Source organism: Pseudomonas sp. Tof1 (genome assembly GCF_055390395.1).
In genome coordinates this window covers 3,755,813-3,810,681 of sequence record NZ_AP024344.1, presented here as the reverse complement: position 1 = coordinate 3,810,681, position 54,869 = coordinate 3,755,813, and the positions used below count along the sequence as shown (strand labels likewise).

General features: G+C 63.6%; 57 protein-coding genes, 1 tRNA gene and 1 pseudogene (2 of these 59 running past the window's edge). 22 read left to right on the top strand and 37 right to left on the bottom strand.

Translation table 11 applies throughout. The annotated features are described in order from the left end of the window. Positions 1-635, top strand: the final stretch of a protein-coding gene (gene mqo, locus ACZ5KU_RS17145; protein WP_054059966.1) for a malate dehydrogenase (quinone). 1,015 nt of this gene lie to the left of the window's left edge; 635 of the gene's 1,650 nt are visible here — the last part of the coding sequence; the start codon falls outside the window, past its left edge; the stop codon is at positions 633-635. 149 nt (positions 636-784) lie between these two features. Then, complete coding sequence (locus ACZ5KU_RS17140; protein ID WP_054059965.1) at positions 785-1,090, top strand: RcnB family protein; 306 nt, start codon at positions 785-787, stop codon at positions 1,088-1,090. Between the two features lie 166 nt (positions 1,091-1,256). On the opposite strand, the gene ACZ5KU_RS17135 is transcribed toward ACZ5KU_RS17140, so the two are convergent. The 16 genes from ACZ5KU_RS17135 to ACZ5KU_RS17060 form a co-directional block, all read right to left on the bottom strand. After that, positions 1,257-2,174: a dihydrodipicolinate synthase family protein gene (locus tag ACZ5KU_RS17135; protein WP_054064335.1), complete on the bottom strand. Its 918-nt coding sequence runs from the start codon at positions 2,172-2,174 to the stop codon at positions 1,257-1,259. 124 nt (positions 2,175-2,298) lie between these two features. Beyond that, positions 2,299-3,327 carry a trans-3-hydroxy-L-proline dehydratase gene (locus tag ACZ5KU_RS17130; protein ID WP_054059963.1) on the bottom strand — a complete coding sequence of 343 codons (1,029 nt, stop codon included), beginning with the start codon at positions 3,325-3,327 and terminating at the stop codon, positions 2,299-2,301. A 154-nt stretch (positions 3,328-3,481) separates the two neighbouring features. Then, positions 3,482-4,204 (bottom strand): amino acid ABC transporter ATP-binding protein, encoded by a 723-nt coding sequence (locus ACZ5KU_RS17125; RefSeq protein ID WP_054059962.1) that lies wholly within the window; start codon positions 4,202-4,204, stop codon positions 3,482-3,484. Then, on the bottom strand, positions 4,197-4,847 hold the full coding sequence (locus ACZ5KU_RS17120) for an amino acid ABC transporter permease (protein WP_054059961.1): 651 nt from the start codon (positions 4,845-4,847) through the stop codon (positions 4,197-4,199). The genes ACZ5KU_RS17125 and ACZ5KU_RS17120 overlap by 8 nt, the downstream gene beginning before the upstream one ends. A 13-nt stretch (positions 4,848-4,860) precedes the next feature. Further along, the gene (locus ACZ5KU_RS17115) at positions 4,861-5,532 is read right to left on the bottom strand and encodes an amino acid ABC transporter permease (protein ID WP_054064334.1); all 672 of its coding nucleotides are present in this window, start codon (positions 5,530-5,532) and stop codon (positions 4,861-4,863) included. Next, positions 5,525-7,288, bottom strand: a complete 1,764-nt coding sequence (lhpI, locus tag ACZ5KU_RS17110) for a cis-3-hydroxy-L-proline dehydratase (RefSeq protein WP_464735904.1) — start codon at positions 7,286-7,288, stop codon at positions 5,525-5,527. The genes ACZ5KU_RS17115 and lhpI overlap by 8 nt, the downstream gene beginning before the upstream one ends. Before the next feature lie 10 nt (positions 7,289-7,298). Next, positions 7,299-8,117 carry an ABC transporter substrate-binding protein gene (locus ACZ5KU_RS17105; RefSeq protein ID WP_054064332.1) on the bottom strand — a complete coding sequence of 273 codons (819 nt, stop codon included), beginning with the start codon at positions 8,115-8,117 and terminating at the stop codon, positions 7,299-7,301. Positions 8,118-8,416: 299 nt separating this feature from the next. After that, on the bottom strand, positions 8,417-9,187 hold the full coding sequence (locus tag ACZ5KU_RS17100; RefSeq protein ID WP_416769114.1) for an AraC family transcriptional regulator: 771 nt from the start codon (positions 9,185-9,187) through the stop codon (positions 8,417-8,419). Between the two features lie 61 nt (positions 9,188-9,248). Then, positions 9,249-10,505, bottom strand: a complete 1,257-nt coding sequence (locus ACZ5KU_RS17095) for an FAD-dependent oxidoreductase (RefSeq protein WP_416769112.1) — start codon at positions 10,503-10,505, stop codon at positions 9,249-9,251. Further along, entirely contained in the window at positions 10,502-10,738 is a 237-nt protein-coding gene (locus ACZ5KU_RS17090) for a (2Fe-2S)-binding protein (protein WP_054064330.1), read from the bottom strand. The genes ACZ5KU_RS17095 and ACZ5KU_RS17090 overlap by 4 nt, the downstream gene beginning before the upstream one ends. Then, on the bottom strand, positions 10,731-11,846 hold the full coding sequence (locus tag ACZ5KU_RS17085; RefSeq protein WP_464735903.1) for an NAD(P)/FAD-dependent oxidoreductase: 1,116 nt from the start codon (positions 11,844-11,846) through the stop codon (positions 10,731-10,733). The genes ACZ5KU_RS17090 and ACZ5KU_RS17085 overlap by 8 nt, the downstream gene beginning before the upstream one ends. Beyond that, positions 11,843-12,775: a 4-hydroxyproline epimerase gene (locus ACZ5KU_RS17080; RefSeq protein WP_054058135.1), complete on the bottom strand. Its 933-nt coding sequence runs from the start codon at positions 12,773-12,775 to the stop codon at positions 11,843-11,845. Before ACZ5KU_RS17080 ends, ACZ5KU_RS17085 begins: the two co-directional genes overlap by 4 nt. A 109-nt stretch (positions 12,776-12,884) precedes the next feature. Then, positions 12,885-13,556 (bottom strand): GntR family transcriptional regulator, encoded by a 672-nt coding sequence (locus ACZ5KU_RS17075; protein ID WP_054058136.1) that lies wholly within the window; start codon positions 13,554-13,556, stop codon positions 12,885-12,887. Positions 13,557-13,679: 123 nt separating this feature from the next. Next, a complete protein-coding gene (locus ACZ5KU_RS17070) occupies positions 13,680-14,084 on the bottom strand; it encodes a DUF2442 domain-containing protein (RefSeq protein WP_054058137.1) in 405 nt (134 codons plus the stop codon). Further along, a complete protein-coding gene (locus tag ACZ5KU_RS17065; RefSeq protein ID WP_054058138.1) occupies positions 14,071-14,322 on the bottom strand; it encodes a DUF4160 domain-containing protein in 252 nt (83 codons plus the stop codon). The genes ACZ5KU_RS17070 and ACZ5KU_RS17065 overlap by 14 nt, the downstream gene beginning before the upstream one ends. Before the next feature lie 170 nt (positions 14,323-14,492). Continuing rightward, the gene (locus ACZ5KU_RS17060; RefSeq protein WP_054058139.1) at positions 14,493-15,281 is read right to left on the bottom strand and encodes an N-acetylmuramoyl-L-alanine amidase-like domain-containing protein; all 789 of its coding nucleotides are present in this window, start codon (positions 15,279-15,281) and stop codon (positions 14,493-14,495) included. A 188-nt stretch (positions 15,282-15,469) separates the two neighbouring features. Here ACZ5KU_RS17060 and ACZ5KU_RS17055 point away from each other — a divergent pair, with 188 nt between their 5' ends. Both ACZ5KU_RS17055 and ACZ5KU_RS17050 read left to right on the top strand, forming a co-directional pair. After that, the gene (locus ACZ5KU_RS17055) at positions 15,470-16,522 is read left to right on the top strand and encodes a GlxA family transcriptional regulator (protein WP_054058140.1); all 1,053 of its coding nucleotides are present in this window, start codon (positions 15,470-15,472) and stop codon (positions 16,520-16,522) included. Between the two features lie 131 nt (positions 16,523-16,653). After that, positions 16,654-18,372 (top strand): hydrogenase maturation protein, encoded by a 1,719-nt coding sequence (locus tag ACZ5KU_RS17050; protein WP_054058141.1) that lies wholly within the window; start codon positions 16,654-16,656, stop codon positions 18,370-18,372. On the opposite strand, the gene ACZ5KU_RS17045 is transcribed toward ACZ5KU_RS17050, so the two are convergent. The 4 genes from ACZ5KU_RS17045 to ACZ5KU_RS17030 all read right to left on the bottom strand — a co-directional run bounded on the left by ACZ5KU_RS17045 (position 18,369) and on the right by ACZ5KU_RS17030 (position 23,366). Then, positions 18,369-19,412 carry an ABC transporter ATP-binding protein gene (locus ACZ5KU_RS17045; RefSeq protein ID WP_054064325.1) on the bottom strand — a complete coding sequence of 348 codons (1,044 nt, stop codon included), beginning with the start codon at positions 19,410-19,412 and terminating at the stop codon, positions 18,369-18,371. The two genes, ACZ5KU_RS17050 and ACZ5KU_RS17045, sit on opposite strands and share 4 nt — an antisense overlap. Next, positions 19,409-20,890 (bottom strand): ABC transporter permease, encoded by a 1,482-nt coding sequence (locus ACZ5KU_RS17040; protein WP_241494455.1) that lies wholly within the window; start codon positions 20,888-20,890, stop codon positions 19,409-19,411. Before ACZ5KU_RS17040 ends, ACZ5KU_RS17045 begins: the two co-directional genes overlap by 4 nt. A 132-nt stretch (positions 20,891-21,022) precedes the next feature. After that, a complete protein-coding gene (locus ACZ5KU_RS17035; protein WP_054061483.1) occupies positions 21,023-22,039 on the bottom strand; it encodes an iron ABC transporter substrate-binding protein in 1,017 nt (338 codons plus the stop codon). Between the two features lie 250 nt (positions 22,040-22,289). Beyond that, the gene (locus ACZ5KU_RS17030; RefSeq protein WP_416769106.1) at positions 22,290-23,366 is read right to left on the bottom strand and encodes an AbrB family transcriptional regulator; all 1,077 of its coding nucleotides are present in this window, start codon (positions 23,364-23,366) and stop codon (positions 22,290-22,292) included. 131 nt (positions 23,367-23,497) lie between these two features. On the opposite strand from ACZ5KU_RS17030, the gene ACZ5KU_RS17025 reads away from it, so the two are divergent. The 4 genes from ACZ5KU_RS17025 (at position 23,498) to ACZ5KU_RS17010 (ending at position 27,772) form a co-directional block, all read left to right on the top strand. Next, the gene (locus ACZ5KU_RS17025) at positions 23,498-24,400 is read left to right on the top strand and encodes a LysR family transcriptional regulator (RefSeq protein ID WP_054057068.1); all 903 of its coding nucleotides are present in this window, start codon (positions 23,498-23,500) and stop codon (positions 24,398-24,400) included. An 898-nt stretch (positions 24,401-25,298) separates the two neighbouring features. Then, complete coding sequence (locus ACZ5KU_RS17020) at positions 25,299-25,802, top strand: hypothetical protein (protein ID WP_239687914.1); 504 nt, start codon at positions 25,299-25,301, stop codon at positions 25,800-25,802. Between the two features lie 60 nt (positions 25,803-25,862). After that, a complete protein-coding gene (locus tag ACZ5KU_RS17015) occupies positions 25,863-27,140 on the top strand; it encodes a transporter (RefSeq protein ID WP_054057066.1) in 1,278 nt (425 codons plus the stop codon). A 2-nt stretch (positions 27,141-27,142) separates the two neighbouring features. Continuing rightward, a complete protein-coding gene (locus tag ACZ5KU_RS17010; protein WP_081005892.1) occupies positions 27,143-27,772 on the top strand; it encodes a C39 family peptidase in 630 nt (209 codons plus the stop codon). A gap of 85 nt (positions 27,773-27,857) precedes the next feature. On the opposite strand, the gene ACZ5KU_RS17005 is transcribed toward ACZ5KU_RS17010, so the two are convergent. The 7 genes and pseudogenes from ACZ5KU_RS17005 to ACZ5KU_RS16975 all read right to left on the bottom strand — a co-directional run bounded on the left by ACZ5KU_RS17005 (position 27,858) and on the right by ACZ5KU_RS16975 (position 35,133). Beyond that, positions 27,858-28,217 carry a Na+/H+ antiporter subunit G gene (locus ACZ5KU_RS17005; RefSeq protein WP_054057065.1) on the bottom strand — a complete coding sequence of 120 codons (360 nt, stop codon included), beginning with the start codon at positions 28,215-28,217 and terminating at the stop codon, positions 27,858-27,860. Further along, a complete protein-coding gene (locus tag ACZ5KU_RS17000; protein ID WP_054057064.1) occupies positions 28,214-28,492 on the bottom strand; it encodes a K+/H+ antiporter subunit F in 279 nt (92 codons plus the stop codon). The genes ACZ5KU_RS17005 and ACZ5KU_RS17000 overlap by 4 nt, the downstream gene beginning before the upstream one ends. After that, entirely contained in the window at positions 28,489-28,977 is a 489-nt protein-coding gene (locus tag ACZ5KU_RS16995; RefSeq protein ID WP_054057063.1) for a Na+/H+ antiporter subunit E, read from the bottom strand. The genes ACZ5KU_RS17000 and ACZ5KU_RS16995 overlap by 4 nt, the downstream gene beginning before the upstream one ends. Then, positions 28,974-30,653, bottom strand: a complete 1,680-nt coding sequence (locus ACZ5KU_RS16990) for a monovalent cation/H+ antiporter subunit D (protein WP_054057062.1) — start codon at positions 30,651-30,653, stop codon at positions 28,974-28,976. Before ACZ5KU_RS16990 ends, ACZ5KU_RS16995 begins: the two co-directional genes overlap by 4 nt. Further along, complete coding sequence (locus ACZ5KU_RS16985) at positions 30,650-30,994, bottom strand: Na+/H+ antiporter subunit C (protein WP_007986256.1); 345 nt, start codon at positions 30,992-30,994, stop codon at positions 30,650-30,652. Before ACZ5KU_RS16985 ends, ACZ5KU_RS16990 begins: the two co-directional genes overlap by 4 nt. Beyond that, positions 30,994-33,924, bottom strand: a complete 2,931-nt coding sequence (locus ACZ5KU_RS16980) for a monovalent cation/H+ antiporter subunit A (RefSeq protein ID WP_054057061.1) — start codon at positions 33,922-33,924, stop codon at positions 30,994-30,996. Before ACZ5KU_RS16980 ends, ACZ5KU_RS16985 begins: the two co-directional genes overlap by 1 nt. Before the next feature lie 185 nt (positions 33,925-34,109). Next, positions 34,110-35,133: pseudogene (locus tag ACZ5KU_RS16975) on the bottom strand (DMT family transporter). A gap of 12 nt (positions 35,134-35,145) precedes the next feature. Between ACZ5KU_RS16975 and ACZ5KU_RS16970 the strand changes: the two are divergent. The 12 genes from ACZ5KU_RS16970 to ACZ5KU_RS16915 all read left to right on the top strand — a co-directional run bounded on the left by ACZ5KU_RS16970 (position 35,146) and on the right by ACZ5KU_RS16915 (position 46,695). Continuing rightward, positions 35,146-35,709 (top strand): helix-turn-helix domain-containing protein, encoded by a 564-nt coding sequence (locus tag ACZ5KU_RS16970; RefSeq protein WP_054057059.1) that lies wholly within the window; start codon positions 35,146-35,148, stop codon positions 35,707-35,709. 229 nt (positions 35,710-35,938) lie between these two features. Then, positions 35,939-37,141, top strand: a complete 1,203-nt coding sequence (locus ACZ5KU_RS16965; protein ID WP_054057058.1) for an SfnB family sulfur acquisition oxidoreductase — start codon at positions 35,939-35,941, stop codon at positions 37,139-37,141. 9 nt (positions 37,142-37,150) lie between these two features. After that, positions 37,151-37,606 carry an acyl-CoA dehydrogenase family protein gene (locus tag ACZ5KU_RS16960; protein ID WP_054057057.1) on the top strand — a complete coding sequence of 152 codons (456 nt, stop codon included), beginning with the start codon at positions 37,151-37,153 and terminating at the stop codon, positions 37,604-37,606. Then, positions 37,596-38,993 (top strand): LLM class flavin-dependent oxidoreductase, encoded by a 1,398-nt coding sequence (locus ACZ5KU_RS16955; protein WP_054057056.1) that lies wholly within the window; start codon positions 37,596-37,598, stop codon positions 38,991-38,993. Before ACZ5KU_RS16960 ends, ACZ5KU_RS16955 begins: the two co-directional genes overlap by 11 nt. 138 nt (positions 38,994-39,131) lie before the next feature. After that, the gene (locus tag ACZ5KU_RS16950) at positions 39,132-40,127 is read left to right on the top strand and encodes an AMP-binding protein (protein ID WP_464735902.1); all 996 of its coding nucleotides are present in this window, start codon (positions 39,132-39,134) and stop codon (positions 40,125-40,127) included. After that, a complete protein-coding gene (locus tag ACZ5KU_RS16945; protein ID WP_054059300.1) occupies positions 40,124-40,900 on the top strand; it encodes an ABC transporter ATP-binding protein in 777 nt (258 codons plus the stop codon). Before ACZ5KU_RS16950 ends, ACZ5KU_RS16945 begins: the two co-directional genes overlap by 4 nt. Continuing rightward, the gene (locus ACZ5KU_RS16940; protein WP_054059301.1) at positions 40,900-41,781 is read left to right on the top strand and encodes a branched-chain amino acid ABC transporter permease; all 882 of its coding nucleotides are present in this window, start codon (positions 40,900-40,902) and stop codon (positions 41,779-41,781) included. Before ACZ5KU_RS16945 ends, ACZ5KU_RS16940 begins: the two co-directional genes overlap by 1 nt. 3 nt (positions 41,782-41,784) lie before the next feature. Next, a complete protein-coding gene (locus ACZ5KU_RS16935; protein ID WP_054059302.1) occupies positions 41,785-42,834 on the top strand; it encodes a branched-chain amino acid ABC transporter permease in 1,050 nt (349 codons plus the stop codon). 36 nt (positions 42,835-42,870) lie between these two features. Then, positions 42,871-44,211, top strand: coding sequence for an ABC transporter substrate-binding protein (locus tag ACZ5KU_RS16930; protein WP_054059303.1), 1,341 nt, complete (start codon positions 42,871-42,873; stop codon positions 44,209-44,211). Between the two features lie 3 nt (positions 44,212-44,214). Further along, on the top strand, positions 44,215-44,982 hold the full coding sequence (locus ACZ5KU_RS16925) for an ABC transporter ATP-binding protein (protein ID WP_054059304.1): 768 nt from the start codon (positions 44,215-44,217) through the stop codon (positions 44,980-44,982). A gap of 14 nt (positions 44,983-44,996) precedes the next feature. Next, positions 44,997-46,463, top strand: a complete 1,467-nt coding sequence (locus ACZ5KU_RS16920; protein ID WP_464735901.1) for an FAD/NAD(P)-binding protein — start codon at positions 44,997-44,999, stop codon at positions 46,461-46,463. 158 nt (positions 46,464-46,621) lie between these two features. Next, positions 46,622-46,695 (top strand) — tRNA-Cys (locus ACZ5KU_RS16915). A gap of 100 nt (positions 46,696-46,795) precedes the next feature. On the opposite strand, the gene ACZ5KU_RS16910 is transcribed toward ACZ5KU_RS16915, so the two are convergent. The 8 genes from ACZ5KU_RS16910 to ACZ5KU_RS16875 form a co-directional block, all read right to left on the bottom strand. After that, on the bottom strand, positions 46,796-47,863 hold the full coding sequence (locus ACZ5KU_RS16910) for a tyrosine-type recombinase/integrase (protein ID WP_054064312.1): 1,068 nt from the start codon (positions 47,861-47,863) through the stop codon (positions 46,796-46,798). 3 nt (positions 47,864-47,866) lie between these two features. Then, a complete protein-coding gene (locus ACZ5KU_RS16905; protein ID WP_054064311.1) occupies positions 47,867-48,103 on the bottom strand; it encodes a DUF4224 domain-containing protein in 237 nt (78 codons plus the stop codon). A gap of 37 nt (positions 48,104-48,140) precedes the next feature. Continuing rightward, on the bottom strand, positions 48,141-48,701 hold the full coding sequence (locus ACZ5KU_RS16900) for a hypothetical protein (RefSeq protein ID WP_464735900.1): 561 nt from the start codon (positions 48,699-48,701) through the stop codon (positions 48,141-48,143). 68 nt (positions 48,702-48,769) lie between these two features. Next, complete coding sequence (locus ACZ5KU_RS16895; RefSeq protein ID WP_464735899.1) at positions 48,770-49,105, bottom strand: hypothetical protein; 336 nt, start codon at positions 49,103-49,105, stop codon at positions 48,770-48,772. A 49-nt stretch (positions 49,106-49,154) separates the two neighbouring features. Beyond that, complete coding sequence (locus ACZ5KU_RS16890; protein ID WP_464735898.1) at positions 49,155-49,586, bottom strand: hypothetical protein; 432 nt, start codon at positions 49,584-49,586, stop codon at positions 49,155-49,157. A 365-nt stretch (positions 49,587-49,951) separates the two neighbouring features. Then, complete coding sequence (locus tag ACZ5KU_RS16885) at positions 49,952-50,740, bottom strand: hypothetical protein (RefSeq protein WP_464735897.1); 789 nt, start codon at positions 50,738-50,740, stop codon at positions 49,952-49,954. A gap of 541 nt (positions 50,741-51,281) precedes the next feature. After that, positions 51,282-51,467 (bottom strand): hypothetical protein, encoded by a 186-nt coding sequence (locus ACZ5KU_RS16880; RefSeq protein ID WP_464735896.1) that lies wholly within the window; start codon positions 51,465-51,467, stop codon positions 51,282-51,284. A 410-nt stretch (positions 51,468-51,877) separates the two neighbouring features. Further along, positions 51,878-52,648, bottom strand: a complete 771-nt coding sequence (locus ACZ5KU_RS16875; RefSeq protein ID WP_464735895.1) for a phosphoadenosine phosphosulfate reductase domain-containing protein — start codon at positions 52,646-52,648, stop codon at positions 51,878-51,880. Between the two features lie 112 nt (positions 52,649-52,760). Here ACZ5KU_RS16875 and ACZ5KU_RS16870 point away from each other — a divergent pair, with 112 nt between their 5' ends. Beyond that, positions 52,761-52,946 carry a hypothetical protein gene (locus ACZ5KU_RS16870; protein ID WP_464735894.1) on the top strand — a complete coding sequence of 62 codons (186 nt, stop codon included), beginning with the start codon at positions 52,761-52,763 and terminating at the stop codon, positions 52,944-52,946. A gap of 20 nt (positions 52,947-52,966) precedes the next feature. On the opposite strand, the gene ACZ5KU_RS16865 is transcribed toward ACZ5KU_RS16870, so the two are convergent. After that, entirely contained in the window at positions 52,967-53,716 is a 750-nt protein-coding gene (locus ACZ5KU_RS16865; RefSeq protein WP_464735893.1) for a GIY-YIG nuclease family protein, read from the bottom strand. Positions 53,717-53,807: 91 nt separating this feature from the next. Here ACZ5KU_RS16865 and ACZ5KU_RS16860 point away from each other — a divergent pair, with 91 nt between their 5' ends. Further along, positions 53,808-54,452, top strand: a complete 645-nt coding sequence (locus ACZ5KU_RS16860; protein WP_464735892.1) for a hypothetical protein — start codon at positions 53,808-53,810, stop codon at positions 54,450-54,452. A gap of 65 nt (positions 54,453-54,517) precedes the next feature. Here ACZ5KU_RS16860 and ACZ5KU_RS16855 read toward each other — a convergent pair whose 3' ends face one another. Further along, positions 54,518-54,869: the 3' end of a hypothetical protein gene (locus tag ACZ5KU_RS16855; RefSeq protein WP_464735891.1), read on the bottom strand. It continues 758 nt past the right edge of the window; only the last 352 of its 1,110 coding nucleotides appear in the window; its start codon lies off the right edge, out of view; its stop codon occupies positions 54,518-54,520.

Here is a 54,869-nt window from a genome sequence, read left to right as displayed (position 1 = left end):
GCCCATTCGCGACCTTCTCCACCAAGTTCCTGAAGAACGGTTCGTACTTCGACCTGCTGACCAGCACCACCACCCACAACATCTGGCCGATGACCCGCGTGGGTATCGATCAGTTCGACCTGGTCCAGTACCTGGGCGGCCAACTGATGATGTCGGATGACGACCGCTTCAACGCCCTCAAAGAGTACTTCCCCGAGGCGAAGAAGGAAGACTGGCGCCTGTGGCAGGCCGGTCAGCGCGTGCAGATCATCAAGCGTGACGAAGAGAAGGGCGGCGTCCTGAAACTCGGCACCGAAGTCGTTGCCGCCAAGGACAACAGCATCGCCGGCCTGCTGGGTGCCTCGCCAGGTGCCTCGACCGCTGCGCCGATCATGCTGAGCGTGCTGGAGAAGGTGTTCAAGGACAAGGTGGCGACCCCTGCCTGGCAGGAAAAGCTGCACCAGATCATTCCGAGCTACGGCACCAAGCTGAACGGCAACCCTGAAGCCGTGCAGAAAGAGTGGAACTACACCGCCGAGATCCTGCAACTGACCACTCCTCCGGTGATTGGCCAGACCGCGGCGGCACCGGCTGCAGCCCCGGCTGCGACCGACAAGCCCAAGGCTGAGGATCCGAAATCCGACATGGCGCTGTAAGCGACCCTGATCGAGTTTCGAGTCTCACAGAAACGCCACTCACCCGAGTGGCGTTTTTGCATCCGGCTTTCACAGGCCCCGTTGAATCGAATGATTTTCCTGTGCCGCGGTCAGACCCTTTGCATCCGTCTTGAGCCAAGGAGTCGTCCATGACCGTGAAATCCCTGATTGCCGGATTGTCCCTGGTGGCCTGTTCGGCCGTTGTGACACTGCCGCTGCAGGCGGCGCAGTCCTCCGATGAAAAAGTCCCTTCCACTTTCAGCAGCGGTGAGCTGGTGGTCGGCGACCGCGCCCCGGCGGTTTACCAGCGTGAGTCACAGGCGCTGCATGACTGGAAGAAACGCGGGCTGCATGCTCCGGAGGAGGACAGCCAGTGGGTGAAAATCAAGAACCAGTATGTGCTGGTGGCAATCACCAACGGCAAGATCATTGAACTCAAACCGGTAAAACAATGAGTTCTGACCCGGTAGCTGTGCCGAATTATTCGCGGGCGAGCCCGGCTCCTGGCGTTTTGCGTCGTCCACATGACCTGAATTCGACACAGCCTCTGTAGGAGCCGGGCTTGCCCGCGAAGAGGCCGGGACAGCCGAAGCCGATTGGCAGGCTGCCCCGGCTCCGAGCTCAGAGCCCCACGTCCGGCAACACCGGTCGGTTGGCCAGGGCCTTGGCCATGATCTGCTCGACGAACAGCCGATCGGCCTCCGGCAGTGCCAGGCGCGGTGGGCGGGTCAGGGCGCTGCCGCGGCCGGCGATGGCTTCGCACAGCTTGATGCACTGCACCAGGTCCGGCCGCGCATCGAGGTGCAGGATCGGCATCAGCCATTCATAGATCGGCATCGCCTCGGCGAAGCGCCCGGCCTTGGCCAGGCGGAAGATGGTTTCGCCTTCCTTGGGAAACACGTTGGACATCCCCGACACCCAACCCTCGGCGCCCACTGCGATACTCTCCAGCACCACGTCGTCGAGACCGGCGAACAGCACGAACCGATCGCCGACTTCATTGCGCACGTCGATGAAACGGCGGGTGTCGCCGGAGGAGTCCTTGAAGCACACCACGTTGTCGCAGTCGGCCAGGGAAATCAGGATGTCCGGGGTGACGTCGTTCTTGTAGATCGGCGGGTTGTTGTAGACCATCAGCGGCACGTCGGCATGCCTGGCCACATAGCGAAAGTGCTCGGCGGTCTCGAACGGCTTGGAGCCATAGACCAGCGCCGGCATCAGCATGACCCCGTCGACCCCGACCTTGCGCACCGAGTTCGCGACCTTGGCCGCTTGCACGCTGGTGAACTCGGCCACACCGCAGATCACCGGCACCCGGCCCCCGGAGGCGGCCACCGCGACTTCGGTGACGGCGATCTTTTCCTCGGCGGTCAGCGAGGTGTTTTCGCCGACCGAGCCACAGACCACCAGGCCCGAGACGCCATCGCGGATCACGTTGGAAATCACTTGGTGAGTCTTTTCCAGGTTGATGGAAAAGTCGTCGTTGAATTGGGTGGTGACCGCGGGGAAGACGCCGCTCCAGTTGATGCGTTTACTCATGATGGACTCCTGGGTTAATTGTATTTCGTATACGATGTGGTTGATAAAAATCTGCGATTCGTGTGTCTCTGCGGGCGCCGTTCCAGCGCCGCAAGGTCGTGCATGGGTATTTAATCAGTGGGTCTCAGGCTCCCGGCCAGGTGTCCGACAGTCGATAGCCCTGTGGCCACGGGTCAGCGGGGTCGAGCAGCAACTGGTGGGTACCGGTGATCCAGGCCCGGCCGGACAGGCACGGATAGATCGCCGTACGCCCGGCCAGCTCGGTCTGTGAGTCGATGCGGCAGTGGAACTCGGAGCCGATGATCGAGCGGCCGATGAAGCGTTCGCCGACCTTCAGCACCCCCTTGGCCTGTAGCACCGCCATGCGCGCCGAGCAGCCGGTACCGCAGGGCGAGCGGTCGATCTTGCCGGGGCGAATCACCACCGCGTTGGCAGCCGTGGCGATACCGTTCTCGTAGATCACCGGGGCGGCGATCTGGCAGAAGGAGATATGCGACCAGTCCGGGTTCAGCGGGTGGACGAAACCCAGTTGTTCGTTGGCGGCACGGGTGATCCTCAGGCCGGTCTCGACCAGATCCCGGGCCTCATCGGGGCGAATCGCAAAACCCAGGCGCCGGGCGTCGACGATGGCGAAACTGTCGCCGCCGTAGGCCGTATCGACCTGGAGCGAGCCCAGGCCTTCGACTTCGATCCAGGCGTCGAGGCGGTCGGCGAACGACGGCACATTCCTGATTTCCACCCGCTGGACCTTGCCGTCCCGGCATTCGGCTACGGCTTCGATCAGGCCGCCGGGAGCCTCCAGCACCAGGCGCGTCTGCGGTTCGGTCATCGGCAGGATGCCGCTGTCGAGCAGCACCGTGGACACGCACAGCGAATTGGAGCCGGACATCGGCGGCGTGTCGGCCGGCTCCATGATGATCCAGGCCATCTGCGCCCGCGGGTCCTTGGCCGGCACCAGCAGGTTGACGTGGCGGAACACGCCGCCGCGCGGTTCGTTGAGGACGAAGTTGCGCAGGGTTTCATCCTGGGCGATCCAGCGTGACTGCTCCCACACGGTGGCGCCCGGCGGCGGGGCGACACCGCCGACGATCACATCGCCGACTTCGCCTTCGGCATGGCAACTGACTACATGAACGATCTTCGAAGAACGCATTGCATACTCCTCCTTTCGTGTCTGCTTAACGGTCCCCTGTCGGAGCCGGGCGTGCCCGCGAAAGCGCCGGCCAGGCTGCGACGCTGGCGAGGTGAACGGCCGCCTTCGGCGGTTCGCGGGCAAGCCCGGCTCCTAAAGGGATTGGGGGGCATTTCTACTTGACCGACTTGAGAAACGCCGCCGTCTCCGGCTGCCGTGGATTGCCGATGACCTGATCGGGCGAGCCGATCTCATGCACCAGGCCGTTGCGAAAGAACGCCACGCGGTCGGAAACGTCCCGGGCGAAACGGATCTCATGGGTCACCAGAACCATGGTCATGCCGTCCTCGGCGAGCATGCGCATGGTGTCCAGCACCTCGCCGACCAGTTGCGGGTCGAGTGCCGAGGTGGCTTCGTCGAACAACATGTAATCCGGTGACATCGCCAGGGCGCGGGCGATCGCCATGCGCTGCTGCTGGCCGCCGGAGAGCTTGCCGGGAAAGGTCTTGAGCTTGTCGCCCAGGCCGACATGGGTGAGCTGGCGCACCGCCAGTTCCTCGGCGTCCTGCCGGCTCTTGCCGAGCACCTTGCGCGGCGCCAGCATCACGTTCTCCAGCACCGTCAGGTGCGGAAAGGCGTTCCACTGCTGGAACACGATGCCGATCTTCTGCCGCAACTTGTTCAGGTCGGTGGCGCGGTCGTGGACCTCGATGCCGTCGACGCGGATGCTGCCCTTGTGGATCGACTCCAGGCCATTGATGCACATCAGCAGGGTCGACTTGCCGGAACCGGAGCCACCGATGATCGACACCACCTCGCCCTTGTTCACCGTCAGGCTGACGCCCTTGACCACTTCCAGGTCGCCGAAGGATTTGTGTACGTTGTCGATCTCAATCATTTTCTTGCCACCTTCTTTCCAGACGAGCGCCCAGGCGAGCGACCACCAGGCTCATGACGTAGTAGATAAGGCCCGCGATGCACAGCACCAGCAGCGGTTCCTGGATGCGCGTGACGATGGTCTGCGAGGCGCGCAACAGCTCGATGATGCCGATCCACATCACCAGCGCGGTGTCCTTCATGACCCCCAGCACCAGGTTCAGCCAGCCGGGGAAGGCCACCCGCGTGGCCATCGGCAGGACGATCCAGCGCAGGTCCTGCAGGTAGCTCAGCCCCAGCGAGCGGCTGGCCCGGCGTACGCTCGGCGGCACCGACAGCACGCCGCTGCGCACGATCTCGGTGAAGTACGCGGCGGCGTAGATGCCCAGCACGATGCAGCCGACCGAAAAGGCGCTGATCTTCAGGCCCAGGATGCTCTTGAACGAGTTGAACAGGACGAACTGGATCAGCAGCGGCACGCTGCGAAACACGTCCAGCACCCAGGCCAGCGGCAAGCTCACCCGCGGCAGCAGTGCGCGCAGCAGGCCGAACAACAGGCCGGCGACGCTGCCCAGCAGGATCGCCCAGAACGTCAGTTGCAGCGTGACCCACGCGCCGCTGAGCAGGAACAGCAGGTCATTGGCGGTAAGACTGGTAGAGAACATCGAGCAGACCCCCTCAGTAACGGAACAGCCGCCAGGACAACAGCCGGGCTATCGCGACGATCGCCTTGGCGATCAGGTAATACAGCACCGCCGCGATGGCGAAGTATTCGAAGGTGCGGAACGTCTTGACGTTGTATTCCTGGGTCACCCCGGTCAGGTCGTTGTTGAGCCCCACCACCACCCCCAGGGAGGTCATCAGCACCGCCCAGACCATCTGGTTGGTCAGGGGGTAGAACACCACCCGCAGCAACTGCGGCACGACGATCATCCGGTAGGCCTGGAAGGCGCTCATGCCCAGCGAGCGCGCGGCGCGCATCTGGGTGCCGGGCACCGCCTTGAGGCCGCCACGGAAGTTCTCCGCCAGGTAGCCGGCGTTGTTGAAGGTGATCCCGGCGAGCAGTGCGAACCAGGAACTGACATGCAGCCCCAGCGAGCCGAGGCCGAAATACAGGATGTAGATCTGGAACAGTGATGGGGTGTTGCGGGCGATCGACACCCAGCCGTTGGCGAAACCGCGCGGCAACGGTTGTCTGGCCTCGCGCATCACTGTCAGGGTCAGGGCGATCAGCACGCCGAAGATCATCGACAGGGCGGCGGTCTCGAAGGTCACCCAGGCGCCGCTGAGCATGTCGGGCAGGGCGCGGAACGCCGCGCGCCACTGGAAGGTGTAGCTGAAATTAAACATGGGCCGCTTCCTCCTGTTGCAACCAGGCCGGCAGGCGCCCACTGGCCTGGGCGGTGCAGGCGCTGTCGACGCATTCGGCGAGGCTGGCGAAGTGCACGCTGCGCCCGACCAGGCCGGGAGCGTAGTGGGCGTACTTGCCGGAGTTGGTCATCAGCGTGCGGGCGCCCGGCGGGATCACCGGTTCGCCGACCATGCACCAGCAGGTGTCGGTGATCAGCGTGGCGCCGAAGGCTTCGATCGGCTCCAGATATCCCGCCGCACGGGCCTGTTCCAGCACCGCGCGGCCACAGGTGATCGCCATGGCCACCGACGGATGCTTGTGTCGGCCCTGGCACAACCGCGCCAGGTGGGCGAACTCGCCGAGGGAGAAGTGCGGATTGCCCAGCGAGATGACATCCACCGATGGGCTGCGGGCGCTGTTGAGTTCGTGCCAGCTTTCCAGCAGCCCGGCCAGGTCGATGCGCTCCACAGGCAGAGATGCATCCGCCACCTGTGCCGGATCGAGCGCCTCGGGGGTGACTCCGGCGATATGGAACAGGGGTGCCGCCGAAGTGGTGGCGAACGCGGCGCCAAACGCCTTGAGATCGTCGAGGCCGGGCCGGCTGCGTTCCAGCCCGCGCACCAGGGGGATACGGCTGCCGCACAGCGTGCCGATGTGGTAGCCGAGCAGCGGGTAGAACGCATCGTCCAACGCGTTCAAGGTTGGCACCTCGATCTGCAACTGTGCCTTGCGCCGTTCGGCCAGGTGGCAGCCGGTCAATGGGGCGCGGCCGGTCAGGGCGATGCAGATGTCCAGGTAATCGGGGTATTTCTGGGTCCGGGCACCGAGCACGCTGTTGGCGTAGACCACGGCGTTGGATTCGGCCCAGACGATCTGCTCGCCGGCCTTGGGGGCGCTGTCGAGCAGGTACGGCGCACAGGTGTAGCTCAGTTGCGCGCCCATGGCCATGTAGGCGTTACCCAGGGCGCTGGCGGGCTCGCCGAGGGCCGCGTCGACCCCCAGCTCGCGCCAGCGCCGCTGGTCCACGGAGATGGAATTGAGGGTGGTCGGGACGCGTACCCGCGCGCCCCATTGCACCAGTTGTTCGGCAAAGCGCAGGCTCGCCGGGCCCGTATAGATGCAGCCATCGATATGGGCCTGGGTCACGTCCAGCAGGGCTGTGGCACCTTGCAGCCCGGCCATTCGCAGGACGATCTGCATGGCCACCTGGGCGGCCTTGCCATAGTGGCCGTCCAGCAGGCTGCGGTCGTACTCGCTGAGTTCGACGCTGCCGATTGCCGGGCGAAAGGAGGGAGGCGTTGGCGTGACCTGCCAGCCATCCGCGGGGCAGGCATCGAACAGGCTCAGGCGAGTATTTTCCACCCGGGCGAAGGCCTGGCCGCGCAAGGCGGCAAAGGCCTCCCTGCCGATGCACAGCACCGGCAGGGAGCGGTCGAAAATCACCTGGGCCACCCACACACCCAACGTCAGGATCTCATCGGCCTCGGCCAGCACCAGGGCGGCAGGCGCATGGCCATTGCTGATCGCCTCCATCATGACGCTGCTGCCGGTGCAGGAGCCGCGCCCGCTGGGCAATGCCAGCACACAGCCGCTCAGGTGCTGGCCGCTGAGGGGATGATGGCGATCAATCACCTCGCCGCTGAACGGATCGACGCCACCCCAGAAACTCAGGCCGACATCGGCGAACAGCAGGGGACCTTGGGCAGACCCTTCGACCAGACTGCGTCCGCTCAGGACAGTGGGCGTGCTGGGCATCGAGCGGTCCTCAGTAGTAGACGTGGGGAACGGTCAGGTCGGTCGGTGGAATCTCGGTGCCGACCCACTTGGTGAACAGTTCCTTGTAGCGCCCGGTCCGTACCTGCTGGTTGACGAACAGGTTGAGGTAGTTGATCAGGCCGTACTCGTTACGGGCGGCACCCAGCGACACGTAGTCGATCACGTACGGGGCGTTGCCAACGACCTTCAGGCCCTTGTACTTGCCGGACTTGAGCGTCGCGGCGGCCACGGTGTTGGTGACCACGGTGGCGTCGATGTGGCCCTGGGCCACGGCCAGGATGGTGTCGTTCTGCGACTGGTAGGCACGGAAGCTGCCGCTGCCCCAGCTCTTCTGGTCCTTCTCCAGGGCGATGGCTTCGTAGGTGCTGCTGGTGTTGCCGACATTCTTGCCCTTGAGATCCTCGTACTTGCTGATGCCGGTGTCCTCGCGGGTCAGCACCACCATCTGGAAGGCGAAGTAGGGGATGCTCATGCCAATGGTCTTGGCCCGTTCGAGGGTGTCGGAGGTGGAGGCGGTGATGACGTCGACGCGGTCGGACATCAGGGCCGGGATACGATCGGCAAACGGCGTTTCGACGACTTCGGCAGTGACGCCGAGGACTTTCGCCAGGTCGTTGCAATAGTCGACGTCGAAGCCCACCGGCTTGTTGTTGGCATCACGCGAGCCCATCGGCGGGAAGTCGAGTGTCACGGCGCAACGCAGCTTGCCCGAACTGATGATGTCATCGAGCTTGTCGGCCTGGGCCGTGGCGATGAAGCAAGAGCTGAGAACCACACTGAGCGCTGCGGCAAAAACGGGATTTTTCATGGAAGCCTCGTTTGTCGGTGAGTGGTGTTGGTTATCGTATTATGAATTTCGTATACGATATTAGATTAGCAATGACTGTGCCTGATTCCAGCTGGACAGGGAAATTCGTTGCAGAGCCTTGGCTTAGGGGGGCTGGTGGGCGCCGTGGGTCAAGGCGGGGGGAAGGGTGGTGTTACAGAAGGGAGCAGACGAGGGCGAAAGCGCGCCTTAAAGGAACACAGTGGCGGCCGTTCGCGGCTTGCCCGCGAATGGCTCCTCAAGTCCACCCTCGGCCTCCTGACCAGACACCCGCCCTGACGTCACTGCTGCCGATGCGTCTCGCGATAATGGCTCGGCGACAACCCGGTCAGCGCCCGGAACTGGCGGCTGAAGGCACTGTGGTCAGTGTAACCGCAGCGCAGGGCGATCTCGGTGATCGGCAGGTCGGCCTGCACCAACAGTTGCGAGGCTTCCTCCAGACGCGCCTTGTGAATCATCTGCCGGGGCGTGAGTTGGAAGATCCGCTTGCACTGGCGCTCCAACTGGGCCACCGACAGGCCGGCGATGCCGGTCAGTTCGGCCAGGCTGATGGGCTGGGAAAAATGCTCGCGGATGTACGCATCCACCGCGGCGACTTTCGGAAAGGACGGATGGTTCGACTGCGGCAACTGCAGGTCGCGGGAAACCCCCGCCAGGCCCACGATCTGTCCCTGCGGGTCGCGCAAGGGCACCTTGTGGGTCAGGCACCAGATCGGCTGGTTGCCGTAGTAGAGGTGCAGTTCCAACTGGTCGGCCAGTTCACGGCCGCTGCCCAGTACCCGGCGATCCTGTTCGGTGTAGGAGGCACCGAAGCGCTCGGGGAACACCCGGTCGGCGGTCAGCCCCAACAACGCTTCGGTGTGCTTGAAACCACAGCGTCGGGCCAGGGTCTGGTTGGCGAAGGCATAGCGGGCCTGGCTGTCCTTGATGAAGAACACCACGTCCGCCAGGGTGTCGAGCAACGGCGCGATGCTGTGCAGGCTGTTCAGCAGCGTGGGCAGGTCGCAGGGCTTGAAGCTGTTGAGCGAGGCATAATACATGGCGGCAGGCATCTGGTGGCAACCCCGGGATCATAGTGATCCGTCGGGGTTGCCGAAAGCCCCGTGCCACGCTTCATGCCGGTGGGGTGTCGTCCAGGTGCAACAGGGTGTCGATGCGTGCCGGGCCGAACGGTGGGCGCGGTGCCGCAGCCTGCCAGCCAAACAGGTGGGTGGTCGCACCACCACACACGCGGCCCTGGCAGGCGCCCATGCCGCAACGGCTGGCCAGCTTGGCCTCGCGCCAGTCGCGGTGGCCGAGCAGTTCGGCGTAGCTGACATCCTCGCAACGGCAGACCAGGGTGTCCGGCTCGGCCAGGGACTTGAGCCGTGGGTCGAGGGCAAAGGCCCGGTTCAGGCGGTCGGCAAAACCCTGCCAGCGTGCCCGCCGCGACCACAGGGCGCGGGCGGCCTGCCGCTCGCCCACGGCTGCATGCCCGGCGATCGCGCCTTCGACCAGGGCCAGCTCGCTGCCACCGAAACCGGTGCATTCGCCGGCGGCGTAATGATCGGCAAGGCTGCTGGCCTGCCAGTCGTCGACGGCGATGGCCTGGCCGGCGAGTGCACAGCCCAGGGCCTGGCCGAGCTGGCTGTTGGGGATCAGGCCGAAGCCGCAGGCCAGTCGTTCGCAAGCCACTTCGACGATTCTGCCGTGCTGCCGCAGGCGCACACCTTCCAGGCGGTCGTTGCCGAGGGCGGCAATCACGTGGGTATCGGTGCGGTAATGGCGGTCGAACAGAGCGAAGGCTTGCAGCCCCTTGTGTGGCCAACGCGGCAACTGTGCGGCAAAACCGGCGACGGCGGCCCGCGAAGCCTGTTCGGCGATTCGCTGGATCCGCGCCCCGGCCTGTCGCGCCGTGGCGGCGCTGGCGAGTAGCAACGGGCCGCTACCGGCGATCACCAGGCGTTCGCCGTTCACCGGCAGGCCGCCCTTGACCAGCGCCTGCAGGCCACCGGCACCGGTGACGCCGGGCAGGGTCCAGCCGGGGAAAGGCAGTAGCAGTTCGCGGGCCCCGGTGCAGAGGATCAGGTTGTCGTAGCCGATCTGCCAGCCCCGTTGCGGGTCTTCGAGCAACAGCCGTTTCGGGCCACTGCGGGCGATCACCCGGGTGGCGGGATGGTGCTGCACATTGGCGCAATGTTGCAGGCGCTCGCGCAACTGCCGGGCCAGGGGCGGCAGCTTGGCCTGTGGCCCGTCACGCCAGATCTGCCCGCCGGTCAGTGGATTGTCGTCGATCAGGGTGATGCGTGCGCCACTGGGGGCGGCGGCGAGGGCGGCGGCTATGCCGGCCGGACCGGCACCGATGATCAGCAGGTCGGTGGTTTCGCTCATGGCCGGGTCTCCACACGCATGCCGTCCTGGCACAAGGTCTGGCAGGCCAGGCGGCGGTAGCCATCGATACTGACCCGGCACTCCTGGCAGATACCCATGCCGCACAGCGGTGCCCGACGGCGGCCGCTCACCGACGTACGACTGCAGCCGTCACCGCCCAGGGCCAGTGCGGCGGCCACGGTGGTGCCATCGGCGACGCGCAGGGCGCGGCCGTCCAGTATCAGTTCAGGCATGGGCCGAGACTCCTGGAAAGCGCTGGGGCAGGTAGGGAGTGGCATCCAGCGGCAGCGTTTCGTTGAACAGTTGCCCGACCAGCAGATCGGCGGTGCCGGGGGCCGTGGTGACGCCCAGTCCTTCATGGCCGACGGCCAGCCACAGACCCTTGCGCCGCGGGTGCTCACCCACCAGCGGCAGGCCGTCGGGACTCGCGGCACGCAGACCGGTCCAGGCACGGATGGCGTTGAGTCGGGCCAGGCCCGGCAGGTACTCGACGGCACGCTTGAGCATCTTCGCCAGCATCCAGCTCTCGACTGCGAGGTCGCGGGTGCCGAACTGCCGCGAGGCGCCGATGAACAACTGACCCGTCGGGCGTGGCTGAATGTTGCAGGCGGTGGATGGCCCCTTGGCGTTGTGGGCGCTGGTGACATAACCCAGCTCCACCAGGGTATGGGTGACGCTGCCGGGATAGCGGTCGGTGATCAGCAGATGCCCCTTCTTCGGCTCGATGGGCAGCTCCGGACACAGCTCGTCAGCCTGCACGCCATTAGCCAGCACCACGGCACCGGCCGCGAGCCAGTGACCGTTGTCGAGCCGTACGCGCTGGCCGTCGATTTCGCGGACCCGCGCCCGACGCTGGCGAATGCCCGCGGTCTCGAGCATCCAGCGGGCGGTGGCCGGGGCGTAGAGAATGCCGTCGCAGTGAATCAGCAGGCCGCCCTCGAGCCCTTCGCGCAGTTGCGGTTCGCGTTCGTGCAGGGTCTGGCCGTCGAGCAGCTCACAGGCGATGCCGTGGGCCTGCAGGTTGTGGTGCTTGGCTTCGGCCACGGCCATTTCCTCGGCGTTGGCCGCGATCCACAGGGTGCCGTTGTTGCGATAGGCGCAGCCCTCGGGCAGCTTGGGCGCGTGCTCGCGCCAGCGTTGCACCGAGTATTGGCTCAGCGCCAGTTCGGCCGGGTTGTCATCGAGCACCAGCAGGTGGCCCATGCCCGCCGCTGTGGCATTCGGCAACCCGGCATCCAGCACCAGCACGTCGAGGCCCCGGTGGGCCAGGGCCTGGGCGCAGGCGGCGCCGACGATGCCGGCACCGATCACGATCACGTCGGCCACCGCGCCTTCGTTCACAGGCGGATGCCCCAGGCGAACGGGTCGTCCTGTTCGAGGATCAGGGTCGCTTCGGCGCTGATGTGTGCCCGCCCACGGATGGTCGGCACGATGCGCTCGCCGGCGGCCTCGTAGGAGCCTTCGAACTCGCTGCCAAGGATGCTGGCCTGACGCCAGACCTGTCCCGGTTGCAGCTTGCCATCGGCCGCCAGGCACGCCAGCTTGGCGCTGGTACCGGTGCCGCAGGGCGAGCGGTCGTAGGCCTTGCCGGGGCACAGGACGAAGTTACGGCTGTCGGCATGGGCGTCGTCGGCGAACAGTTCGATATGGTCGATCAGGCCGCCGTCCTCGCCGCGGATGCCTTGCTGCTCCAGCGTCTGCTGTACGGCGAAGCTGTAGGCGGTCAATGCCTCGAGGTTGTCGCTGGCGACATCGAGGCCGTGCTCGGCGATCAGGAAGAACCAGTTGCCGCCCCAGGCGATATCACCGACCACCTGGCCGATGCCCGCCACTTCCAGCGCCACGGCTCGCCGATAACGGTAGGCCGGCACGTTGCGCACGCTGACCGAGCGGTCCTCGTGCAGGGTGGCGTGCACGGTGCCGACCGGGGTCTCGATGGCATGGGTGCCCGGGCCGATGCGGCCCAGGTGGGCGAGAGAGGCCACCAGGCCGATGGTGCCGTGGCCGCACATGCCCAGGTAACCGGTGTTATTGAAGAAGATCACGCCGGCACAGGCCTGCGGGTCCACCGGTTCGCAGAGCAGGGCGCCGACCAGCACATCGCTGCCGCGGGGTTCGAGGACGCAGGCGGCGCGCCAGCTATCGTACTGTTCGGCCAGGCGCTGGCGGCGCTCGGCCATGCTACCTTGGCCCAGGTCGGGAAAGCCGGCGGTCACCAGGCGGGTGGGTTCGCCGCCGGTATGCGAGTCGATCACGGTGATACGTTTCATGGCAGGCCACTGTCGAATGAAGGAGCTTGCAGAGTGGCCTGCGCGGGGGTGGTCCGGCTTGATGCTTTTATCGGGTGCTCATGACGAAATCAGCATAGTGGCATCTGGCTCAATGCGCGCGTGGCAGGTGCTTGAGCAGGGTCGCGCAGACACCGGCGATATGCTCGTCGAGCAGTTTCACCGCCCGTTCCACGTCGCGGGCGCGGCAGGCTTCGATGATTTCCCGGTGTTCGTGATCGGCGCGCTCCTTGCCGGCGGACAGGCTCATCTGCATGCGCAGGTAGCGTTCCAGCTTGTCGTTGACCGAGCGGATCATGCCGACCAGGAACGGCCGCTGCGCCGGCTCGTAGAGACAGGCATGCAGTTCCCAGTTGAGTTCGGCCCAGCGGCCGACATCGTTCTCGCCGACGAACTCCTGGCAGATGCTCTCGGCCCTGGCAAAGGTGCTGTCGGTCATGTTCGGGATCGCCAGGCGCAACACCTTGTCCTCCAGCAGCATGCGCACCTCGAACATCTGCGCCAGCTCCAGCTCGGAGAGACGCGTGACCATCGCCCCCCGGTTGCGCTGGAACATCACCAGCCCCTCGGCCTCCAGCCGTTTGAGTGCCTCGCGCACCGGGATCTTGCTGACATTGAACTGGCGGGCGATTTCGTCCTGGCGAATCGGCTCGTCCTCGGCGAAATTGCCGGCGACGATCGCCTCGCGCAGGTGACGGGTGATGATCTCCGAGGTGGAGGGCGCATTGCCCAGGTCCGGCAGATTGAGTTTGGGTAGGGACACGGCGCGATCATTCGAGAGGGATGGAAAGGATATGGTATACAAAAAACGTTCTGTTTTCCCTTCTTCTCGACGAGGCGGCACGCTGATGACGCCCGGGCCTTGTGCCAAGCGTCCGGGTCTGCTTCAGAGGGCGGGGCGCTTGCGCGGACGACCGCCCAGCTTGCCGTTCTCGCGAGCGGCGCGGGATTTGGCTTCGGTCGAGCGGGAACCGCCTTTCCTGCCCAACTGACCGGCCATCCACGATGCGCTACCCAGCACGCCATTGATCAGCGCGGGCAGGTGCAGGTCGACATCCAGGGCTGGAAAGTGCAGCCCCTGGCCGCTGGGGCTGATGTCGATCCGTGCCAGCTGCGCAGGTTTGGCGCCGGCCAGTCCCTGGGCCAGGCGCGGCGGGAAAGACAGGCTCACCCCGGAATCGAGCCGGATCACCACGCAGTCGGTTTCAGTGTCGTAGTGGACCTGCTCCGCACGAGGCACCTTGGGTTGGGAGGCGTTTGCCTGCCTGAATTCGAGTTCAGTCAAAGTCACCGTGGATCTCCTTCCATTGCTGGCATTGATAGGCCAGGTCTTCGGTCAGCAGTGCGCACAGAAGCTTGAGCCTGCGATAGGTAAAACCGTAGTTGATACGCAGTTGCGGCGGACCTTCGGGGCACCGCAGGTGGAACACCGCTTCGTGCTCCCAGTTCATGACATGCACATGGCAGGGCCTGTGATCGTTGGAGTAGATCACTACTCGTACATCGTCGAATCGCGCTGTCGTCACCATGATTCAATAATAACCCATCCGTTTAGGTTTGAGAAAGTTGCCGACGTATGGCTGCTTCCTGCCGACATTCCCTGCCGGCACATTCAAGGCTAGACGGACTGCGGGTTACGACCCTGTCACAGGTATTTCCCGATATGTGTAACGATGGTTTTCGAGAGGTGCTGCTGGTCTCAGAGGGCCCGCAGCACCACGATCCCCGGGGTCTTTTTCACATAGGCGAGGAACGGCGAGTCGATGACCTGGTAGTGGTTCGACTGGGCCGAGGCGTTGCGCAGCACGGGGCCCTTGTCGGTCATGATGAAGATGCCCGTGTGGGTCACGTCCAGGCCCTGGGCGGGGGTGTAGATGCCGACGTAGTCGCCGGTGCGTAACCGGCTGATGACGGTGTCGTCGACGAACTGGCTGGGAATGTAGCTGATGGCGCGGGTCACCTCGGCGCTCGAACCACCGCCGGCAGGCGTCTTGAGGACCTTGGTGACGGTGGTGGCGTCCGGGCTGGTTTCGCGGGTCACGTCGCGGGCATTGAGCGGCGTGGCATGCGCCCAGTCGGTGAAGAAGTGTTTGCGGTTGACGTAGCTGATGTCGCCGTTTTCGTAGCGGGTGCGGACCACGTTCTCGATGAAGCGCGGCAGGCTGTCGGACTTGCGCAGGGCCTCGACGTAATCCAGGTAGGTGAAGCAGTCCAGGCCGCGGAAGTCGATCACCAGCTTTTCCGCCGAGGTCGCCGAGCCCACCAGCATATGCGGTACATAGGGTGTGCCGAGGAAGCTGGCGGAGATCTCGTCGATGCGCCGGCCGGTGTCGGGGTGGCCTTCGCTGGCCAGCCGCGACTCGATCAGCCTGATCTTGCCCAGGGTGTAGTCGTCCAGCTGGACCGGGGTATCGGGCGATGTCCGGGTAAAGCCGGTCAGCATCAGGGCGATTGCCAGGCCCGACAGGATCGACAGGATCTTGTTCATACAGTCTCCGAAAGACAGGCACCCCGGCTGTTCTTCAGGCTCGGATGCCGCCGAGCATTGTTTTCTGCCGCGTCACAGCTGTCAAAGAAAACTGCGTGGCAAGCCTTTCGAACAGTTTTGAAGGCGCTGCGCGAACGCGATATTCTCGTGCCCACCAGCCTCCTGGTTCTCCTTGAGCATCATCACGCATGTCCGAATCACCACCGGCGGGGCACCGCCAATTCAGTCGCAGCCTCAAGACCCTGAATCTCGCCTACCTGAACGAGTCGGGCCAGGGAGCGCTCACGCCGCCACCACCCCGGCGGATCGCCTTCGTGCTGCTCGACAATTTCTCGATGATGGCCTTCACCGGCGCGCTGGATGGACTGGTCACGGCCAACCTGCTGGGACGGGCGCCGCTGTATGAAGTGAAGACCTTTGGCATCGATCACCTGCAGATCGCCTGCGACCTGGGTATCTCCATCGCCGCCGACGACTGCATCAGCGCCCTGCGTCCGGACGGCGCCGACCTGCTGATTGTCTGCGGCGGCCTGCGCAGCCCGTTGCAGCCGGCCGGCAAGCTGGTGGAGAAACTGCGCCAGTGCGCGCGGGCGTCGATGCAACTGGGCAGCCTCTGGAACGGCTGCTTCCAGCTGGCCCATGCCGGCCTGCTGGACGGCCGTTCCTGCACCGTGCACCCGGAGAACCGCGCCGGCCTGATGGAAATCTGCCCGACGGTGCAGTTGTTGCCGCAGCCCTATGTGATCGACGGTGGGCTGATCAGCTGTGCCGGCGCCAACAGTGCCCTGGGCCTGATCCTCAACGTGATCCGCGCCCAGCAGGGCGACGAACTGGTACGGGGGATCGAGGCGATCCTCAGTTGCGACCGCAGCGAACAGACCGACAATATGCCGCTGGCGCGGGTCTCCCGCGATCCGCGTCTGCCGGTGGCGCTGCAAAGCCTGCTCGACCTGATGGAAAACAATATCGAAGACCCGCTGGAGCTCGACCAGTTGGCGGCCTACGTCAACCTGTCGCGGCGTCAGGTCGACCGACTGTTCCAGCAGTTCATGCAGAGCTCACCCAAGCGCTACTACCTGGAGCTGCGCCTGACCCGCGGCCGGCAACTGCTGCTGCAGACCAACGAGTCGGTGATCAACATCGCCACTGCCTGCGGCTTCGTCAGCTCGGCGCACTTCAGCCGCTGTTTCCGCGACTTCTTCGGTCACACCGCCAGCGAAGCCCGCGCGCGTCACCGCTGACGCCTGCACCTTCGGCCTTGACCTCGATCAAGGCCGGCTCCTCACACCGCGCTACTGTAGCCACTCCGGTCGGGCCATGGATTGTTCATCGCAGCAGTGGGCCCGGTACATGCTCAAGGAGGAGGTTAGTCATGCGCTCATTGAAGATCATTCTGTTGTCCACCGCGTTCAACGGTCTCACCCAGCGTGCCTGGTTGGCGTTGCGCGAAGCCGGGCACGAGCCCAGTGTGGTGCTGTTCACCACTGAAGAGGAGGTCTGCCGGCAGATCGAAGGCAGCGGCGCGCAACTGGTGATCTGTCCGTTTCTCAAGGACCGTGTGCCCGAGCAGTTGTGGCGCAATACCGAGCGCCCGGTGGTGATCATCCATCCGGGAATTGTCGGCGACCGCGGCGCCAGCGCGCTGGACTGGGCCATCAGCCGCAAGCTCCCGCGCTGGGGCGTGACCGCCCTGCAGGCGGCCGAGGAGATGGACAGCGGCGCGATCTGGGCGACCAGCGAATTCGAGATGCCGGCCCAGGTGCGCAAGTCGCAGTTGTACAACGGCCCGGTGGCCGATGCGGCGCTGATCTGCATCCACGAGGTGGTGGCGAAATTCGGTACCGATTTCAAACCGACGCCACTGGACTATGAATCGCCAGACGTGCGCGGCCACCTGCAGCCGAACATGAAGCAGAGCGACCGCAGCTTCAGCTGGCATGACAGCGCCGAGTTCATCAAGCGTCGTATCGATGCCGCCGATGGCCAGCCCGGGGTACTTGCCAGCCTCCAGGGTGAGCAGTACTACCTCTACGACGCCCACCTGGACAGCCGCTGCGGAACCCCCGGGCAACTGCTGGCGGTACACGATGACGCGGTGCTGGTCGCCACGGGCGATCGCAGCATCTGGATCGGTTCCCTGCGGCGCAAGCCCGCCACCGGCGAGGAAACCTTCAAGCGCCCGGCGCGCCATGTGCTGGCCGGGCGGCTGGACCAGGTGCCGACCCTGGACTGGTCGATCAGCACCCACCGGCAATGCCTGGAGGCCTACCAGCCGATCCGCTATCGCCAGGTGGGCGATGTCGGCGAACTGACCTTCGAGTTCTACAACGGTGCGATGAGCACCGAACAGTGCCGCCGGCTGGTCAGTGCGTTGCGCTGGGCCAGGGCCCAGGACACCAAGGTCCTGGTGTTCCGTGGCGGGCAGGGCAGTTTCTCCAACGGTGTGCACCTGAACGTCATCCAGGCTGCTGCAGTGCCAGGCCTGGAAGCCTGGGCCAATATCCGTGCGATCAACGATGTCTGCCGCGAACTGCTGAGCGCCCGGCAACTGGTGGTCAGCGGCCTGACCGGCAGTGCCGGGGCGGGCGGGGTGATGTTGGCGCTGGCGGCGGACGTGGTGCTGGCCCGCGACGGCATCGTGCTCAATCCACACTACAAGACCATGGGCCTCTACGGTTCCGAATACTGGACCTACAGCCTGCCGCGGGCGGTGGGGGCCGACCTGGCCCTGCAACTGACCCAGCAATGCCTGCCGCTGAGCACCACCCAGGCGCTGGCGATGGGCATGATCCAGGGCATCGGTCCGCGTTGTCCGCAGGCCTTTGGCGAGTGGTTGATGGGCGAGGCCCAACGCCTGGTTCACGAGCCGCACATGGCTCGCGAAAACAAGCAGGCGCCGGATCTGGAGGCGATGGAGTACTGCCGCGACCTGGAACTGGCGCAGATGCAGCAGGACATGGTGCAGGACCGCAATGGCTTCGCCGGCAAGTGCCGCAACTTCGTGCTCAAGCGCAAAGCCTGCGGTACGCCAGAGCGCCTGATCGCGCCCTGGGCCCGGCCGACCCGGACGGCGGGCGTGCTGACCTGCTAACCCAGCACGTGGGCGTGCCCGAGGGTCGACACCCGCACCTGGGCGCCGACCCGCGGTGCCAACATGCCGCTGCTGCGCACCAGCAGCGGACGTTTCCCCGCGTTGGCCAGTTCCACCGTCAAGGTGCAGGTATTGCCACCGAAGTCACAGTCGGTCACTACCGCCGGGCTGCCCGCGATCTCACCTGAGCCGGGCATGGCCAGTTGCAGTTGTTCGGGTCGCAGCATGATCTGCGCCGGGCCATGCAGGCCTTCATTGTTGACCGGCACCTTGCCCAGCTCACACTCCGCCCAGCCATCCTCGATCCGCGCCGGAAGAATGACCGCGTCGCCGAGAAACACGGCAGTGTCCTCGTCGACCGGGCGCAGATAGAGATCCATCGGCGCCCCGGCCTGTACCAGCCGGCCCTGGCGCATCACCGCCAGTTGATCGGCAAACGACAGCGCCTCGGCCTGGTCATGGGTCACCAGGATGGTGGTCACGCCGGCATCCGACAGCAGGCGCGCGACCATCTTGCGCATGGCCGCGCGCAGCCCGGTGTCGAGGGCCGAGAACGGTTCGTCGAGCAGCATCAGCCGTGGCCGCTGGGCCAAAGCGCGGGCCAGGGCGACCCGTTGCTGTTGGCCGCCGGACAGTTCATGGGGCCAACGGCTCGCCATCTGTGCATCCAGCGCGACACTCTCCATCAGTTCGGCGATACGCGGCTGTTTCTCGCTGGTCTTGCCGGCGAGGCCGAAGCCGATGTTGTCGGCCACGGTCATGTGCGGGAACAGCGCACCGTCCTGCGGCACATAGCCGATCAGGCGCTGGTGGGCGGGGATGGCGGTGTGGGCGTCGACCAGTGGCTGGCCGTCGAGCACGATGCTGCCGGAGTCGGGAAATTCGAAGCCGGCGATCATCCGCAGCAGGGTGGTCTTGCCCGAACCCGAGGGGCCGACGATCGCCGTGCGGCTGCCGGCGGCGAGCGACAGGCTGACGTTCTCCAGGGCCGATTGTGCACCGAAGGACTTGTAGAGCGAGTTGAGTACCAGAGCGTTCATCGGCCCGCCGTGCGTTTGGATTGATGGTAGAGAAGGCCGGTCAGCGGCAGCGACAACAGGATCATGATCAGGGCATAGGGTGCGGCGCCGGCGTAGTCGATTTCGCTGCTCAGGGCCCAGAAGCCGGTGGCCAGGGTGCGCGTGCCATTGGGCGCCAGCAGCAGGGTCGCGGTCAGTTCGTTGACCACGGCCAGGAACACCAGCGCCGCACCGGCGGCGGCACCCGGTGCGGCGAGGCGCAGGGTGACCAGCCAGAGGGCCCGGGCCGGCGAGCGACCGAGGCTCTGGGCGATGTTCTCCAGCTCCACCGGCGCCTGGGCGATGCCCGCGCGCAGGCTCACCAGGGCCCGCGGCATGAACATCAACAGGTAGGCCAGCAGTACGGTGAGCGAGGTCTGGTAGATCGGCCGGGCGAAGTGGATGGTCACCGTGACCAGCGCCAGCGCGACGACGATGCCCGGCAGCGAACTGGTGATGTAGTTGCAGCTTTCCAGCAGGCGATGCAGGCGCCCTGGCGAGCGGATCGACAGCCAGGCCACCGGCACTGCGGCGCAGGTGGTCAGCAGCGCACCGGCGGCCCCGAGCAGCAAGGTTTGTTGCAAGGCCGGCCACAGCTCGTCCGCCTGCCAGACATCCACGCCGCCGGCGACCAGCCAGTTGCCCAGGGTGATCAACGGCACGCCGAGGGCCAGTGCACTGCTGAGCAACGGGACACTCAGGCCCACCAGCTTGCCTGCGACACCGAGCCGTACCGTGCGCTGCTGGCGGGCCGTACCGGAGCCGACCCGGGCGTAGCGGGCCTTGCCGCGGGCCGCCGACTCGACCGTCAGTAGCCCCAGGCAGCACAGCGCCAGCAGACCGGCCAGGGTGTGGGCCGCCGGGCCGCTGAACGTCGACTTGAACTGGTCGAAGATCGCCGTGGTGAAGGTGTCGAAGCGGATCATCGCGTAGAGACCGTATTCGGCCAGCAGGTGCAGGCCGACCAGCAGCGAGCCGCCACAGATCGCCAGCCGCAGTTGCGGCAGCACGATGCGCCGGAACACCGCCCAGGGCTTGAGCCCCAATGATTCGCCGACGTCCTCGATGGCCGGGTCCAGGCGCCGCAGGGTGGCGGCGATGGGCAGGTAGAGGAACGGGAAATAGGCGATCACCGACACCAGCACGCCGCCGCCCAGGCCGTGGATCGACGGCACCAGGCTGACCCAGGCGTAGCTGTGGACGAACGCCGGCACCGCCAGCGGTGCGGTCGCCAGCAATGACCAGAGACGCCGGCCGGGCAGGTCGGTGCGCTCGGTCAGCCAGGCCAGGGCCAGGCCCAGTATCACGCACAGCGGCAGGGTGATCAGGGTCAGCAGCAGGGTGTTGGCCGCCAGTTCCGCCACCCTTGGGCGCCACACCAGTTCCAGCAGGGTGCTCCAGCCGGTCTGCCAGGCCGAGAGGATGACGAAGGCGATGGGCAACAGGGCCAGCAGGGACATCAGCAGCGACAGTCCGATGATCCACGGATTGCTCTGCCGAGCGAAAAATTTTCCGGTTCGCCGAGGCGAAAGCGCCGCAGGCGCGTGAGCGGCTGCGGCGGTGTCCAGAGGAGGGTTGGACTGCGGGAGCAATTACAGGATTCCGGCTTGGGTCATCAGGGCCACGGCCTTCTTGCTGTCGAGTTTCGAGGCGTCGACCTTCGGCGCGTCGAGGTCCTTGAGCGGCACCAGTTTCGCGTTGGAGTCGGCACCGACGCCGACCGCGTACTCGAACGAGTTGCCGTCGCGCAGCACTGCCTGGCCGCCCTTGCCGGTGACCCACTTGAGGAACGCCTGGGCCTCCTCCTGGTGCCGGCTGGACTTGAGCACGCCGCCACCGGAGAGGCTGACGAAGGCGCCCGGATCCTGGTGCCGGAAGTAGTGCAGCGAGGTGTTCTTGCTGTTCTCGCCGGTCTTGGCCTGGTCGCCGAAGCTGTAGTAGTGGTAGATCACACCACTTTCCACCTGGCCCGCGTTGACCGCCTTGAGCACCGCGCTGTTGCCGCGGTAGACCGAGGCGTTGGCCTTCATCGCCTTCAGCCAGTCCAGGGTGGCGGCTTCGCCCTTGAGTTCCAGCACGGCGGCGACGATGGCCTGGAAGTCGGCACCGGCCGGCGAAGCAGCCCAGCGGCCTTTCCACTCAGGCTTGGCCAGGTCGAGCAGCGACTTGGGCAGTTGCGCTTGGCTCAGCTTGTCCTTGTTGTAGACGAACACGGTGGAGCGGGCGGCGATACCGACCCAGTTGCCGTGGGCCGGACGGTAGGCGGCACCGACCTGTTCCAGGGTGCTCGGCGCGACCGGGGCGAACAGTTTGGCGTTGTCCACCAGCACCATGGCCGGCGAGTTCTCGGTGAGGAACACGTCGGCGGGCGACTTGTCGCCTTCCTGCACGAGTTGGTTGCCCATCTCGGTGTCGTCACCGTTGCGCAGGGTCACCTTGATCCCGGTTTCCTTGGTGAAACCCTCGACCCAGGCCTTGGTCAGGCTTTCGTGCTGGGCGTTGTAGACCACGATGCCCTCGGCGCTGGGCGCCGCGTAGGCCTGGCCGGCGCCGAACAGGGCGGTGGCCAGCAGGGTCATTTTGAACAGCGAAGGGAAACGGGAAATCATTCTGTGGAAGCTCCTGCGGTCTTGTGTACGGTCTTATGGTCGATGCCGAGAAGCGGGAGCGGGTGCGACTGCACCCTTTTCGCCGCTCCGGTTAAACAATAGGAATCATTCGCATGTTTGTTCGGGCGGGAATGTAGAGGGGCAGATGAGAAAAAAACGTGAAATGAATCGTTAAGCGGCGTCGTTTGCCGATGGGTTCAGGCAAGCGACAGCACCGCGATTGCATCCCTGCAAGGGCGGGTGCCGGGCGTCACGCCTGGCGGGCGAAGCGGATCACCAGGCGGGCGAAGTAGGCACCGGTGAAGATCACCGCCAGCAGGCGCAGGGTCTGCATGGCCAGCACCAGGCCGACGTCGGAATGGGTGTCGACCGCGATGATTGCCATGGTGTCCAGGCCGCCGGGGCTGGTCGCCAGGTAGACCGAGAGGAAATCCAGGCCCAGCCACTTCGCCAGCAGCCAGGCGGAGGCGGCGCACAGGGCGATCAGGCTGATGGCGCTGAGGATCATCACCGGCAGGCGCTTCCAGACGTAGAGCACGGTGGGGCGGTCGAAGCGCAGGCCGACGTAGCAACCGATGGCGCCGTAGGCCGTGGCCAGCAGCCAGGCCGGCAGGGTGATGTGCAACAGGCCGGACAGTTGCAATGCGCCACCGATCAGCAGGGGGACGAGCAGGGCTCCGGCCGGTACGCGGGCGCCGAGCACCACCCCGAGCACCGCTGTTGCCAGGGTCAGCCCCAGGCTGAGCAGGTCCAGCCCGTGTTGGGGCGCGGCCATTGCGTGCTGCTCGCCGCCGCCGGCCGGCGCTTCGAGCACATGGCTGACCAGCGCGCCGATCACCACCACGCAGACCACCCGCACGTATTGCATGGTTGCCACGACCCGGCCGTCGGCCCCGAAATCATCGGCCATCGCGACCATGGCCGACGCCGCGCCGGGGGAGGTCCCCCAGGCGGCGGTGCTGGCCTGGATGCCGCCGAAACGGACCATCAGCAGGCCGACCAACGAGCTCAGGACCACCGTCAGTACCGTGGCGAACAGCATCAGGTGCCAGGAGTCGGCCATGGCTTCTAAAACGGCCAGGGTCATCGAATGGGCGGCGAGCAGGCCGATGCAGCCCTGGCCCAGGCGGAATGCCTGGCGATGGATGCGGATGCGGGCGCCGCTGACGCCGAAGCCGATCGCCACCAGCATCGGCCCGATGAATTGACCGGCCGGCAGGTTGGCGTGCTTTAACAGTTGCCCGGCGCTGCCGGCGAGAAGGATCAGGGCCAGCCATTGCAGCGGGCGTGGCCAGTGGCTCAGGGAAAAACGCGATGAATCGGACAAAACTCCCTCCAGAGCGTCGGACGCACCTGTTGCAGGGCGTTGCGATCGACGCGATGGGTAAATTATTGATAGCGCAATTGATCAAGTCCAGTTTCTAATTGTCATGAATCTATAACTTTGGTTGATTGATTATGGACCTGCGCGATCTCACCTATTTCGAAACCATCGCCGAACTCGGGCACCTGGGGCGCGCCGCGGAGAAGCTCAACCGCAGCCAGCCGGCGCTGACCAAGAGCATCCAGCGCCTGGAAGAGTCGTTCGGTACCAAGCTGTTCGAGCGCGAGGGCCGGCGCATCAAGCTGACGCCGGTCGGGGTGCTGTTGCAGCAGCGCGCCCGGCAACTGCAGCAGAACATCGCCGAGACGCACCGCGAAGTCCGCGACTTCGCCAGCGGCGTGCTGGGCAATATCCGCCTGGGTTGCGCGTCGAGCATGGCCGAGTACCTGCTGCCGCAACTGACCGCGACCTTGCTCGAACGTGCGCCGCAGATCACGCTGAACCTGGTCATCGGCCAGGACAACATGCTGCGCGAGTCCCTGCGTGCCGGCCGCCTGGACGTGGTGATCTGCCCACAGTTCGACAGTGATCCGCAGATACTGGCCCACCCGTTGTTCGACGATGAGGCGGTGGTGGTCGCCAGCCGCAACCACCCGATCTTCGACGGTCCGATCCGCCTGAAGGACCTGGGACGCTACCGTTGGGTGCTGCCGGCCACCGGTGTTTCCTCCCGGCGCTGGATCGACGGCGTGTTCCTGGCTCGCGGGCTGCCGCTGCCGTCGGTGCAGATCGAGACCAACACCATCTCGTTGCTGCCACCGTTGATTGGCCAGACCCAACTGCTGAGCTTCCTGGCGCGCAATACCCTGGAAGACGTGCGCGGGGCCATGCACCTGCGTGAGGTGCCGCTCAAGGAAACCACCATGAAACGCACCCTGGTCGCCGCCGTGCGTGACGGCGGCTACCTGTCCCCGGCGGCGCAGAGCCTGCTCGACCTGCTCAGGAGTGAGGGGCGGAGCTTCTTTGTGGAGCGTTGAACGGCTGGGCGCGCTGGGAGCGTAGGGGGGACGCGACCGGATCTCGCCGGTAGCGACAAAAAACATATAAGAAATATTTCGTATCATTATTCGGGGCTTGGAAATTTCTCATCTTGGCCCCTCCCAGTTTTCCGATTTTTCCAGCGCCGTCAGTCGCGAGGAAATGGTTAAGTTCATGAAAAATAATGGCTTATTGCTATTATTTCGTCATGGTCCGATGAATCCCTGGTGTCCGGAGATGTTTAATCCGGCCAGGCAACTCGTCCTTGAAACAAGGGGCATGTAACGAACCGGCTGCTTTTCTGACACGAAGAAATATATAAGACTGCAAGCAAAGGATTTAAGGGTGGCAAACGCCACCCTACTGTTCAGCGCATGAGCGCAAGGAATGACGTCATGAAAGTCAATGCAAGCAGTCTGGTCGTCTTGGATAGAATCAGGATTACCAGTACGTCACCTGCCTATATTGATCCGCAAGGCGCGAGGTTCGTCGCTGGCTCTTCCGGGGGCATCGGCCGGACACTCGGCGTATCAGTCAAATACCTCCCAGGTCTCTAGGCTATGTACGAAATCGCTTGAAACTTGGTTATGCAGCGTTAAAAACCGGCTCGGAATGCTCATTTACTCCAGTAAAGTCGGACGCGACCCCGGCCGTTCCTCGCCGGTTTTTGCCTTGCCTAACCTGCGTTTCAAACAATTTCGTACACAGCCTACGGGAAAATGGACTTTCAGACATGAGCTCACGCTGTAAGGCGTCCATGTCAACTCCCGGTTTGAGCAAGTGTCTTCACAACCCGATTACTCAATCCATCACGTCGCACCCGCGAATGATGGGCTTCATGAGTAAGCTTGGCATTTATATGCCTTAACGTTCCTTAAACCAAACCGAGGTACATGGATGAAAAACCTAGTAAAGTCCGCAATGGCGGCTGCATTGATTCTGGCTGTGCCTGCAATCAGCCATGCCGGGAATCCCATTCTGGAATCGCTGAAGTCCCAGGGCCTCCAGCCTGCCGAACTGAGCGATAAACAACTGGGTGATATCAAGGGCGCCGCCCTTATTACCGGCCAACCGATGCCCAGCGTAACGCAAGGGTTGCAAACCTATCATGTCACCTGGAAGAAGTTCGGCAGCCAGAGTGACTATCGCTCCTACAATATTGTGGGTACCTCCTATGATCCGCATGGGGTTTATACGTACGACTACGATGGCGGTACCTACTATGTTGCAGGTGACCGTTGGCTCGCTGACAAAACCAGCAACGTAGGGGCATGGAATCTGGCGTACGCAACGGAGATTGATCTGCATGTGCAAGTACTCCATCCCGAAACCAAGCAGCCAAGTGTTTATGGCTTCCGCACGAGTTCCTGGAATCGCCCTATCTCAACGTTCTCCTGGTAACTAAAAACTGGAAGTCATAGCGCTGTCTATGGCTTCCACCATCGCCGCAAGGGTTTCTTGATGATTTGCAATTCGCAGCATTTTCAAAAAATGTATTTTTTTCTATTTCTGATTGCCCCCTTCGCCTATGGTGACAATATCAAATTAAAAAGTGGAGACAGGTATTCGGGGAATATCATCTCCTATACAAACGGCATCTGCGTATTTGATACACGATATGGTGCGGCAATCAGGATCCCTACCGCCGAAATCGAAAGCATTGCGACAGACACTCAATACCATGTTGAGTTCTCGAGTGGCGAAAAGGTCATCGGGCAGCTGAAAACCGACAGTGCTGGTCTGACCTCGATAAACTCGCAGACCTTTGGCACATCCCCGATCGCCATAGGATCGATAAGCCGAATAGTGAAGTCCTTCAGCCACACTGAGACAGAGCAGAGGGTCAAGGCCGGTGAGGGTGCCAAGGGAAACGAGCAGAAGGAGTATGGTGCCGAGACGGAAAACCAGGCTCCCCTGGATTTCCTGACCGGATCCACCGTACTGCTTTCTCCCGGGAAGGTCGAGCTGGACTTGAGTTCGACCTACAAGCAAAGCCGCACCCAGTACAGTCTTCCCGCAGCAGGCTACTTTCAGAAATCGTCCTACTCCGCGCGCCAACTGGAACTGCGTCCGACTATCAGGGCAGGGCTGTACGAGGGGGTGGAGGTATACGCAAGCGTGCCCATGACCTATAGCCGGGTGCAAGACGTATCAAGCAACGAGTACATCAGAAGCACCAGCTCGTGGGATATGGCCGACATTTCCTTTGGTGGCCAGTATCAACTGACACAGGAAACGGAGAGTACCCCGGCAATATCTGCCACGTTCGATGTCAGTGCCCCGACGGGCAGGAAAAAATACAACTCCTTCAGTGACAGTTGGAAGGACCCGCTGAACAATGGTAGCGGGCACTGGAGTGTCGCTCCGGGGCTGGCATTCGTCAGGTCCACCGACCCTGCCATCCTGTTTGGTGGTTTCAATTACCAGTATTTCTTTGCCAACAAGGTTGACGGCTACGATGTACAGCCTGGCTGGGTTGTCAATACGTACTTCGGTGTGGGGTTCGCTCTGAATGAGCGTTTGTCCCTCGGCTCCAGGTTTTCCTATTCTTACAGTTCAAACATGAAGGCCGAGCACGAAACTATCTATGGTTCCGACTCGGATCCGATGGATATCACCTTGAATGTTTCCTACAGACTATCCGAAAGCTGGCTGATTTCCCCGAGCATCACGTACGGCCTGAACAACGACTCCGGGCCGGCCGCGCTATCCATAAGTTTGAAGAAGAATTTGAACTAACCATGAACAACGCCCCGGTCTTCACGATGCTTGCAGTACTTTTATTTTCAGGTGCAAGCAGTGCAGCGCCAAAGATAACATCGCTGCAACAGCTGAAATTTTCTGGAATTCAGCGCCAGACGCTTGACTATTCGTGTGGTGCTGCTTCGCTCACGATACTCCTGAATCAGTACTTCTCTGACAGCATTGGGGAACAGCAGATACTGTCCGAAATCATTCATAGGCTGTCAAAAGAAGAGCTGCTGGATCGAGTCCGGAAAGGTTTTTCAATGCTTGATCTGAAAAACGCGGCAGAAAATCTTGGTTATAACGCTGCTGGAGTCATGCTGCCACTGGAGGCGGCATCAAGGTTGAAAGGTCCCACCATCATCCTTTTAAGGCGTAAGGAATTGAATCATTTTGTCGTGCTGAAAGGCGTCAGCCAGGGAAAGGCTTTCCTGGCAGATCCTGCCAGGGGGAATCTGAGAATGCCACTGTACGAACTTCAAAAGCAGTGGCATGGCGAAACGTTGATCGTTGGGCGCGATGATGTCGGTCTGATTCAAGACCATCTGCTCGCCCTACCCAACACCAGGAGCCTCTACCCGGAAAGCAATACTGTACGGACTCTTCAGCAGCTACCATTCAAGTAGACTCAGGATCCGTGGCAGATATCCTGAAGCCAGCTCCCGAAGGACGGTGCAGTGCCTGGGGAGAAAGGGCGCCGGTAGCGGCATCTCAGCTGCCGCCCTCGGGGCGCCCGCTGCTGACTTCTCCCGGCACGTCATCACCGGCCATGCGCTTGCGGAACAGCCCGGTGCGGGCCAGCAGCAAGGTGGTGACCGGTACGGTGATCGACAGCAGGATCGGGATCAGCCAGGCATGCATCACCGGTTCCGACTTGAGCGCGGAAAAGTACAGGATCGAGGCCAGCGCCACGCACCAGGCGCCGATGGTCGAGGCCAATGCCGGCGGGTGCATGCGCTGGAAAAAGTCCTTCATGCGCAACAGGCCGATGGCGCCGCACAGGGCGAACAGGCTGGCCAGCACCAGCAATACCGCCACCGGAATCTCGATCCACAACGACAGTTCATTCATTCGATCACCTCGCCACGCAGGAGGAATTTGGCCAGGGCAAAGGAGCCGACGAAGCCGAACAGAGCGATCAGCAGCGCCGCCTCGAAGTAGGTGTCGCTGGCATAGCGGATGCCCAGCACCAGCATCATCAGCATGGCGATGATGTACAGGTAGTCCAGCGCCAGGACCCGGTCCTGTGCCGAGGGGCCCTTGAACAGCCGCACCACGGTCAGGACCAGGGCCACGCTGAAGAGGAACAGACTGAACAGGATCGCGTTGGCGAGCAGTGCGCTCATTCGAAGATCTCCATCAGGGGGCGCTCGTAGGTGTCCTTGAAGTGCCGGATAAACAGCGCTTCCTCATCCAGGTCGAACACGTGCAGCAGCAGGATGCTGCGGTCCAGCGCCAGTTCCGACCAGACCGTGCCGGGAATCACCGTGCAGATCATCGACAGCGCGGCCAAGCCGTTGGCGTCGCGCAGGTCCAGCGGCACCTTGATGAACGCCGAGCGCGGCGGTCGCCGACCGGCGTTGAGCACGCCCCAACCGACGGCCAGGTTGGATACGATCACATCTCGGCCCACCAGCAGGAACAGACGCAGGATCACCCAGGGGCGGCGGATGCGGATCGGCAGCGGCCGCAGGGGCGCCATCATCAGCGGCGCCAGGAAGCCCAGGGCTGCACCCAGCAACAGCTGGCCGGGACTGACCGAAAGGTTCAGCACCAGCCACAGCAGCCACAGCGCCAGGGACAGCCAGGGCGCGGGGAACAGGCGTCTCATGGCTGCACCTCCTGCGCGACGGCCTTGACTGCCGGGCTCGGCAACGCGCGGGTCGCCAGCACTGTACTGATATAGTGCCCGGGGTTGGCGAGGCTGGCGGCGGTGGCCTGGGTGTAGCGCAGCAGCGGCTCGGCCTTGACGGTCAACAGGATGCACAGGCCGAGCAGGACGACGATGGACAGGCACTCGAAGCGGCGCAAGGTCGGCGACGGGCGGTCCGCCGGGCTCCAGAAGCGCTGCACGCCCATGCGGGTGAAGGCGATCAGCGAGGCCAGCCCGGACACCACCAGCAGTAGCACCAGGGCCCAGGCCGCAGGCGAGATCGGCGCGTCCTGGCCGAGCCCCAGGGGGTTGAGCAGGGCACTGAGCAGGCTCAGCTTGGCGATGAAGCCCGACAGTGGCGGCATGCCGATGATCAGCAGGGCGCAGGCGATGAAGCTCAGGCCGAGGAAGGCCATGGTCCAGGGGATCACCTGGCCCACCACGGCTTTCTGTTCGTCGTCCAGGTTGGTGCCGGGGCGTGGGTGCAGCGATTCCAGCGGCCGGGGCAGCGGGTCGATGTCTTCGTCCAGCGGCAGCTCGTTGGCCGAGCGCGAACGTTCGATCAACTCGCTCAGCAGGAACAGGGCGCACATCGCCAGGGTCGAGCTGACCAGGTAGAACAGCGCGCCCGCCGTCAGGTTCGGCTGGGCGAAGCCGACCGCCGAGAGCAGGATGCCCGCTGATACCAGGATGCTCAGGCTGGCCATGCGTTCCAGGCGCTGGGCCGCCACGATGGCAATGGCGGCAACGCCGATGGTCGCCATGCCGCCGTAGATCAGCCAGTCGCCGCCGAAATACGCCGAGGCGCCGGCCTGGCCGGAGAACAGCAGGGTCCACAGGCGCAACAGGGTATACACGCCGACCTTGGTCATGATCGCGAATATCGCCGCCACCGGCGCGCTGGCCGAGGAGTAGGCCGGCACCAGCCAGAAGTTCAGCGGCCACATGCCGGCCTTGGCCAGGAACGCCACGGCGAGGATCGCCGCACCGGCGTGCAGCAGGCCACGGTCGGCCTCCGGCACCAGCGGGATCTTCACCGCCAGGTCGGCCATGTTCAGGGTCCCGGTCACGCCATAGATCAACGCCGCGCCAATCAGGAACAGCGACGAAGCCAGCAGGTTGATCGCGATATAGTGCAGGCCCGAGGACACCCGCGCCCGCCCGGAGCCGTGCAGGATCAGGCCATAGGAGGCCGCCAGCAGCACTTCGAAGAACACGAACAGGTTGAACAGGTCTGCCGTCAGGAAGGCGCCGTACAGACCCATCAGCTGGATCTGGAACAGGGCATGGAAGCTGCTGCCGGCACGGTCCCAGCGGGCCATGGCGAACAGCAGGGCACACACGCCGACGATGCCGGTGAGCACCAGCATCAGCGCCGAAAGGCGGTCGACCACCAGCACGATGCCGAACGGCGCCTGCCAGTTGCCCGGCAGGTACACGCCGATGGAGGCGGGCTCCACCGATTGCTGGCTCCAGATCAGCAGCCACACGGAAATACCCAGCCCCAGCAGGCTCGAGCTTAGGTTGAGGCGGGCCTTGAGCGGGCGGTGCTTCTCGCCGAGCATCAGCATCAGCGCGGCGGTCAGCAGCGGCAGCAGGATAGGGGCGACGATCAGGTGCGGTAGCAAACTCATTCCTTGGGCTCCCGACCGTCCACATGGTCGGTGCCGGTCAGGCCCCGGGATGCCAGCAGGACCACCAGGAACAGCGCGGTCATGGCGAAGCTGATGACGATCGCCGTCAGCACCAGCGCCTGGGGCAGCGGATCGGTGTAGTGCAGCAGGTCCTGGGGCACGCCGTCCTTGATGATCGGCTCCTTGCCGATGAACAGGCTGCCCATGCTGAAGATGAACAGGTTGACCCCGTAGGACAACAGGCACAGGCCCATCACCACCTGGAAGGTCCGGGGCCGCAGGATCAGCCAGACGCCGGAGGCGGCGAGTACCCCGATGGCAATGGCAATGACTTCTTCCATCAGGCGATTCCTCCCTTGAGTGCAGGCTTGCCGGGTGATGCGGTCAACTGACCGGGTCGGTGCGCACGAACCGACTGGTGCGCCAGCGCCGTGAGGATCAGCAGGGTCGAGCCGACCACCACCGCGTACACGCCGATGTCGAAGAACAGCGCACTGGCGACATGGATATCGCCCAGCAGCGGCAGGTGCAGGTGGGCGGTGTGGGTGGTCAGGAACGGATACCCGAAGGCCATCGCCCCCAGCCCGGTGAGCGTCGCGCAGAGCAGCCCGAAGCCCATCCAGCGCAACGGCCGCAGGCTCATCTGTGCCTCGACCCACTGGGTGCCGGCGACCATGTATTGCAGGATGAACGCCACCGACATCACCAGGCCGGCGACGAAGCCGCCGCCGGGCTGGTTGTGGCCGCGCATGAACAGGTACATCGAGACCACGAAGGCAATCGGCAGCAGCAGGCGCACCAGCACTGCCGGCACCATCATGAAGCCCAGCGCGGTGTCGCTGGCGCTGCGCGGGTTGACCAGGTCGGTGACCACATCGCTGGCCAGCAGGCGTTGCTGGTTGGGCAGCTCGAGGCTCTCGCGCGGCGGGCGGAAACGACGGAGCAGGGCGAAGATCGCCAGCGCGGTAGCCACCAGCACGGTGATTTCCCCGAGGGTGTCGAAGCCGCGGAAGTCCACCAGCATCACATTGACCACGTTGCTGCCGCCGCCTTCGGGCAGGGCCCGGCTGAGGTAGAACGAGGAAATGTCGTTCGGCGTCTGGCGGGTGAGCATGGCGTAGGACAGCAGCGCCATGCCGCCACCGACCAGCACCGACAGCAGCAGGTCGCGCAGGCGGCGAATACGCGCCTTGCGCAGGCTGTTGGGCAGCGGCGAAACCTCTTCGATTCGCCGTGGCAGCCAGCGCAGGCCGAGCAGGATCAGCACCGTGGTGACCACTTCGACCACCAGTTGGGTCAGGGCCAGGTCCGGTGCGGAAAACCAGACGAAGGTGATGCAGGTCATCAGGCCGCAGACACTGACCATGGTCAGTGCCGCCAACCGGTGGTACTTGGCCTGCCAGGCGGCGCCCAGGGCGCAGGCAATGGCCAGCAGCCAGAGGGTGACGAAGACGATCGAGCCGGGGATCTTCGGCCGGTCGCCCCAGCTCAGGCTGCTGTGCAGCATCGGGATCAGCCCGGCCACCAGCGCTGCCAGCACCAGCAGGAACAACTGCGGCTGCAGGCGCTGGGTGCCGAGCAGGCGGGTCAGGCGCCGCGCCAGGCGCATCTTCAGTACCAGTACCGATTCGAACAGGCGCTTGCCGTCCAGGCGGCCGATCAGCGGCGGACGGGCGAAGCGTCCGCGCTTGAGCTGGTTGCGCAGCAGCAGATAGAGCAGCACGCCGGCGGACATGGCGATCAGGCTCATGACCATCGGTGCATTCAGGCCGTGCCAGATCGCCAGGCTGTACTCCGGCAGGCTGCCACCGACCACCGGCAGGGCGGCGGCGGCGAGGATCGCGCCGACCACCTGGGCCGGGAAGATCCCCACCAGCAGACAGGTGAACACCAGCAGCTCGACCGGTGCGCGCATCCAGCGTGGCGGCTCATGGGGAGTGTGGGGCAGGTCGGTGGCCGGTGGGCCGAAGAACACGTCGACGGTGAAGCGCAGCGAATAGGCGACGCTGAAGGTGCCGGCGATGGTCGCGATGATCGGCAACGCCGCTTCGACCCACGCCGTGGAGTTGATGAACACCGTCTCGGCGAAGAACATTTCCTTGGACAGGAAACCGTTGAGCAGCGGCACCCCGGCCATTGCGGCACTGGCGACCATCGCCAGGGTGGCGGTGAACGGGATCAGCTTGACCAGCCCGCTGAGCTTGCGGATGTCGCGGGTGCCGCTTTCATGGTCGATGATGCCGGCGGCCATGAACAGCGAGGCCTTGAAGGTGGCGTGGTTGAGAATATGGAACACCGCGGCCACGGCGGCCAGCGGGCTGTTCAGGCCCAGCAGCAGGGTGATCAGGCCCAGGTGGCTGATGGTCGAGTAGGCCAGCAGGCCCTTGAGGTCGTTCTGGAACATGGCGCAGTAGGCGCCGAGCACCAGCGTTGCGGCACCGGCACCGCCGACGATCCAGAACCATTCCTCGCTGCCCGACAGCGCCGGCCACAGCCGCGCCAGCAGGAACACCCCGGCCTTGACCATGGTCGCCGAGTGCAGGTAGGCCGAAACCGGGGTGGGCGCGGCCATCGCCCGCGGCAGCCAGAAGTGGAAGGGGAACTGTGCGCTCTTGCTCAGCGCGCCGATCAGGATCAGTGGCAGCAACACGGGGTAGAGGGCATGGGCGCGGATTTTGTCACCGGCCGCCAGCACCGCATCCAGCTCGTAGCTGCCGACCACATGGCCGAGGATCAGCACCCCCGCCAGCAGGCACAGGCCGCCGGCGCCGGTGACGGTCAGCGCCATGTAGGCGCCGCGCCGGGCATCGGAGCGGTGGTGCCAGTAGCCGATCAGCAGGAACGAGAACAGGCTGGTCAGTTCCCAGAAGAACACGATCTGGATCAGGTTGCCGGACAGCACCAGGCCGAGCATCGCTCCCATGAACGCCAGGAAAAAGGCGAAGAAGCGTGGCACCGGATCGTCCGGCGACATGTAGTAGCGCGCGTAGAGCGACACCAGCGTACCGATGCCCAGCACCAGCATGGAAAACAGCCAGGCGAAACCATCCAGGCGCAGCACCAGGTCCAGGCCGAGGCTGGGCAGCCAGCTGACGGTCTGGTGGATCACGCCGCCGTGGGCGATCTGCGGGTAGAACAGGGCCATCTGAACCGTTCCGACCAGGGCAACCACACCGGCCAGGATCGATTCGCTGTTGCGCGCATTATGGGGCAGCACGGCTGCCAGACAGCTGCCTAAAAAAGGCAGAAGCAGTAGAACTATCAGTGACATAGGCTTCTAATCTGCAGGAGTTTGCGAAGGATCATACGTGGCCCGTCCGGGATCACCAACCCGGAAGCTGTCGCAGAATCCTACAAGGAGAGTGGCAAATGCCTGATATACCTGCCCGAAGAGTAGCAGTGTAGGAGCGTGGCTTGCCCGCGAAGAACGATCACGCGATCTCTAATTAATCTCCATCAGGGATTATTCGAATCCAGCCCCTGCGCTTCGACACCTTCCTCAACCGCCTCGGCACCCTTGCCCCTGGTCTTCAACTCACTGACGATCACTGCCGCCACGATCAGCCCCGCCCCGAGCAACGCCAACCCCGGCAACCGCTCACCCGCCAGCCGCCCGGCGATCCCGGCCCAGACCGGCTCGCCGGCGTAGATCAGCGTGGCCCGGGTCGGCGATACGCTCTTTTGCGCCCAGTTCATCGCCACCTGGATCGCCGCACTGGCGGCGCCCAGGCCGACGGCGCTGAGCAGCAGCGTCCAGGAAAACGTCGGCAACGCTTCCCGGGTCGGTGCGATCATCAGCAAGGCCAGCACCGAGGCGGTGCCCAGTTGCACCACGGTGACGCGGCGTACATCGACCTTGCCGGCATAGTTGCCGATCAGAATGATCTCGGCGGCAATCGCAATGGCGCTGAGGATGGTGGCGACTTCCCCCGAACTGAAATTCAGCTCGGCGCCGTTCGGTCCGGACAACAGCATCAGCCCGGTAAAGGCCAGCATGATGCCGATGCTGGGCATCAGGCCCGGCCGCTTGCCCAGCACCAGCCACTGCAACAGCGGCACGAAAGGCACGTACAGGGCGGTGATGAACGCCGACTGGCTGCTGGGAATGGTTTGCAGGCCCACGGTTTGCAAGCCGTAGCCGAGCATGATCGCCGTACCGATGAAGACCCCGGCCTTCACCTCGAACGCCGTCATGCCCCGCAGGCTGCGGGCCGAGAACAGCGCGACGATAATGGCCGCGGCGGCAAACCGCAGCCCGACGAAGAACATCGGTCCGCTGACGGCCATGGCGTGCTGCACCAGCAGGAAGGTGCCGCCCCAGATCATGGTGATCAGGATCAACACGCACTCGGCTTTGCTGAACCGCAGCACCGAAGGGACTAAACTGCCGGATTTGACCGATACCATGGCCTTGCGCGCTTCCTGGAGTGAGACGCACAATGCGCCGAAAGATGGGCAGTATACTGCGCAAACCCGGCATGTGAGCAATATAGTGCACAAAGAAACTTCGCAACGCGCTTCGGTTCTGCAACACGTCAGCCTCAATGTCCGGCGTCTGCGCCATGCGGCACAGTTGAGCCAGGCGGCGCTTTCGGAAAAATCCGGGGTCAGCCGGCGGATGCTGGTGGCCATCGAGGCAGGGGAAAAGAACGTCAGCCTGACCACCCTCGACCGCGTGGCCGAAGCACTTGACGTAGCTTTCAGCGACCTGATCCAGGCTCCGGATGCCCGTGACCCGAGCCGCATCAACGAACTGGCCTGGGCCGGTTCGATCCCGGGGAGCAAGGCGGTGCTGCTGGCCAAGGCGATGGCCAGCCGCGAGGTCGAACTGTGGGAATGGCGCCTGGAACCGGGGGAGGTTTATCACTCCGAGCCGGACAACGATGGCTGGAGTGAACAGCTGTATGTCTTCGAAGGATGCCTGACCGTCTGGCTGGGGGAAGAACAGCGCTCGGTGGCGACGGGAGAGTTCTTCATGTTCCCGAGCAACCAGCCCCATGGGTATCGCAATGATGGCGAGGTCGCGGTGCGCTTCGTGCGCAATGTGGTGCTGTAAGGTGAATGGCCTGGGCGGGCGATTCGTACATTGCCTAGGCTTCGACTGATGTCCCTCCGAGTGTTGCCAGAGCAACAGCAACTGGACAGTTTGGCTGTTTTCCAGTTGCGTCCATTTCTAGGTTTTTATCATAACTATCTGAAATTTAAGAAATTTATATTCAGGCACGACTCCTGCTATGTCCTCTGCATGCGTTCTTTCGCACTCAACAGGACTCTGGAGTCGGTCTATGACAGCTGCCGCCAAACCCACCACTGTCGCCCATGTCATCCGCTCGGATGAAGAGGCGATCGCCGCCGCCAGGCAACTGGCCGCACGTTTTGCCGTCGAGGCCAGCGCACGCGACCGCGAACGCCGCCTGCCGGCCGCCGAGCTCGATGAGTTCTCCGCCACCGGCCTGTGGGCCATCACCGTGCCCAAGGCCTACGGCGGTGCCGGGGTGTCCTATGTGACGGTGGCCGAGGTGATCAAGATCATCTCGGCGGCCGACCCGTCCCTGGGGCAGATCCCGCAGAACCACCTCGGCGTGCTCGACATCCTGCTGCAGACCGCCAGCGAAGAGCAGAAACGCCACTACTTCGCCAAAGTGCTGGAAGGCTACCGCTTCGGCAACGCCTTCTCCGAAGCCAAGAGCAGGAACGCCGGCACCTTCGACACCCGCATCCGCTTCGACGGCGACAGTGCGGTGATCAATGGCGAGAAGTTCTACTGCACCGGCGCCCTGTTCGCCCATATCGTCCCGGTGGTCGGCCTCGACGAGGCGGGCAACGCGCAGATCGCCTTCGTCGAGCGTCATGCCCCGGGCCTGACCATCGTCGACAACTGGGACGGTTTCGGCCAGCGCACCACCGCCAGCGGCAACGCCCTGTTCGTCGATGTCCGCGTGCCGCGCAGCAGTGTCATTCCCGCTCATCTGGCCTTCGACCAGCCCACCGCCAACGGCCCGATCTCGCAGATCATCCAGGCCGCGGTCGATACCGGTATCGCCCTGGGCGCCCTCGAGGAAACCAAACGCCACGCCCGCCAGGCTCGCCCGTGGATCGACAGCCAGCAGGAACACGGCTGGCAGGACCCGTTCAGCCTCGCGACCATCGGCGACCTGGAATGGCGGGTGCACGGCACCGAGGCGATCCTGGAAAAGGCCGGTCGGGCCATCGACCATGCCCTGGCGCAGCCCAGCGAGGACAGCGTCGCCGAGGCCTCGGTGGTGGTGGCCCAGGCCAAGGTGCTCTCCGCCGAAACCTCATTGCTCGCCGCCAGCAAGCTGTTCGAACTGGCCGGCACCCGCTCGGTGCTGGGCAAGCACAACCTCGACCGCCACTGGCGCAACGCCCGCACCCACACGCTGCATGACCCGGCGCGCTGGAAATACCACCTGATCGGCAACTACCTGCTCAACGGCGTCAAGCCGGCCCGGCATGCCTGGAACTAGGAGTCCGCGATGAACGCATTGAATCAAGCCATTCCCCGTGATGCCGCGCTCAACCATGCCGGCGCTGACCTGCAGGCTGCCCGCAGCGGCCTTGAACGGACGCTTGCCGCCGTGCGCGGCCACGCCAGCCAGGCACGCGATCCGCAGGTGATCAGCCAGTTCGGTGACCTGCAGATCCGTATCGAGGTCGCCACCGCCCTGATCGAGCGTGCCCAGCGTTTCGCCGACGGCCCCCAGGACGAGGCGGAAAAGCTCATTGCCGCCACCGAAGCGGCGATCGCCAGCGCCGAGGCCCTGCAACAGGTGGGTAACACCGAGTGGGCGCTGACCGGTCAGCGTGCCGTAGTGTCACCCAGCCATGACCCGCTGCAGGACCCCCTGCACCTGAAATACAAGCTGATTGGCAACTTCCGCCTCAATGGCGTGCTGCCCGACCGTTCCAGGAGTGCTGTCGATGTCCCGTGAAATTCGCCTCAATGCCTTCGACATGAACTGCGTGGGCCACCAGTCCCCCGGTCTGTGGGCCCACCCACGGGATCGTTCCTGGCAGTACAAGGACCTGGAGTACTGGACCGACCTGGCGAAGATTCTCGAGCGTGGCAAGTTCGACGGCCTGTTCATCGCCGACGTGCTCGGCATCTACGACGTCTACAACGGCAACGGTGATGCAGCGATCCGCCAGGCGGCGCAGGTGCCGGTCAACGATCCGCTGCAACTGATCCCGCCGATGGCGCTGGTGACCGAGCACCTGGGGTTCGGCCTGACCGCTTCGCTGTCCTTCGAGCACCCGTATCCGTTCGCCCGGCGGCTGTCGACCCTCGATCACCTGACCAAGGGCCGGGCCGGCTGGAACATCGTCACCTCGTACCTGGAGAGCGGGGCGAAGAACCTCGGCCAGCGCGCCCAGACCGAACACGATGCGCGCTACGACTACGCCGAGGAGTACCTGGAGGTCTGCTACAAGCTCTGGGAAGGCAGTTGGGAAGACGGCGCGGTGCTGCGTGATCGCGAGCGCAAGCTGTTCAGCGATCCGCGCAAGATCCACGAGATCCAGCACTTCGGCAAACACTTCCAGGTGCCCGGCATTCATCTGTGCGAGCCGTCGCCACAGCGCACGCCGGTGCTGTACCAGGCCGGCGCGTCGAGCCGCGGCAAGCAGTTCGCCGCCGAGCACGCCGAATGCGTGTTCGTCGCCGCACCGTCCAAGGTGCTGCTCAAGAAGGTGGTGGCCGACATCCGCCGACGTGCCGCCGAGGCGGGGCGCGATCCGAAGAGCATCCTGATCTTCAACCTGCAGACGGTGATCGTCGACGAGACCGACGCCAAGGCCAGGGCCAAGTTCGAGGAATACAAGTCCTACGTCAGCTACGAAGGCGCGCTGGCGCTGATTTCCGGCTGGACCGGGATCGACTTCAGCCAGTTCAAGCCGGACGAGCCGCTGCGGCATGTACACACCAATGCGATCCAGTCGGCCGTGGAGACCTTCTCCACGGCGGACCCGAACCGGGTGTGGACGCCCCACGAACTGGCCGACTGGGTGGGGATCGGCGGCTTCGGACCGCTGTTCGTCGGTGGGCCGCAGACGGTGGCCGACCTGCTGCAGGAGTGGGTCGAGGAGACCGACGTAGACGGCTTCAACCTGGCCTATGCGCTGACCCACGAGACTTTTGTCGATGCGGTCGAGTGGCTGGTGCCGGAGCTGCAGAAGCGCGGCGTGTACAAGAAGGAGTACGCGCCGGGGACCCTGCGCGAGAAGCTGTTCGGGGCGGGACCGAAGCTGGCGGATATCCATCCGGGAGCCGGGTACCGGGATCTGGCGGCGTTGCAGCAGAAGCCGGTGCGCTCGGCCTGAGGGGCGGGCGGTGGCCTTGAGGACGCCTTCGCGGGGTTGCCCGCCAATAGCCCCGAAAACAACACCCACAACTTTACAGACATACCCCATTGCCGCCAGCGGACCACCGCACGCCAAACCACAGCAAGAGGTGAGCCCATGAGCGTGCACGAACTCAAGCGTCCGCCCGCGACCCTGTCGCCGCAACCGGAAACGGTCTCGATCTTCCCCGCCGCCCTCGAACAACTGCGGCACTGGGCCCAGGTCAGCCCGCTGCATAGCGCCCTGCGCCACAAGCGCCACGGCCAGTGGCACAGCTGGCGCTGGATCGACACCCTGCGTGAGGTCGAGCGCCTGGCCGACGGCCTGCGCCAGCAGGGTTTCACGGCCGATTCGCGGCTGGCCCTCAGCGGCGCCCTTGAACCCAATCTGCTGCTGTTGGCCCTGGCGGCCCATTCCATTGGCGGCCGGGTCTTCAGCCTGGCCCCGGACCTGAGTGTCGAAGCCCTCGGCCGGGCATTCTGGCGCCTGCACCCGAGCCACGGCTTCGTCGACAGCCGCCAGCAACTGCTCGACTGGATCGCCGCCGGCGATGCGGACAGCGCTCCCCGGGTGCTGATCGCCAACCAGTTGCCGGGTCGCCTGCCAGGCCTGCCACGGCAAACCGTGCTGGACTTCGCCGGCCTCTGCGGCGATAGCCCGGAACCGCGACCGATCGTGCTCTGGCGCGCACCGGCCGGCCAGCCACAACTCTGGAGCGAGGAGGACAGCGGCTGGCAGGGCGGCCTGGCAGTGGTGCTCGAGCAATGGCTGAACAGCGGCCACAGCCTGGCCTTCGCCGAAAGCCGCGACAGTGCCAGCCGTGATCGTCGTGAAGTGGCGCCGTCCGGGTTGCTGCTTTCCCCCGAGCGCCTGCAAGGCCTGGCCGACGAGATCGAACAGCGTCTGGCGCCCCAGGGCACCTGGCGCCGCCGGCTGTGCGAATGGTCGCTGGCCCATCCCGAACGCTTCGTCGCGCGCCTGCTCAAGCAGCGCGTAAGGCGCCTGCTGGGGTTCCAGCGCCTGCAATACATCTGGCAGCCGAGCCACCCCGCGAAGCTGCCGGCAACCTTCAACCAATGGCGGCTCCAGGCCCCGGGACGGAAAAGCGCATGAGTGTGGCCGAGCCGATTTTGCAGGTGCGGGACATATCCCTGTCGTTCAAGGGTGTGAAAGCCATCAACCAACTGTCGTTCGACGTCCGCCGCGGCGAGATCTGCGCGTTGATCGGGCCCAACGGCGCGGGCAAGAGTTCGCTGCTCAACCTGTTGAACGGCGTCTACCGCTTCGACAGCGGTGAGATCGTCTTCGAACGCCAGCGCTTTCGTCGTATCGATCCGCTGGACGCCGCGCGCCGCGGCATCGGTCGCACGTTCCAGAACAATGCGCTGTTCAAGAAGATGAGTGTGATCGACAACCTGCTCACCGGCCTGTCGCGCTACCAGCGCAGCCACTTCCTCGAACAGGCCCTGGGCCTGCCGCGGGCGCGGCGCGAGGCCGAGGCGTTTCGGCGCCAGGCCCAGCAGATCCTGCAGTTGCTTGAACTGCAGGGCCTGCGCGAGGTGCCGGTGGGCAATCTGTCCTATGGCTTGCAAAAGCGCGTCGAGCTGGGCCGGGCGCTGATCGCCGGGCCGACCCTGTTGCTGCTGGACGAGCCCATGGCCGGGATGAACGCCGAGGAAAAACAGGAAATGGCCCGGTTCATCGCCGGGGTCAATCGCGACCTCGGTACCACCGTGGTGCTGATCGAACATGACATGGGGGTGGTGATGGGCCTGTCCGATCACGTGGTGGTGCTCGACTACGGGCGCAAGGTCGGCGACGGTACGCCGGCCGAAGTGCAGGCCAACCCGGAGGTGATCGCCGCCTACCTGGGAGCGGTGCACTGATGGCCTTCTTCCTGGAAACCCTGCTCGGCGGCCTGCTCGCCGGCACCCTGTATTCGCTGGTCGCCATCGGCTTCGTGCTGATCTACAAGGCCAGCGGGGTATTCAACTTCGCCCAGGGCTCGATGCTGCTGTTCGCCGCGCTGACCTTCGTCAGCCTGCACGAGCGTGGCGTGCCCTTTGCCCTGGCGCTGCTGCTGACGGTGGCGGTGATGGTGATCGGTGCGCTGCTGATCGAACGCCTGGTGTTGCGGCCGCTGGTCAACCGTTCGCAGATCACCCTGTTCATGGCCACCCTCGGCCTGTCGTTCATTGTCGAGGGCCTGGCCCAGGGGCTGATGGGCTCGCAGGTGCGGGCGCTGGACCTGGGCATCGACGACGTGCCGCTGTTCGTCCACGGGGTGATGCTCAGCCAGTTCGACCTGATCGCCGCGGCCACCGCGCTGGTGCTGGTGGTGGTGCTCGCGCTGCTGTTCAACAAGACCCGCATCGGCGTGTCGCTGCGGGCGGTGGCCGACGACACCCAGGCGGCGCTGTCCATCGGCATTCACCTCAATCGCATCTGGCAGATCGTCTGGGCGGTGGCCGGGGTGGTCGGCCTGGTGGCGGGGCTGCTCTGGGGCGCGCGCCAGGGCGTGCAGTTCTCGCTGTCGCTGGTGGTGCTCAAGGCGCTGCCGGTGCTGATCATCGGCGGCTTCACCTCGATCGGCGGGGCCATCGTCGGCGGGCTGATCGTCGGCGCCGCCGAGAATCTCGCCGAGGTCTATATCGGCCCGCTGATCGGCGGTGGCATCACCCCCTGGTTCGCCTATGTCCTGGCGCTGGTCTTCCTTTACATCCGCCCGGCCGGCCTGTTCGGCGAGCGGGCCATCGAGCGAGTCTGAAACATGTCTGTTCCCGTGATCACTGAAACGGCACCCTGGGTGCTGGTTGAACGGCGCCTGCCGTGGAGCCTGATCGGCCTGTTGCTGCTGGCCTTCGGCGTAGTGCCGCTGGTGGGCAACGACTATTGGCTCAGCGCGATCCTGATTCCGTTCCTGGTGCTGTCCCTGGCCGGCCTGGGTCTCAACCTGCTGACCGGCTACACCGGGCAAACCTCGGTGGGCGCGGCGGGCTTCATGGCGGTCGGGGCCTTCGCCACCTACGGGTTCCTGCTGCGCCTGCCGGAGCTGGGCCTGCCTGTCGCGCTGCTCGGTGGCGGGGTGATCAGTGCGCTGGTGGGGCTGCTGTTCGGCCTGCCCAGCTCGCGGATCAAGGGCTTTTACCTGATGGTCACCACCCTGGCGGCGCAGTTCTTTTTGGAGTGGCTGTTCGTCAAGTTTCCCTGGTTCTACAATTACGGCTCCTCCGGGACCATCTCCGCGCCGAGCCTGAGCCTGTTCGGCCAGGACCTGAACACGCCGCTGGGGCGCTACCTGCTGACTCTGGTCACGGTACTGCTGCTGACCTGGACCGCGCGCAACCTGGTGAACAGCCAGACCGGGCGCAACTGGATGGCGATCCGCGACATGGACACCGCCGCCGCCGTGATCGGCATCCCGGTGGCACGCTACAAGCGCCTGGCGTTCGCCGTCAGCTCGTTCTACCTCGGCATCGCCGGCGCGTTGTGGGCCTTCGCCTACCTCGGGACGGCCAGCGCCGGCAGTTTCGACATCAATCGTTCGTTCCAGATCCTGTTCATCATCATTATCGGCGGCATGGGCAGTATCGCCGGCAACTTCATCGGCGCGGCTTTCATCAGCCTGCTGCCGATCCTGCTCAGCCACCTCGGCCAGGCCCTGCTGGGCGGTGCGGTGGATGCCGGGCAATTGCAGAACCTGCAGAAAATCATCTTCGGCGTGCTGATCATCCTGTTCCTGGTCAAGGAACCGGAGGGGCTGATCCGCCTGCTGGGCAATACCCGCGACCGGCTGCGCCACTGGCCGTTGCGCTTCTGACTTCCCGACCCGACATCCCTGGAGACCGATTCGACCATGCGTGCATTGTTCAAGCGTTCACTGACCGCCACCGCCCTGGCCCTGAGCATCCTCGGTGCGGCGGCACCCCTGGCCCAGGCCTCGCCGGACCAGCAGTTCTTCCCCTTGGCCACCTACCGGGTCGGCGCCTACGCCTCCAGCGGCGTGCAGGTGTGGGCGGGGATGATCGACTACCTCAACTACATCAACGAGGTCGAGGGCGGCATCAACGGCGTCAAGCTGGTGTGGCAGGAGTGCGAGACCGAGTGGACCGCCGAGAAGGGCATCGAGTGCTACGAGCGCTTCAAGAACGGCCTGGATGGCGCGCCGGTGGCGGTCTACCAGCCGAATGGCGCGCCGGCGGCCTATGCCTTGAGCGAGCGCGCGGAAGTCGACAGGATCCCGCTGATCACACTCGGCTACGGGCGCACCGAAGCCACCGACGGCAAGGTGTTCCCCTACAACTTCCCGGTGATGCTGACCTTCTACAGCGAAGCCTCGACCCTGGTGAACTACATCGCCCAGCGCGAAGGTGGCTTCGACAAGCTCAAGGGCAAGAAGATCGCCACCGTCTACCACGACTCGGCCTACGGCCGTGAAACCCTCGGCCCGCTGAAGTTGCTGGCAGAGAAGTACGGCTTCGAGAACATCCAGATCCCGGTGGCCGATCCCGGCAACGAGCAATCGGCGCAATGGCGCCAGGTGCGCCAGCTCAACCCGGACTGGGTGTTCCTGCGCACCTGGGGCGTATCGACCCCGGTGGCGGTCAAGACCGCCGCGCGCTTCGGCTTCCCGGTCGACCATATCATCGGCGACATCTGGGCCAGCTCCAGCGAGGACGTGCTGCCGGCCGGCGCCGCGGCCAAGGGCTACCTGGCGCTGACGCCGTACCCGGCGGGGACTGACTTCGAGATCCACAAGCGCCTCAAGCAATACATTCTCGACAAGGGCAAGAGCGACCTCAAGGACCTGAGCAACTTTGGCAGCGTGTACTACAACTCCGGCCTGGTGAACGCCGCCATCGCCGTGGAGGCCATCCGCACCGGCCAGGGCAAGTTCGGCAAGCGGCCACTGCACGGGGAGGAGGGCCGTTGGGGTCTGGAACACCTGGATATCGACGATGCCCGGCTCAAGGCCATGGGCTTCTACGGCCTGATGCAGAACCTCAAGCTGTCCTGCAGCGACCACGAAGGCGGCGGCTCGGCGCGGGTGCAGCAATGGGATGGCGCGCACTGGAGCCTGGTCAGCGACTGGATCGCCGCCGACCGCGCCCTGCTGCGGCCATTGATCGACGAAAAGTCGGCGGCCTTCGCCAAGGAAAAGAACCTGACCCCGCGCACCTGCGCGGCAGGCGAGTGAGCCATGGGCCAAGCGGCGATTGAAACGGGCTTGGCGCCACTGCTGCAGGTCGAGGACATCGAGGTGATCTACGACCGCAGCATCCTCGCGGTGTCCGGTGTGTCCCTGAGCGTGCCGCGGGGCGGCATCGTGGCCTTGCTCGGTGCCAATGGCGCCGGCAAGAGCACCACCCTCAAGGCCATCTCCGGGCTGGTACGCGCCGAGCGTGCGCAGGTGACCCGCGGCGGCATCCACTTCCAGGGCCGGGACAGCCTGGCGGTGGAGCCCAACCAGCGCGTGCGCGACGGCCTGGTGCATGTGCTGGAGGGGCGCCACGTGTTCGGCCAACTGACGGTGGAAGACAACCTGCGCAGCGGCGGTTTCGTCCGCGGCCTCAGCCGCCGTGAGCTGCAGGACGACCTGGAACGGCTGTATGCCTGGTTCCCGCGTTTGAAAACCAAGCGCAAGACCCAGGCCGGGCTGACCTCCGGTGGCGAGCAGCAGATGGTCGCCATCGGTCGGGCGCTGATGACCCGGCCGACTTTAGTCTTGCTCGACGAGCCATCCATGGGCCTGGCGCCTATTATCGTGGAAGAGATCTACGAGATCGTCGCCCAGCTCAACCGCGAGCAACAGGTGAGCTTCCTGATTGCCGAACAAAACATTAACGTAGCGTTGAAATACGCCACTCGCGGCCATGTGCTCGACACTGGCCGGGTGGTGCTCAGCGGAACGTCGGACGAATTGCTGGCCCGGAGCGACCTGCAGGATTTCTACCTGGGCAGGCACTGACAAGAGAGCGAAGAATGAGTGAAGTCCTGAGCGGACAGGCGACACACGCCATCCCGCCGGCAGCGGAGCAGGCTGACGTACTGATCGTCGGCGGTGGCTTGAGCGGAACCATGCTGGCGGTGCAGTTGCTGCGCCTGCCGGGGCGGCGGCGGGTGCTGATCGTCGAACCGCGGGCCGAACTCGGCCGCGGCGAAGCCTACAGCGCCACGGAACTGGGCCACACCTTGAACGGCAACGCGGCGCGCATGAGCGTCGACCCGGACAACCCCGACGACCTCACCCAGTGGCTCACGGCCTATATTGCCCAGGGCGGCTGGCCGGAGTCGGACCAGCAGCACGTGCCGGTCAGCGAACTGTTCATGCCCCGGGGCCTCTTCGGCCTCTACGTGCAGCAACGCCTGGCCGAGGCGCGGGAGCAGGGCGCGGCCTGGGGCTCGACCGCCGAGCATGTGCACGGTGAAGTGGTCGACCTGCACAGCGACAGCGACGGAGTGCGCCTGATACTGGCCGATGGTCAGCCGTTGCACGGCGCCCATGCGGTATTGGCGACCGGCATGTTCCCGGCCTCGCGCACCCGCCAGAAACAATCCAGCGGCCTCAACGCCGCCGCCGTCGACCCCTGGGACGTCGCCACCCTGTCGCGCCTCGACCCTCAAGGCACGGTCCTGATCATCGGCTCCGGCCTGACCATGGTCGATGCCGTGGTCTCCCTGGAACAGGCTGGCCATCGCGGGCCGATCCGCGTCTTCTCCCGCCACGGCCTGCTGCCCCATGTTCGCCGCCAGCCGCCGACCTGGGTCGACTTCCTGGCGGCTGACCACAGCCTTCGCAGCCCGTTGCAACTGCTGCGCGAAGTGCGCCGGCAGTGTATCGAGGCCATTGAGGCCGGTATCGACTGGCAGGCGCCCCTGGACACGGTGCGTGCCCATATCGGCCGGTTATGGAGCCAGGCCACCGACGTTCAGCGCCGGCAGTTCGTGCGTCATGTGCGGCCCTGGTGGGAAAGCCATCACCACCGCTCGCCGCCGCTGAGCGCCGAACTGGTGGAGCGCCTGCACAGGGAAGGGCGGTTGACCATCGAGGCGGCTTCGCTCAAGGGGCTGGGCGACGTGCGGGATGGGCAGGTGAGCATCATCATCCGGCCACGGGGCGAGTCACAGACCGTGACCGTCAGCGGTGTAGGCCTGATCAACTCCACCGGTATCGAATACGACTGGCGCCGGGTGGATCGTCCGTTGCCGCAGCAACTGCTGGCGCGCGGGTTGATTCGGCCCGGGCCATTGGCCCTGGGGATTGCGGCGGATGCTGGTGGTGCGGTGGTGGATGGCGAAGGCGATGTTTCGACACGGCTGTTCGCCATGGGCCCGCCGTTGCGTGGCATGTGGTGGGAGAGCACGGCAGTGACCGACGTGGCGATCCAGGCCAAGGCCCTGGCCGCGCGGCTGGTGCAATTGGCGGCTCGGGAGCAGGGTGAGGGCTGATCCAGAAAAATAAAAAATATTTAGAATTCAGGGGGTTGCCAGTGTCATTCAACTAGGACATAATGCGCGCCATCAGCACGGACGGCAACGTAGCGATCGCTGAAGAATCAAGGAGTTGCGGCAGGCACCGCTTGCAAGGGCGCTCGATTCGACCCTGAGGCCGAGTAGCAAAATGGTTATGCAGTGGATTGCAAATCCATCTACGCCGGTTCGATTCCGACCTCGGCCTCCACTATTCAAAGCCCCGTAGATTAGCGTCTACGGGGCTTTTTCTTTGCCTGCGATATGGCAATCGCTTCCGCAAATAAATGCATCGCTTCCGCATCGTAGGTTCATTTGGTTGGGCTGACGATCTCGCCAACGCGACGATAGACCTTCTTCGTCATCTCTTCCTTCGAGTGCCCAAGCAGTCGACTTGCGTGCCCGATGTCCTCGATTTCGCTCGCTGCTTTTGGTCGGATATCCCGGAACTGGAATTTCCTGATCGTCGCCGCCAGCTCATCATCACCATCCGCCGCAGCCATGGAAGCAGCCTTTTCTCGAGCCTCGTCCCACCGGTTGCGCAGCATCGGGTAGCTCATTCTCAAACCAGACTGATTGGTTATCAGGATCGAGTTTTTGATTCCGGCCAGGTTCTTCCTTTCGAGAAGCTCGTCGATGAATCGGCTCAAGGCTGATTCCGACTCGCCATCGTGCAGCCGAATTCGCAGGCGCTTTTCCGTCTTTCCCTGGACGATGCTCAGGAATCCATTGTTTAGGTCGAGGCTCGATGTCTTGATGACGTCGCTTGGCCGCTGGCCAGTCAGGTAAGCCAGGTCCATGGCATCCTTCAGCTCCTGAGGCGCCACGGCATAAACCGCATCCCACACAGCCTCGCCGGCGTAGAAGTCGCGTGGCACCTCCTTGTTTCGACGCAGGCCCAGGCAGGGATTCGCCTGCGTCGTGAAGCCCCATTCGCGGGCGTGCGTAAAGATCGTGGAGAGCAGGGCAAGTTCGCGGTTTGCCCGAACCTTCGCGGTCCTGCCATCCCTGTACTGGGCCAGCACTTGAGTCGTAATCGCTTCAACTGGCGCGCCGCTGAACGCTTCCCTCAGTTTCTTCAAGCCTTTCGTGTAGTCGTCCCGCGTTCCCTTCTTCAGGCCAGGCATTACCCTGCCTTCATACTCGTCGAAAAGACGGTCCATCAGATGAACAGGCTTGGGCACGGCCTTCCTGTCGAGTCGAGCCCATTCGACCTTCGCCTCATCGAGGTTCGTCCCCAAAGGGGTTTCAACCCTTTTCCCCTCTGGGGTCTTGCCGCAATAGTAGTAACACGTCAGGACCTTCCCGCTTTTCAACGTCCGTATCCGCCGAATCATTCTCGGCGGCAGGTCTAGATTTGCCGCCTTCCTCCTTGCCATCGCTTAGCTCACCCTCGAAAGATCCAATGTCCATGTTTCTGCTACGGCGTTTGTGGCCGAGGGCTTCACGCCGGCCAGCTTCAGGCGGGCATACACCCGACCGACCACTGGGCGCCTGGCGCCAGTCAGCACGTACTGCCATCCGTTGTTGGCAAGCCATGCAATCTGTTTCCCAGGCAGGTGATACCCGGTGATCGCCGCGAGCTCTTCCTCGGCGAGCGTTTCGCTTTGAATTTCCATGTTTGTCTCCAGGCCGCCGGCGGCGGCAGATGTGTATTCAGGACATCAGCACGTCGTACACGACTTCCCAGAGCCGTGAGGCTGGCCACTGGTAGCGGTCGAAGTTGGTGTCGGGAGCGATGCCATAGAGGCAGGTCGAGTGGGCACCGAGGGGGTGCTCGGTGTGTTTCTGTATGACAGTTGCCACGCGACCATCGCCACCTGGTTCTGTGCGGTGATACTCGTAGGCTTCGACGTAGTAGGTGTTGAAGTGGCTGCTGGCTTCAATCGACGATGTGCGTTCGTGAAGCAAGTTGGCTCGCCCGTCAGGTGTCCACGGTCGGCCTCCGCCGGCCTGGCGCTTACCTTCGTGCAGATACAACACAAATTCCCCGTCGACATCATTCAGCAACCGGTAGCTGTGGTTTATCTGAGTTCCGATCAGTACCTTGGACGTGAAACTGAAGCGATGGTCGTGAATGGCCGAGTGCTCGAAGCAGGCTCGCCGTGGAAGTTCGGGATGCCAGACATGCAGGCGCTGATCGCCCTGTAGTTGCACCTGCACGAAGCCCAATCCGTGCAGGGTGATTTTGTCGGTCATGACGTCGTCGATGATCATGGCAATAGGGCTCCTGGCCCGCACGGTGGACGGCGGGCTGTTTGTGAGGGGATGGAATTGCTGAGGGTTTATGGCTTCCAGCTTCTGCCAACGCGGAAAACCATCATCATGTTGTGATGGAGGGGGACTTTGAGAACGTGGTCGAAGAACTCACCCTTCCCGGAGATGAACCCCGTTTGCACCTTGCTTTCTGAGGCCCCGAACTCCCGCCAACACTCCTCGCCACCGTTCTCTTCCCAGTAGGCGCGCTCTCGTTTCGGAATCTCGTCGTAGGTTTTATAAAACACAGAGCTATCGGGAATATCGCAGATCCGGCGCCATGCCGGATGGCGCCTGCACCACTCAGCGGCATGCCGGGAGGCCTGATCGACAGAGTAAAATTCTCTGGTGCTGTGTTCGCTCATGGCCTTGGCCCCCTGTAGACCAGGTAGGCCATGTAGGCGAGGGCGATCATCAGCATTCGCTCCAGTTCATGCCCTGGATGAATTCGCAAGGAACCATCAGGCGGTCAGGTGGAACGGTGCTCTCAGTCCGAGTATCGCCGAAATACGCGATGGCGGCCTGGGCTCGTTCAAGTGAAAGCTGGGCATGTCGGATCTGCCAGGACTTGCGCTGCTTGTAAGAGCGCAGCGCCAGAGCCTTGTCGGTGTATGCGAATCGCCGTCCGTACTCCCCGCCATCCTTCAGTACGCGCTTGCGGTGCTGCTTCAGCAGGGATTCACGTTGCGAGCCTCTGAATAGGTTTTCGTGGAACTCATCAACGATGTACCAGCACTGCTCGGTTTCACCGATGACCACGTACTTCTTGCAGGTGACTTCCAGGCCTTTCGGGTCGAGCTCGTCGACGTAGCGATAATGGTCCGGGCCAAGCTTTTTCTTTTCCATGGGCGCACTTGTCCTTGCCGCTATGCCGCGGCTGAAATGGGGGGGTAGAGGAGTTACAGCGGAAGGAGTACAAATGTACTCCTGATAGGGAAATGAATACGAAACGTCTGACATTCTGGTGTGGCTTTACCACTTTGATGTCATAGTGGCTCCACAGGAACATCGACTCGTAATTCCGAGTCAGTCCTTTGGGGGCATCTGTCCAATGTGTAGCAAAGATGATTTTCGGTTAAACGCTCACCGACACCTCCTTGATTTGGAGGCCTGCAACTCAAGACTGATGGTTTTGATCGCATCGGACGAGGTGGAGGGCGTTCTCTGGGATGCTGCAGTTGAGTGTCACCGTAGGTCCTTTGATTCCTGGCTCAGCTTTTTGATTTCAAGTCCCACCCTTGGGTATCCAGTTGATACAGGGGTAGTCTCTCTGCTTTAGTTGATTGGCGCGCTCGGCTCTGCGCTGGCGGCCTGGCTGCTCGCTCAGGGGCTTCGATGTTCAGGATTTGGAATAGCTCCGGCCCAAATTCGCCAAGCACGCCTTTGGCGATCAAGTGGTTGCGCAGGCGATCGAGGAGCGCCTCCCGCTCGGCCAGCATCTTCACGCCCAGGGCGGCGGTGTCGTTGGCGATGCGCAGGTCTGACTTCAGCAACTCGACCTCGCCGCTGCTTGTGGACTTGGGAGGATCGAGCATCGGCAGCCAGCCGACCGGACTCCCCTTGCCCTCGGTGAAGTGGTCGTGATCCCAGCACCAGCCGGCGAATTGCCAGCGATCCTCGCCGTCGTTGTCGAAGTTGTTGGCGCCAATGGTGGCAGCCTGTTCCTCGTCTTCGGTCGAGTGGTCGGTGAATTCGACGAGCAGGCGCAGCATGGAGCCGTCACGCGGCGCGGTCTCCATGTCCCGCCAGCCTGGGTTGTGATCCTCTTGCGCACCGCAGTTGGTGCAGACGAGAAGGAACTCTCCGTCGTCGGTCCATTCGTGATCGCAGCCCACCGGTTTACCCTGGTGATGGTCGACGGCCTGCTGAAAAACAGCTCCAGCTATCAGCTCGCAGCCGATCTCATGGAGGGCCTGGACGCCTTCCAGAGCAGTGGTGAGGGAATTTTCGGTGAATGTCAGCGATTTCTCGGTGTTGCTGGATTGGTTTTCTGTGGGCATGGGGATACCTCGCTGGGCGACACCCAGTCGGTGGTTGTTTGAAGGGATCAGCTACAGTTGAATGGTCATTCGCAGGGAGGTGGATATGAGCATTGCTGTATGTGTTGTGTGCAATGGGAGCGCTGACAAGGCTTTTCCGGTAGGCAACTTCTACGACTTCAAATGTCCGTCATGTGGCCGTTACTCGGTAAACCGACATCTGCTTAAGGATATGCAGAAGGCTAATCGTGTTTTTCATACAGTCAGAACTCAGCAATACCTGGCGACGCAATCAAGATCAGGACAAGCACCCGTAGTTTCCCAGCCCGAGGCATCAATACATGACCTGATAGTTGATCGCTCGCAGAACAGGTGATCGCATTACGGTGCGATTTCGCCAGCGTCGATTTTGCGAAGCTCGATCACCTCGATCTTCTGCGAGCCGTCGGTGATCACCCAGCAGGGGAGGTCGAGGTTTTGGAAGGTCCCGCGGTAGTTTCGGTAGGCGCCCAGGGCTGCCTGGTTGAAGCAGTCGGCAGCAACCTTTCCGACAGGGATCGGTTTACCCCCCCATGAGGGTCAGATCGAAGACGGTGACGTTCTCAATCCGCTTTGCGGCGGCCCGAATGGTGTTTGGCGCGAGCTTGAATTCCTCGGCCACCTGTTTGACGTGCTTGCACATCAGGGCGTCGTAGATTGCCTGGTCGCGCTGGCCGTTTCGCAGGCCAGCGTAAATGACTGCTTGCATGGTGATCTCCAGGGCATACGCCTCCCTCGCCGGGGTGGCGTGATTAGGGTTTATGGGCTATTGGTTGATGGCTCGGCATAGGGCCGAAGGAGAACAGGAATGACCGTGAAAACTTACCGAGTCATTGAAGAGCATGTATTTCGTGTCGAGGGCCTGGACCACCTTGTTAAGGGGCGCGTCTCTTACTCTGAAGACTTGCCGCCTCACGTGGGCCGCTACTACTGGGAGATCAGCCACTTCTGCAGGCCTTCACCTCAGGCCGCCACCGTTTACTACCCGTCGACGAGAAACAGTCAAACCCTGGATGAGTGCAGGTCACACTTGCTTGCATACGGGGCGACCTTTACGACCATTGATGTAACTCCTGCTCATGATTACTAGGGGCGTCCAGCTCAGTAGGTTATGACCTCTCAGGCAGCCAGCTCGACCAGTGGGACCCGACTCATGTGCATGGTGTAGCCGGTTCGCTTTTCCAGCGCGTCGTACTGCTGCAGCAGCTCTGGCTGATGTTTGGCGCCGTTCCTCAGGTCGCTCTTGCTTGCCATGATGCAGAACACGCAGCTCAGGCGATCATTGCCCAGGGCATAGGCGTAGTGCGGCTTCTGTCCGGCCGCTGCGATCCCGGCGAACACCTCATCGGTCTTCATCTCATGCACCGGCAGCCACTCGTACCAAGTCAGGACTGAGTTGCTGATCGACATTCGACTGAACACCTTGCGCTTGGCCCGTCCAGGTGATTCCTGAGCACGCAGCCCCAAGCAGTTGATGATGGTTTTGAAACCGTTCGCCTTGGCGTACCGGCGCACCTCGCGCTGTATCGGGCCGCGCTTCAGGTCGCTGGTGCATTGGCGCGTCGACGCAGAGGGCCAGCTCGGAACCTCGGGCCGGCTCTCGAATCGACGTTCTACCATCTCCAGCAGGGTCTTTGTTGCCTCGGCGACAATGAACGGCAGCTTGTCCTGCGCCGCCTGGTCACGGGCCAGCTCCATGGCGCCCGGCCATTCCATCGGACCCAGTGATGCGTGCACCACCAGGATGTTGCTGGCCGGCACCACCTTGAGCAGGTTGATCAGCAGGATCTGGCTGTCTTTTCCGCCGGAGTGGTTAGCTACGAACAGAATGTCAGGGGCGGTGAACTGCGTGACGGTTTCGGCTGTGGGGGCAAGCTCGTTGTTTTCCATAGGCATCCAGGCGCCTGCCGACACCGGCTGGCGTGATTCGTTGAAGTGGGCTATTGATTGATGGCCGGCATGGAGCCGGGGGAGGGGCAGGGCTGTGAGTGAACTGCGGAAGATGACCCAGACAGAACTATCGGAGGCTCTCGGAATATCTGAGAGCGAGGTGTCCCGATACATTGCTGACAATGAACCAAAATCAGACGGAACAGGGCACTGGGTGTTCTTCTCGATCCATGCCCCCAAGGAGGTCCTTTTCCGCTTTGGGGTTGGCGCTGACTATCGGCTTGAGTTGGACAGGTAGATTTTCTTCCGATTGGCACTCTATAGCAGCACCGCCTGGGCGGCATGTGCCGTCGCCGCTGATGGCCGAACGGTGTTGAACCCGGTCTCTACCGCCGACAGCGTGTCGACCCAATAGGCCTCCCGCTGGGTGATGTAGGTCGCCCGGTCCTTGCACTCGTCTGGATAGACGATCACCTCGAGGACCGAGAATTCCCAGTCGGTGATGTCCGTGCTGCCCAGGGCCGTGTGGAACTTGCACTCGCTGGGTTTGCTCAGGTGTTGCCACCAGCGAAGGGTGAACGGCTGGGTGGTCTGGCCGACGTAGACTCGGCCGGTAGACTTCTGCCGCACCTGGTAGATCACCGGCGGTGACCGGCCCTCGCTCGCCAGGCGGAACTCCGAAAGCTCACGCCCGACCGCGGCCTTCTGGCACGCCTCGGTGCAGTAGTCGTGGCTCTTCGTCTCTGTATAGGGGTCGTTGTACTTGTCGATCAGCTTGAACACCGTGCCGCACTCCTTGCACGCCTTGTCCTCGAACCGGCTCAGGAGGTAGGTGTCGTGCTCGCCGATCTGCTGGATGTGCAGCAGGTACTCGTTCTGCTCCATGTCCTTCTTCAGCACCCGCATAGGGAACTTGCGCTGGTACATCTCTTCAACGGCGCCACGGGCACCCTTGCTGTCGCTTGCCTCAACCATACCGCTGAACACTGGTGGCCAGGACCAGTGTGTCTCGCCGAACGTATTCGTGGCCGGGTACCGGCCTTTGATCTGGTAATAGAACTTTGTCATGGGTGCTCCATGCGGGCGCCGCCCGCGCCGGGTGGCGGTCATCTTTGAAATGCGGTGATATGCTTCCCGGCTTTCTTGCAGGGGAAGCAAAATGGACAGGGTCGTGCTAGGGGGATGTCTGCTGTTGGTGTTGTTCGGGCTTGCGATAGGCCTCGGCATGCAAACTTCGCAAGACACTTCAACCCAAATTAGAGCTGCATTTGAGCTGTTGAGCTTTCTAGCTACTTCCGTTACTGCGGTAGTAGCCGTCATCGCGCTCACCGGTTGGCGTTCGCAGTTCAAACACACCGAAAGGTTCAAAGCGCTACGGGAACTGAAGGATGCGGCAACCTCGTTACATCTTTTCAGGGCTTACCTATTGGCGCTTCAGGAGAGGTGCTATTGCCTACTTAAAGGCGCCTCCGCTGAAGACATTGAGGTGCGTCGAAATGCAGAGGATGAGGCTCGCCGGAGATGGCTTGAAGTATTGGAAATTTACAATAGGGCATGGAGCACGGCGTTAGTTTTTTTAACTACTGCCGAAGCAGAAAATTTTGTCGGATCTTCAAACGTTTTTAACAAGCGATCGGTTGATGATCCCATCAAAATAGCCATGCTATTTGCCGATGCTGCAGAGAGTGGGAGTGAGCAGGAGTTCTTTTTAGGGGCACGTGACGTTACTGAATCTGCTCGGCACCTATATGCCTCAACCAGAGCCGAGCTTGAGCAAATGTTGATGGAAAAATTCCGCCCTTAGTTTACCGCGGCACCGTTCGGCTTACTCACTGAACGGGTAGCGTACTCTCGGGCGTCGCAGGAGGGTCAGGCGACATTCCGAACCGGTACGGCGCGGAGGTGGTCTTTCTCGTCGGCATCGCCCAGGTAGGGCTTCAGCTCTGCGCGGGTATACTTGCCAGCCTTGTTCGTGTCGCTGGTGTAGCCGCTGTAGCTCGGACCGAAGTAGGCCCCGCCGTGGCGGTCGCTCCAGATCATGTACAGCGCCTGGTCAGGCGGGAACAGGATGTTCTTCAGAACCTCGGCGCGTTTGAAGTCCAGCTCGGCCGCTGCCTTGGACATCAGTGTCTCCAGACGCTTCCGCCGCCGAGTTAGGTTCGTTTTAACCATGGGCAGCTCGGGTGGCACTGTATGAAGTTCACCGCACCAGAGGTTGGTG

Coding starts and splice junctions, on each gene's coding strand:
- ACZ5KU_RS16910 (WP_054064312.1), bottom strand. CDS start 47,863: ATGGCAAGGAGGAAGGCGGCAAATCTAGACCTGCCGCCGAGAATGATT.
- ACZ5KU_RS16935 (WP_054059302.1), top strand. CDS start 41,785: ATGTCTGTTCCCGTGATCACTGAAACGGCACCCTGGGTGCTGGTTGAA.
- ACZ5KU_RS16995 (WP_054057063.1), bottom strand. CDS start 28,977: ATGAGACGCCTGTTCCCCGCGCCCTGGCTGTCCCTGGCGCTGTGGCTG.
- ACZ5KU_RS17120 (WP_054059961.1), bottom strand. CDS start 4,847: ATGTTCTCTACCAGTCTTACCGCCAATGACCTGCTGTTCCTGCTCAGC.
- ACZ5KU_RS17010 (WP_081005892.1), top strand. CDS start 27,143: ATGAACAACGCCCCGGTCTTCACGATGCTTGCAGTACTTTTATTTTCA.
- lhpI (WP_464735904.1), bottom strand. CDS start 7,288: ATGCCCAGCACGCCCACTGTCCTGAGCGGACGCAGTCTGGTCGAAGGG.
- ACZ5KU_RS17080 (WP_054058135.1), bottom strand. CDS start 12,775: ATGAAACGTATCACCGTGATCGACTCGCATACCGGCGGCGAACCCACC.
- ACZ5KU_RS16955 (WP_054057056.1), top strand. CDS start 37,596: ATGTCCCGTGAAATTCGCCTCAATGCCTTCGACATGAACTGCGTGGGC.
- ACZ5KU_RS16990 (WP_054057062.1), bottom strand. CDS start 30,653: ATGAGTTTGCTACCGCACCTGATCGTCGCCCCTATCCTGCTGCCGCTG.
- ACZ5KU_RS17055 (WP_054058140.1), top strand. CDS start 15,470: ATGTCCGAATCACCACCGGCGGGGCACCGCCAATTCAGTCGCAGCCTC.
- ACZ5KU_RS17065 (WP_054058138.1), bottom strand. CDS start 14,322: ATGGTGACGACAGCGCGATTCGACGATGTACGAGTAGTGATCTACTCC.
- ACZ5KU_RS17020 (WP_239687914.1), top strand. CDS start 25,299: ATGAAAAACCTAGTAAAGTCCGCAATGGCGGCTGCATTGATTCTGGCT.
- ACZ5KU_RS17050 (WP_054058141.1), top strand. CDS start 16,654: ATGCGCTCATTGAAGATCATTCTGTTGTCCACCGCGTTCAACGGTCTC.
- ACZ5KU_RS17015 (WP_054057066.1), top strand. CDS start 25,863: ATGATTTGCAATTCGCAGCATTTTCAAAAAATGTATTTTTTTCTATTT.
- ACZ5KU_RS16925 (WP_054059304.1), top strand. CDS start 44,215: ATGGGCCAAGCGGCGATTGAAACGGGCTTGGCGCCACTGCTGCAGGTC.
- ACZ5KU_RS17140 (WP_054059965.1), top strand. CDS start 785: ATGACCGTGAAATCCCTGATTGCCGGATTGTCCCTGGTGGCCTGTTCG.
- ACZ5KU_RS17100 (WP_416769114.1), bottom strand. CDS start 9,187: ATGCCTGCCGCCATGTATTATGCCTCGCTCAACAGCTTCAAGCCCTGC.
- ACZ5KU_RS16950 (WP_464735902.1), top strand. CDS start 39,132: ATGAGCGTGCACGAACTCAAGCGTCCGCCCGCGACCCTGTCGCCGCAA.
- ACZ5KU_RS17090 (WP_054064330.1), bottom strand. CDS start 10,738: ATGCCTGAACTGATACTGGACGGCCGCGCCCTGCGCGTCGCCGATGGC.
- ACZ5KU_RS17060 (WP_054058139.1), bottom strand. CDS start 15,281: ATGAACAAGATCCTGTCGATCCTGTCGGGCCTGGCAATCGCCCTGATG.
- ACZ5KU_RS17040 (WP_241494455.1), bottom strand. CDS start 20,890: ATGTCCCTGCTGGCCCTGTTGCCCATCGCCTTCGTCATCCTCTCGGCC.
- ACZ5KU_RS17045 (WP_054064325.1), bottom strand. CDS start 19,412: ATGAACGCTCTGGTACTCAACTCGCTCTACAAGTCCTTCGGTGCACAA.
- ACZ5KU_RS16890 (WP_464735898.1), bottom strand. CDS start 49,586: ATGGAAAAGAAAAAGCTTGGCCCGGACCATTATCGCTACGTCGACGAG.
- ACZ5KU_RS17095 (WP_416769112.1), bottom strand. CDS start 10,505: ATGAGCGAAACCACCGACCTGCTGATCATCGGTGCCGGTCCGGCCGGC.
- ACZ5KU_RS16900 (WP_464735900.1), bottom strand. CDS start 48,701: ATGATCATCGACGACGTCATGACCGACAAAATCACCCTGCACGGATTG.
- ACZ5KU_RS17000 (WP_054057064.1), bottom strand. CDS start 28,492: ATGAGCGCACTGCTCGCCAACGCGATCCTGTTCAGTCTGTTCCTCTTC.
- ACZ5KU_RS16885 (WP_464735897.1), bottom strand. CDS start 50,740: ATGCCCACAGAAAACCAATCCAGCAACACCGAGAAATCGCTGACATTC.
- ACZ5KU_RS17125 (WP_054059962.1), bottom strand. CDS start 4,204: ATGATTGAGATCGACAACGTACACAAATCCTTCGGCGACCTGGAAGTG.
- ACZ5KU_RS16860 (WP_464735892.1), top strand. CDS start 53,808: ATGGACAGGGTCGTGCTAGGGGGATGTCTGCTGTTGGTGTTGTTCGGG.
- ACZ5KU_RS17115 (WP_054064334.1), bottom strand. CDS start 5,532: ATGTTTAATTTCAGCTACACCTTCCAGTGGCGCGCGGCGTTCCGCGCC.
- ACZ5KU_RS17130 (WP_054059963.1), bottom strand. CDS start 3,327: ATGCGTTCTTCGAAGATCGTTCATGTAGTCAGTTGCCATGCCGAAGGC.
- ACZ5KU_RS16920 (WP_464735901.1), top strand. CDS start 44,997: ATGAGTGAAGTCCTGAGCGGACAGGCGACACACGCCATCCCGCCGGCA.
- ACZ5KU_RS17035 (WP_054061483.1), bottom strand. CDS start 22,039: ATGATTTCCCGTTTCCCTTCGCTGTTCAAAATGACCCTGCTGGCCACC.
- ACZ5KU_RS16940 (WP_054059301.1), top strand. CDS start 40,900: ATGGCCTTCTTCCTGGAAACCCTGCTCGGCGGCCTGCTCGCCGGCACC.
- ACZ5KU_RS16880 (WP_464735896.1), bottom strand. CDS start 51,467: ATGCAAGCAGTCATTTACGCTGGCCTGCGAAACGGCCAGCGCGACCAG.
- ACZ5KU_RS16930 (WP_054059303.1), top strand. CDS start 42,871: ATGCGTGCATTGTTCAAGCGTTCACTGACCGCCACCGCCCTGGCCCTG.
- ACZ5KU_RS16985 (WP_007986256.1), bottom strand. CDS start 30,994: ATGGAAGAAGTCATTGCCATTGCCATCGGGGTACTCGCCGCCTCCGGC.
- ACZ5KU_RS16895 (WP_464735899.1), bottom strand. CDS start 49,105: ATGAGCGAACACAGCACCAGAGAATTTTACTCTGTCGATCAGGCCTCC.
- ACZ5KU_RS17005 (WP_054057065.1), bottom strand. CDS start 28,217: ATGAATGAACTGTCGTTGTGGATCGAGATTCCGGTGGCGGTATTGCTG.
- ACZ5KU_RS17135 (WP_054064335.1), bottom strand. CDS start 2,174: ATGAGTAAACGCATCAACTGGAGCGGCGTCTTCCCCGCGGTCACCACC.
- ACZ5KU_RS16965 (WP_054057058.1), top strand. CDS start 35,939: ATGACAGCTGCCGCCAAACCCACCACTGTCGCCCATGTCATCCGCTCG.
- ACZ5KU_RS16960 (WP_054057057.1), top strand. CDS start 37,151: ATGAACGCATTGAATCAAGCCATTCCCCGTGATGCCGCGCTCAACCAT.
- ACZ5KU_RS16875 (WP_464735895.1), bottom strand. CDS start 52,648: ATGGAAAACAACGAGCTTGCCCCCACAGCCGAAACCGTCACGCAGTTC.
- ACZ5KU_RS16945 (WP_054059300.1), top strand. CDS start 40,124: ATGAGTGTGGCCGAGCCGATTTTGCAGGTGCGGGACATATCCCTGTCG.
- ACZ5KU_RS17025 (WP_054057068.1), top strand. CDS start 23,498: ATGGACCTGCGCGATCTCACCTATTTCGAAACCATCGCCGAACTCGGG.
- ACZ5KU_RS16865 (WP_464735893.1), bottom strand. CDS start 53,716: ATGACAAAGTTCTATTACCAGATCAAAGGCCGGTACCCGGCCACGAAT.
- ACZ5KU_RS17105 (WP_054064332.1), bottom strand. CDS start 8,117: ATGAAAAATCCCGTTTTTGCCGCAGCGCTCAGTGTGGTTCTCAGCTCT.
- ACZ5KU_RS16980 (WP_054057061.1), bottom strand. CDS start 33,924: ATGTCACTGATAGTTCTACTGCTTCTGCCTTTTTTAGGCAGCTGTCTG.
- ACZ5KU_RS16870 (WP_464735894.1), top strand. CDS start 52,761: ATGACCCAGACAGAACTATCGGAGGCTCTCGGAATATCTGAGAGCGAG.
- ACZ5KU_RS16905 (WP_054064311.1), bottom strand. CDS start 48,103: ATGGAAATTCAAAGCGAAACGCTCGCCGAGGAAGAGCTCGCGGCGATC.